Annotated in this window: 44 protein-coding genes, 1 tRNA gene and 2 pseudogenes; 27 read left to right on the top strand and 20 right to left on the bottom strand. The window is 37.8% G+C overall.

From position 1 onward, the window contains the following. Positions 1-137 precede the first annotated feature (137 nt). On the top strand, positions 138-809 hold the full coding sequence (locus VB691_RS19525; RefSeq protein ID WP_323293194.1) for a Uma2 family endonuclease: 672 nt from the start codon (positions 138-140) through the stop codon (positions 807-809). 110 nt (positions 810-919) lie between these two features. On the opposite strand, the gene bioU is transcribed toward VB691_RS19525, so the two are convergent. Next, positions 920-1,912 (bottom strand): (S)-8-amino-7-oxononanoate synthase BioU, encoded by a 993-nt coding sequence (bioU, locus tag VB691_RS19520; RefSeq protein ID WP_323293193.1) that lies wholly within the window; start codon positions 1,910-1,912, stop codon positions 920-922. 224 nt (positions 1,913-2,136) lie between these two features. Between bioU and VB691_RS19515 the strand changes: the two genes are divergently transcribed. Further along, entirely contained in the window at positions 2,137-2,853 is a 717-nt protein-coding gene (locus VB691_RS19515; RefSeq protein WP_323293192.1) for a Uma2 family endonuclease, read from the top strand. 70 nt (positions 2,854-2,923) lie between these two features. Here VB691_RS19515 and VB691_RS19510 read toward each other — a convergent pair whose 3' ends face one another. Next, positions 2,924-3,481 (bottom strand): Uma2 family endonuclease, encoded by a 558-nt coding sequence (locus VB691_RS19510; protein WP_323293191.1) that lies wholly within the window; start codon positions 3,479-3,481, stop codon positions 2,924-2,926. A gap of 248 nt (positions 3,482-3,729) precedes the next feature. Further along, positions 3,730-4,284 (bottom strand): PEP-CTERM sorting domain-containing protein, encoded by a 555-nt coding sequence (locus tag VB691_RS19505; RefSeq protein ID WP_323293190.1) that lies wholly within the window; start codon positions 4,282-4,284, stop codon positions 3,730-3,732. 215 nt (positions 4,285-4,499) lie between these two features. Between VB691_RS19505 and VB691_RS19500 the strand changes: the two genes are divergently transcribed. Further along, on the top strand, positions 4,500-4,724 hold the full coding sequence (locus VB691_RS19500; protein WP_323293189.1) for a hypothetical protein: 225 nt from the start codon (positions 4,500-4,502) through the stop codon (positions 4,722-4,724). Between the two features lie 108 nt (positions 4,725-4,832). Here the strand turns inward: VB691_RS19500 and VB691_RS19495 are convergent, their stop codons facing one another. Next, positions 4,833-5,249: a DUF29 domain-containing protein gene (locus VB691_RS19495; protein ID WP_323293188.1), complete on the bottom strand. Its 417-nt coding sequence runs from the start codon at positions 5,247-5,249 to the stop codon at positions 4,833-4,835. Between the two features lie 105 nt (positions 5,250-5,354). Here VB691_RS19495 and metH point away from each other — a divergent pair, with 105 nt between their 5' ends. From metH to VB691_RS19455, 8 genes and pseudogenes are all read left to right on the top strand, one after another. Further along, positions 5,355-8,936: a methionine synthase gene (gene metH / locus VB691_RS19490; protein WP_323293187.1), complete on the top strand. Its 3,582-nt coding sequence runs from the start codon at positions 5,355-5,357 to the stop codon at positions 8,934-8,936. A gap of 139 nt (positions 8,937-9,075) precedes the next feature. Beyond that, positions 9,076-9,148: transfer RNA gene (locus VB691_RS19485), tRNA-Ala, on the top strand. Positions 9,149-9,289: 141 nt separating this feature from the next. Then, positions 9,290-10,619 (top strand): annotated as a pseudogene (locus VB691_RS19480) (RNA-guided endonuclease InsQ/TnpB family protein). Positions 10,620-10,727: 108 nt separating this feature from the next. After that, positions 10,728-11,774, top strand: coding sequence for an aspartate-semialdehyde dehydrogenase (locus tag VB691_RS19475; protein ID WP_323293186.1), 1,047 nt, complete (start codon positions 10,728-10,730; stop codon positions 11,772-11,774). A gap of 63 nt (positions 11,775-11,837) precedes the next feature. Next, entirely contained in the window at positions 11,838-12,734 is an 897-nt protein-coding gene (dapA, locus tag VB691_RS19470) for a 4-hydroxy-tetrahydrodipicolinate synthase (protein ID WP_323293185.1), read from the top strand. Positions 12,735-12,893: 159 nt separating this feature from the next. Then, complete coding sequence (locus VB691_RS19465; protein WP_323293184.1) at positions 12,894-14,702, top strand: ribonuclease J; 1,809 nt, start codon at positions 12,894-12,896, stop codon at positions 14,700-14,702. A 195-nt stretch (positions 14,703-14,897) separates the two neighbouring features. Continuing rightward, on the top strand, positions 14,898-15,635 hold the full coding sequence (locus tag VB691_RS19460) for a hypothetical protein (RefSeq protein ID WP_323293183.1): 738 nt from the start codon (positions 14,898-14,900) through the stop codon (positions 15,633-15,635). Positions 15,636-15,818: 183 nt separating this feature from the next. Then, complete coding sequence (locus tag VB691_RS19455) at positions 15,819-18,419, top strand: EAL and GGDEF domain-containing protein (protein ID WP_323293182.1); 2,601 nt, start codon at positions 15,819-15,821, stop codon at positions 18,417-18,419. A 72-nt stretch (positions 18,420-18,491) separates the two neighbouring features. Here VB691_RS19455 and VB691_RS19450 read toward each other — a convergent pair whose 3' ends face one another. The 3 genes from VB691_RS19450 to fbp all read right to left on the bottom strand — a co-directional run bounded on the left by VB691_RS19450 (position 18,492) and on the right by fbp (position 23,715). Then, positions 18,492-20,198, bottom strand: a complete 1,707-nt coding sequence (locus VB691_RS19450; RefSeq protein WP_323293181.1) for an ABC-ATPase domain-containing protein — start codon at positions 20,196-20,198, stop codon at positions 18,492-18,494. 37 nt (positions 20,199-20,235) lie between these two features. Next, positions 20,236-22,452, bottom strand: a complete 2,217-nt coding sequence (locus VB691_RS19445) for a bifunctional serine/threonine-protein kinase/formylglycine-generating enzyme family protein (protein ID WP_323293180.1) — start codon at positions 22,450-22,452, stop codon at positions 20,236-20,238. A gap of 210 nt (positions 22,453-22,662) precedes the next feature. Continuing rightward, on the bottom strand, positions 22,663-23,715 hold the full coding sequence (gene fbp / locus VB691_RS19440) for a class 1 fructose-bisphosphatase (RefSeq protein WP_323293179.1): 1,053 nt from the start codon (positions 23,713-23,715) through the stop codon (positions 22,663-22,665). Positions 23,716-24,087: 372 nt separating this feature from the next. On the opposite strand from fbp, the gene VB691_RS19435 reads away from it, so the two are divergent. Continuing rightward, complete coding sequence (locus tag VB691_RS19435; protein ID WP_323293178.1) at positions 24,088-24,255, top strand: hypothetical protein; 168 nt, start codon at positions 24,088-24,090, stop codon at positions 24,253-24,255. 78 nt (positions 24,256-24,333) lie between these two features. Here VB691_RS19435 and VB691_RS19430 read toward each other — a convergent pair whose 3' ends face one another. Beyond that, positions 24,334-25,476, bottom strand: coding sequence for an AZOBR_p60025 family cell surface glycopolymer formation protein (locus VB691_RS19430; RefSeq protein ID WP_323293177.1), 1,143 nt, complete (start codon positions 25,474-25,476; stop codon positions 24,334-24,336). A gap of 262 nt (positions 25,477-25,738) precedes the next feature. Between VB691_RS19430 and VB691_RS19425 the strand changes: the two genes are divergently transcribed. Both VB691_RS19425 and VB691_RS19420 read left to right on the top strand, forming a co-directional pair. Next, a complete protein-coding gene (locus VB691_RS19425) occupies positions 25,739-25,963 on the top strand; it encodes a ferredoxin family protein (RefSeq protein ID WP_323293176.1) in 225 nt (74 codons plus the stop codon). 53 nt (positions 25,964-26,016) lie between these two features. Beyond that, positions 26,017-26,757, top strand: coding sequence for an ABC transporter ATP-binding protein (locus VB691_RS19420; protein ID WP_323293175.1), 741 nt, complete (start codon positions 26,017-26,019; stop codon positions 26,755-26,757). A 26-nt stretch (positions 26,758-26,783) separates the two neighbouring features. Here VB691_RS19420 and VB691_RS19415 read toward each other — a convergent pair whose 3' ends face one another. Both VB691_RS19415 and VB691_RS19410 read right to left on the bottom strand, forming a co-directional pair. After that, entirely contained in the window at positions 26,784-27,239 is a 456-nt protein-coding gene (locus VB691_RS19415) for a DUF29 domain-containing protein (RefSeq protein ID WP_323293174.1), read from the bottom strand. 91 nt (positions 27,240-27,330) lie between these two features. Next, the gene (locus VB691_RS19410) at positions 27,331-28,389 is read right to left on the bottom strand and encodes a ribonucleotide-diphosphate reductase subunit beta (protein WP_323293173.1); all 1,059 of its coding nucleotides are present in this window, start codon (positions 28,387-28,389) and stop codon (positions 27,331-27,333) included. 209 nt (positions 28,390-28,598) lie between these two features. On the opposite strand from VB691_RS19410, the gene VB691_RS19405 reads away from it, so the two are divergent. The 4 genes from VB691_RS19405 to VB691_RS19390 all read left to right on the top strand — a co-directional run bounded on the left by VB691_RS19405 (position 28,599) and on the right by VB691_RS19390 (position 30,036). Further along, the gene (locus VB691_RS19405; RefSeq protein ID WP_323293172.1) at positions 28,599-28,760 is read left to right on the top strand and encodes a hypothetical protein; all 162 of its coding nucleotides are present in this window, start codon (positions 28,599-28,601) and stop codon (positions 28,758-28,760) included. Positions 28,761-28,772: 12 nt separating this feature from the next. Next, positions 28,773-29,291: a GNAT family N-acetyltransferase gene (locus VB691_RS19400; protein WP_323293171.1), complete on the top strand. Its 519-nt coding sequence runs from the start codon at positions 28,773-28,775 to the stop codon at positions 29,289-29,291. A gap of 209 nt (positions 29,292-29,500) precedes the next feature. Then, a complete protein-coding gene (locus VB691_RS19395; protein WP_323293170.1) occupies positions 29,501-29,743 on the top strand; it encodes a hypothetical protein in 243 nt (80 codons plus the stop codon). Next, the gene (locus tag VB691_RS19390) at positions 29,740-30,036 is read left to right on the top strand and encodes a type II toxin-antitoxin system RelE/ParE family toxin (RefSeq protein WP_323293169.1); all 297 of its coding nucleotides are present in this window, start codon (positions 29,740-29,742) and stop codon (positions 30,034-30,036) included. Before VB691_RS19395 ends, VB691_RS19390 begins: the two co-directional genes overlap by 4 nt. A 25-nt stretch (positions 30,037-30,061) precedes the next feature. Here the strand turns inward: VB691_RS19390 and VB691_RS19385 are convergent, their stop codons facing one another. From VB691_RS19385 to thrC, 4 genes are all read right to left on the bottom strand, one after another. Continuing rightward, complete coding sequence (locus VB691_RS19385) at positions 30,062-32,134, bottom strand: FAD-dependent oxidoreductase (RefSeq protein ID WP_323293168.1); 2,073 nt, start codon at positions 32,132-32,134, stop codon at positions 30,062-30,064. Between the two features lie 304 nt (positions 32,135-32,438). Beyond that, positions 32,439-32,627, bottom strand: coding sequence for a hypothetical protein (locus VB691_RS19380; RefSeq protein WP_323293167.1), 189 nt, complete (start codon positions 32,625-32,627; stop codon positions 32,439-32,441). A 286-nt stretch (positions 32,628-32,913) separates the two neighbouring features. Next, a complete protein-coding gene (locus tag VB691_RS19375; protein WP_323293166.1) occupies positions 32,914-33,189 on the bottom strand; it encodes a MoaD/ThiS family protein in 276 nt (91 codons plus the stop codon). A gap of 105 nt (positions 33,190-33,294) precedes the next feature. Then, positions 33,295-34,602 carry a threonine synthase gene (gene thrC, locus VB691_RS19370; RefSeq protein WP_323293165.1) on the bottom strand — a complete coding sequence of 436 codons (1,308 nt, stop codon included), beginning with the start codon at positions 34,600-34,602 and terminating at the stop codon, positions 33,295-33,297. A 209-nt stretch (positions 34,603-34,811) separates the two neighbouring features. On the opposite strand from thrC, the gene VB691_RS19365 reads away from it, so the two are divergent. The 6 genes and pseudogenes from VB691_RS19365 (at position 34,812) to VB691_RS19350 (ending at position 37,060) form a co-directional block, all read left to right on the top strand. After that, the gene (locus VB691_RS19365; RefSeq protein ID WP_323293164.1) at positions 34,812-35,837 is read left to right on the top strand and encodes a patatin-like phospholipase family protein; all 1,026 of its coding nucleotides are present in this window, start codon (positions 34,812-34,814) and stop codon (positions 35,835-35,837) included. 114 nt (positions 35,838-35,951) lie between these two features. Further along, positions 35,952-36,032: pseudogene (locus VB691_RS25880) on the top strand (DUF6888 family protein); the annotation flags it as partial. After that, complete coding sequence (locus tag VB691_RS19360) at positions 36,022-36,231, top strand: type II toxin-antitoxin system HicB family antitoxin (RefSeq protein ID WP_323293163.1); 210 nt, start codon at positions 36,022-36,024, stop codon at positions 36,229-36,231. The pseudogene VB691_RS25880 and the gene VB691_RS19360, both read left to right, overlap by 11 nt. After that, positions 36,228-36,434, top strand: a complete 207-nt coding sequence (locus tag VB691_RS19355; RefSeq protein WP_323293162.1) for a type II toxin-antitoxin system HicA family toxin — start codon at positions 36,228-36,230, stop codon at positions 36,432-36,434. The genes VB691_RS19360 and VB691_RS19355 overlap by 4 nt, the downstream gene beginning before the upstream one ends. 237 nt (positions 36,435-36,671) lie before the next feature. After that, positions 36,672-36,854, top strand: coding sequence for a DUF6888 family protein (locus VB691_RS25875; protein WP_416245333.1), 183 nt, complete (start codon positions 36,672-36,674; stop codon positions 36,852-36,854). Next, positions 36,851-37,060: a DUF6887 family protein gene (locus tag VB691_RS19350; RefSeq protein WP_323293160.1), complete on the top strand. Its 210-nt coding sequence runs from the start codon at positions 36,851-36,853 to the stop codon at positions 37,058-37,060. Before VB691_RS25875 ends, VB691_RS19350 begins: the two co-directional genes overlap by 4 nt. Positions 37,061-37,274: 214 nt before the next feature. Here VB691_RS19350 and VB691_RS19345 read toward each other — a convergent pair whose 3' ends face one another. From VB691_RS19345 to VB691_RS19335, 3 genes are all read right to left on the bottom strand, one after another. Beyond that, positions 37,275-37,595 (bottom strand): type II toxin-antitoxin system RelE/ParE family toxin, encoded by a 321-nt coding sequence (locus VB691_RS19345; protein ID WP_323293159.1) that lies wholly within the window; start codon positions 37,593-37,595, stop codon positions 37,275-37,277. A 9-nt stretch (positions 37,596-37,604) separates the two neighbouring features. Further along, positions 37,605-37,847: a hypothetical protein gene (locus VB691_RS19340; RefSeq protein WP_323293158.1), complete on the bottom strand. Its 243-nt coding sequence runs from the start codon at positions 37,845-37,847 to the stop codon at positions 37,605-37,607. Between the two features lie 112 nt (positions 37,848-37,959). Beyond that, positions 37,960-38,139: a hypothetical protein gene (locus VB691_RS19335; RefSeq protein WP_323293161.1), complete on the bottom strand. Its 180-nt coding sequence runs from the start codon at positions 38,137-38,139 to the stop codon at positions 37,960-37,962. A 59-nt stretch (positions 38,140-38,198) separates the two neighbouring features. On the opposite strand from VB691_RS19335, the gene VB691_RS25870 reads away from it, so the two are divergent. Next, positions 38,199-38,381, top strand: a complete 183-nt coding sequence (locus VB691_RS25870; protein ID WP_416245333.1) for a DUF6888 family protein — start codon at positions 38,199-38,201, stop codon at positions 38,379-38,381. Beyond that, a complete protein-coding gene (locus VB691_RS19330) occupies positions 38,378-38,587 on the top strand; it encodes a DUF6887 family protein (protein WP_323293160.1) in 210 nt (69 codons plus the stop codon). Before VB691_RS25870 ends, VB691_RS19330 begins: the two co-directional genes overlap by 4 nt. Before the next feature lie 214 nt (positions 38,588-38,801). Here VB691_RS19330 and VB691_RS19325 read toward each other — a convergent pair whose 3' ends face one another. Next, positions 38,802-39,122 carry a type II toxin-antitoxin system RelE/ParE family toxin gene (locus VB691_RS19325; RefSeq protein WP_323293159.1) on the bottom strand — a complete coding sequence of 107 codons (321 nt, stop codon included), beginning with the start codon at positions 39,120-39,122 and terminating at the stop codon, positions 38,802-38,804. Positions 39,123-39,131: 9 nt separating this feature from the next. Further along, the gene (locus VB691_RS19320; RefSeq protein WP_323293158.1) at positions 39,132-39,374 is read right to left on the bottom strand and encodes a hypothetical protein; all 243 of its coding nucleotides are present in this window, start codon (positions 39,372-39,374) and stop codon (positions 39,132-39,134) included. 203 nt (positions 39,375-39,577) lie between these two features. Here VB691_RS19320 and VB691_RS19315 point away from each other — a divergent pair, with 203 nt between their 5' ends. Then, the gene (locus VB691_RS19315; RefSeq protein WP_323293157.1) at positions 39,578-39,796 is read left to right on the top strand and encodes a hypothetical protein; all 219 of its coding nucleotides are present in this window, start codon (positions 39,578-39,580) and stop codon (positions 39,794-39,796) included. Between the two features lie 346 nt (positions 39,797-40,142). Here VB691_RS19315 and VB691_RS19310 read toward each other — a convergent pair. Beyond that, positions 40,143-40,631, bottom strand: a 489-nt coding sequence (locus VB691_RS19310; RefSeq protein WP_323293156.1) for a transposase, incomplete at its 5' end; no start/stop codon positions are given.

The raw sequence follows: 40,631 nt of genomic DNA, 5'->3' as shown, positions 1-40,631 counted from the left end.
TTTTGTTAGACGCAATCCCCTGTGAAGTTAGAAGCCCCGCAGGTCGCTACGCGGAATGCGTGGGTAGTTCACCAACTAAAATTAACCGCAAAAATGTTAGAATTACCTGAAGCATATACCAGAAGCCGAAAAAAATTATGATGGCTGCTAATGCAATTTCTTCTACCTTAACAACCCCTCCATTGGAAAACGGCGACAAACTAACCCGCGCTGAGTTTGAGCGTCGTTATCAGGCAATGCCTAATAAAAAAGCTGAATTAATTGAAGGAATTGTTTATATGGCATCTCCCTTACGAGTACAAGGTCATGGAGAACCTCATTCTGATATTATGACTTGGTTAGGGGTCTATAAAGCGGCAACACCAGGATTGATGTCTGCTGATAATACTACTGTGCGTCTTGATGCTGAGAATGAACCCCAACCTGATGCACTCTTGAGAATTAAGATAGGTGGACAATCAACAATTAGCGAGGATGATTATGTAGAAGGTGCGCCAGAATTAATTGTGGAAATTGCCGCTTCTAGTGTTTCCTATGATTTACACCAAAAATTAAAAGTTTATCGTCGCAATCAAGTTCAAGAGTATTTAGTTTGGCGGGTTTATGACCGTCAATTTGATTGGTTTAGGTTAAAGGAAGGGGAATATATTCAACTTGAACCGAATCAAGAAGGTGTGGTTTGTTCGCAAATTTTTCCTGGATTGTGGTTAGATAAAGCTGCCTTATTCGCGGGTGATTTGTCTAAAGTATTAGCTGTTTTACAACAGGGTTTATCAACCCCAGAACATCAAGAATTTGTCAAAAAGTAGAAGTTTCACCCTTTCACCGTTTTTTTGTTTCTAGATAGTATTGTATCGAGAGTGTTGGGAATAGGAATAATCAAACCTATCCCCAATATTTAAAACTCTAATCTACCTTATTATTTAACAAATTGGGGCATCACTTCCGCAGCAGTAAATAACCCATAAATTCCCCGATTATGTAAAGATAATCCGGCTTTGAGATAACCAAACGCTGGGCCACAAACATTTGCCGCCATGCTAGTTTCATCCCCTAATGTAAAGGTATGGGTCGAAATTTTCCCTTCAAAGGTACGTCCAGTAATCTTTACGTTTGTACTCAAAGGCTTGTTCGGGTTACGGGTATCGACAATGCCCCCAACGGTAACGCGATCGCGGGAACAAATACCAGCCAACTCTAACATAATATCGTCAGCGTGTTCCATATTTTCCAAGGTCAAAATGCCCTTAGTTTTATCTAAAAATGCCTCAACTTCAGCATCACTCATAGCCCTGGCTTTTTCTACATCAAACCCCGGTAAATGGGCAATATCTTCGCGGATAGTGGCCCGGTAGGCTTCCCAATTAGCAATACCCACCCCAAAGGTAATCTTAACACTGTGAATCTCGGTATAACTTTGGGCCGCAATAGCAGCAGCAGCAGTTAACAGTCCAGGAGTTGCCCCACAACCTGTCATGTAGGTGATGCCAGCAGCTTGTAACTCGTTTTGTAATCCTAGTAATTGTTCAACGGCACTGGTACGCTTTAGGGCATCTACAAGAACCCCTTTCCAGCCAGAGGCAATAAATTGTTTGGCCACGTCTGCCATAAACGTATTAGGTAGGTTAGGCAAGGCTAAGAAATAGCCATCAACCGAGGCCGTTTCTAATAAATCTTGAATACTGTTATTGCTGAGGGTGCCATAGGGTTCCAGATAACCAATTGATCCCTGTTGATGATAAGTGGCGATCGCTTGATCGGGATCTAACCCTCTCTCACCATAAGCATACCCTTTCAGATCGGCCGCAGCAACCCAAAGCATTTCTTGTTTTGGGGTGAGAACTCTGGTTGCAGCTTGTCCAAGTCCTCCAAATCCTAAGATCCCGACTTTCATAATTTGATGACTACTCATTATTAATATATGTTCTGACTGATTCTCTCTTTTTATTATCAATCAACAGGGGATCTTGAACGCACTTATCTGAAAATGAGTCTTTTTTGGCAGTCACAGCGAAGCGAGTGCCTTTGCATCGCCGTTTAACACCCACCAACCCCCCATTATCATTATCTTTTTTATTTTTCTAAAACTTATGTTAAAATCAAAATAAGCTGTTCAAATGCTTAAGAATTAATGCTATGGTTTCTCAACTAGAAAGCCCTAATAAACCAGAAATTATTTATCCAGAAAGAGATGGCAATCCTATGTCGGATAATACGGTTCAATTTCGGTGGATTACCACAATAAAATCTAATTTAGATTGGTTATTTACTGAAGATGAACAGGTATTTGTAGCAGGGGATTTACTCTGGTATCCTATAGAAAATAATAACAAAAAAAGACAAGCCCCTGATGTTATGGTAGTGTTTGGTCGTCCTAAAGGTGACAGAGGATCTTATCAACAATGGAAAGAGAATAATATTGCACCTCAAGTAGTCTTTGAGATACTTTCTCCAGGGAATACTCAAACAGAAATGAATAGAAAATTGCTATTTTATGAACATCATGGAGTAGAAGAATATTATATTTATGACCCAGATAAAAATGATTTTAGCGGTTTATTAAGGAAGGGGGAAACATTAGAAGTGATTGAAAAAATTGATCTTTGGGTTAGTCCCCGTTTGGGTATTCGGTTTCAATTAGCAGAACCTGAATTGATTATTTATTATCCTGATGGACAACCTTTTTCGAGTTTTACTGAGGAACGTCAACGGGCAGAGAATGAACGTCAACGGGCAGAGAATGAACGTCAACGGGCAGAGAATGAACATCAACGGGCAGAGAATGAACATCAACGGGCTGAACAATTAGCAGCAAAATTGAGAGAATTGGGCATTAATCCAGAGGAAATTTAACTCCCCAACTCCCTTATTATCTATATATATTTTATTAGCAATAATCAGCTTTTTAAAATTGGATTTAGTATTACAACAAGATTGATAATTGTAGAGTAAATCCTGGAACAATATCTTCACCGCTTAAGGTTATTGTTGCTGGATATTGAGTGATAGAACCATCTTCACGATAGACAAAAGCTTGTTTATTTTGGGGATCAATTAACCAACCTAATTTAACTCCATTCTCTTGATATTCTTGCATCTTTGCTTTTAATTTGGTTAAACTATCAGACTTAGAACGAATTTCAATCACAAAATCTGGTGCTAGGTTAAAAAACTCATCTTCTGCTTCTTTCCATCCTGAAGGTAAACGATGTTTAGCCACGAAAGCAGCATCAGGCGCACGAACTGCACTATTTGCTAACTTAAACCCCGTACTAGAACTAAAAACTTCCCCTAAATCATGCTTTTCTACCCAATTTAATAAATAAGCACCTGCTTTGATTTCTCTGTTTCCTGAAATTCGTCCAATAGGTGGCATAGTTACTAAAGTTCCATCAGCATTACGTTCAAAGCGTAATTCGGGGTTTTGTAGGCTTATTTGCAGTAATTCTGCATCTGTAATATTTTCGGTTAGCTGTACCATAAGGTCAATTAAATTATAGATCACTAATACAGGATTTAAAGGTGTTAAATCCCTACAAAAACCACGTAGGGGCATAATACCATTATGCCCATAAACCACTAATACAGGATTTAACAGTGTTAAATCCCTACAAAACCCTGTAGGGGCATAATACCATTATGCCCACAAATCCCCAGGATTTAACAGTGTTAAATCCCTACAAAAAACCGTAGGGGCATAATACCATTATGCCCACAAACTAACAGGAATTAACCCCGTTTAACCCGCTTACTCAATAATAAGCCACTACCTAGCATTGCTAAAGCTACAATGGTACTGGGTTCAGGAGTAGTTGCAGCAGAAGCAGAATAGGTAAGAGTTGAATTGTTTGTGTCATTAACACCAATCAATACACTAGCAGTACCGACAACGTTTAAGAAAGTACCAACACCAGGAAAATTCAAAACGAGTGCCTCTGTAGGATTCTGAGCCAAAAATGAACTGTTTAAGGCATCAATTGTGCCACCAGCGACAGTAAAACTATTTGCCCCTAGAATTGGAAAGTTTGCCAAAACATCAAAGGGGGTAGTATATCCCAATGCAGCAGGTGCTGAAGTAACGAAAACAGAAGTAGCGGCAAAAGTTCCATCCCCATCAGGTAATTCAATGGTTCCTTCAACTATACCGTTAACAGCACCATTAACATTACTGAAAGAGAACCCAAAGGTTGCCGCATTGGCCACATTAGCAGAACCGACAACGGTGGCAGCAGCTAATACTGTTGCACCAGCAAAGGCAGTTGACAGGGAAAGTTTATCAAACATGAAATTCTTGAGAATTTACTAAAAAGTCTCAGTTATTCTACCCCCCCGTTCATTTTGTCAAGTTTTATTCAAATTTATTCATAAATGCTTCCAATTTCTGGATTTTAGAGGACTTTTTGGGAGTCTTACTATAGCGCAATAGTTAATGAGACAGAAATTTCGACTATACCTTCTATAATTAACTTCACTAGGTATTAACAAGAGAAATAACAGCCATGCTCAAAAGTTATGACGTTACCATAGAAGGCGATCGCATTAAGTGGCTAGGTGAAAAACCAAAAGTAAGGGCAACTCGTGCCATTATTGTGATTGAAGAAGAAAGCTTATTGTCCTCAACTCCCAAACGAAAAACCCCTGCTCATTTAATCGGTCAAGGGAAAACATTAGGGGATATTGTTAGTCCTATAGTGGATCAAGAAGATTGGGAATGTCTTAAATGATTGTCCTTGATACTCATATTTGGTTTTGGTATATTTAGGATTTAACAGTGTTAAATCCCTACAAAAACACTGTAGGGGCATAATACCATTATGCCCAACTAAATCTGATCAATACAGCAATTCTTCGAGATTGTAGGGGCAGTGATCGGGTAAATTAATACCGTATTCCAAGGCAACTAGACTAACAGCATCTTGATAAATTTCCTCTAAGTCTTGTGAGAGTTTAGGTTTCATACTGGGTGAAATCTTGCGTTTTATGCCGATTTTGAAAGCTTGTATCTCAACTTGCCATTTTTTATAGCATTCCTCTAAAGGGGTGTAGTCAATTTTAAGGCGATGTTCAATCTGTCTCATCAGAAGACTAGACACAGCACTATAATCACTACGTCCAAAAGATTCAATCTCCTCGATAATGTTTTCCCAGTCTAAATCTTCTAAATTTCGCTCTCTTAAAGCTTTAACTTGCTCTATAGTCCATTGATAGTAATCTTTCTCGTAGGTTTCTGTCTTTACCACTCGACTCATAAGTTAAACTCCTATCTTTGTATAGAACCTTGGTAACTGCTTTCCTTGAGTTAAGATATTTTTTATAATAAATCTCAATCCTTAATCTGCGACTCTTTCACCTCCATGAATAGTACCTTCCTCAACTACCTCAAAAGTCCCAAACGTCCTGTACTCGTCTTTGACGGTGCAACCGGAACCTCATTACAAACCCAAAATTTGACCGCTGAAGACTTTGGGGGGCCAGAATATGAAGGATGCAATGAATATTTAGTCCATACCAAACCAGAAGCGGTTGAGAAGGTGCATAGAGGCTTTTTAGAAGTGGGTGCAGATGTCATCGAAACTGACACCTTTGGGGGGACTTCTATCGTCCTTGCAGAATATGATTTAGCTGATAAGGCTTACTATTTGAATAAAAGAGCGACAGAATTAGCTAAGAAACTGGCTCAAGAATATTCTACCCCAGAAAAGCCCCGTTTTGTGGCGGGTTCAATGGGGCCTGGGACTAAATTACCAACTTTGGGACATATTGACTTTGATACCCTAAAAAATGCCTACGTTGAACAAGCAGAGGGGTTATATGATGGTGGGGCAGATTTATTAATCATTGAAACTTGTCAAGATGTATTACAAATTAAGGCAGCTTTAAACGCAGTAGAAGAAGTTTTCGAGAAAAAAGGCGACCGTTTACCTATTATGGTTTCTATCACAATGGAAACTATGGGAACGATGTTAGTAGGAACAGAAATAAGTGCAGCAGTTGCTATTTTAGAACCCTATAATATTGATATTTTGGGGTTAAACTGTGCAACGGGCCCCGAACAGATGAAGGAACATATAAAATATTTATCTGAACATTGTCCTTTTATTGTTTCTTGTATTCCTAATGCGGGACTACCTGAAAATGTGGGGGGACAAGCTTTTTATCGCTTAACTCCCATAGAATTGAAAATGGCATTAATGCACTTTATCGAAGATTTAGGGGTACAAATTATTGGGGGATGTTGTGGCACTCGTCCCGATCATATTAAAGCATTATCCGAACTTTCTCAAGAGTTAAAACCAAAAGAACGTCATCCTATATATGAACCTTCTGCTGCTTCAATTTATAGCACTCAACCCTATATACAAGATAATTCATTCTTGATTGTTGGGGAAAGATTAAACGCCAGTGGTTCTAAAAAATGCCGTACATTATTAAATAAAGAAGACTGGGATAGTTTAGTCTCTTTAGCTAAATCTCAGGTAAAAGAAGGGGCGCACATTTTAGATGTTAACGTAGATTATGTAGGGCGAGATGGGGTGCGAGATATGCACGAAATAGCCTCCCGTCTTGTTAATAACATTACCTTACCTTTAATGCTTGATTCCACAGAATGGCAAAAAATGGAAGCAGGTTTAAAGGTTGCGGGTGGTAAATGTATTCTCAATTCTACTAACTATGAAGATGGAGAAGAACGCTTTTTAAAAGTGTTAGAAATAGCCAAAAAATATGGGGCAGGTGTTGTCGTAGGAACCATTGATGAGGAGGGAATGGGACGCACCGCAGATAAGAAATTTGAGATTGCAAAACGTGCCTATAATGCAGCAATAGAATACGGACTTGCTGCTTATGAAATTTTCTTTGATCCGTTGGCGTTACCGATTTCTACAGGGATAGAAGAAGACAGAGAGAACGGAAAAGCTACTGTTGAAGCCATAAAACGCATTCGAGATGAATTACCAGGATGTCATATTCTCTTGGGTATTTCTAATATTTCCTTTGGCTTAAATCCTGTGGCGCGACAAGTATTAAATTCAGTGTTTTTATATGAAACAATGCAGGTAGGGTTAGATGGTGCAATTGTTAGCGCAAGCAAAATTTTACCCCTGGCGAAAATAGAAGAAGAACATCAAAAAATATGTCGAGATTTAATCTATGATTTACGAGAGTTTGATGGGGATATTTGTACCTATGATCCTCTGACGAAGTTAACGGAATTATTCGCAGGGAAAACTACCAAAAAAGATCCCTCAACCACTGCTAATTTACCCATTGAAGAACGACTAAAACAGCATATCATTGATGGGGAAAGGTTAGGGTTAGAAGATGCACTGTCAGAAGCTTTAAAACAATATCCACCTCTTGATCTTATTAACATCTTTTTACTAGATGGAATGAAGGTAGTAGGTGAGTTATTTGGTTCGGGACAAATGCAATTACCTTTCGTGTTACAATCTGCCCAAACGATGAAAGCTGCTGTTGCTTATTTAGAACCTTTCATGGATAAAGAAGAAGGGGATAGTAATGATAGTGGAAAAGGTAAGTTTATTATTGCTACAGTTAAAGGAGATGTTCATGATATCGGTAAGAATTTAGTTGATATTATTCTCTCTAATAATGGCTATAAAGTCATCAATTTAGGCATTAAACAACCTGTTGAGAACATTATCCAAGCTTACGAAGAACATAAACCTGATTGTATCGCCATGAGCGGTTTATTGGTAAAATCAACTGCATTCATGAAGGATAACTTAGAAGTATTTAATGAGCGAGGAATCAATGTTCCTATCATCTTAGGAGGTGCAGCATTAACCCCTAAATTTGTCTATGAAGATTGTCAAAATACTTATCAAGGTAAAGTTTTCTATGGAAAAGATGCTTTCTCAGATTTGCATTTTATGGATAAATTAATGCCAGCAAAATTAGCAGAAAGTTGGGACAATTTACAAGGATTTTTAGGTGATTTTAGCAATAATAATAGTTTATTCCAAGAAGAAAGAGCAGAAAAAGCAGCCGCGCAATCTTCTGAAGAAAAAGACAAATCAACAACATCAGAAACCTCTGTAGTGATCGATACAAAACGGTCTGAAGCTGTCGAATTAATAGAACCTGCAACACCGCCTTTCTGGGGAACAAAACTCTTAAAACCAGAAGAATTTGATTTAACTGAACTTTTCTGGTATTTGGATTTACAAGCATTAGTTGCAGGTCAATGGCAATTTCGGAAGCCCAAAGAACAGTCACGGGAAGAATACGAAAAATTTTTGAGTGAAAAAGTTTATCCTATTTTAGAAGAATGGAAACAGAAAGTTATTACGGAGAATCTGTTACATCCTACGGTTATTTATGGTTACTTTCCTTGTCAGTCTGAAGGCAATAACTTGTTGATTTATGATCCAGAAATCATCGAAAATCATGATAATACAATCCCCGAAAATATAGACCCTATTTGGGTATTAGAATTTCCTCGTCAAAAATCAGGTCGTCGTTTATGTATTGCCGACTTTTTTGCCCCCAAAGAATCAGGCTTAATTGACGTATTTACGATGCAAGCAGTAACAGTAGGAGAAATTGCCACAGAATACGCACAAAAACTCTTTGCTGCTAATGATTACACCAATTATCTCTACTTTCATGGTATGGCAGTCCAAACTGCCGAAGCATTAGCAGAATGGACACACGCCAAAATCCGCCGAGAATTAGGATTTGGGGACAAAGAACCGGATAATATTCGAGAAATGCTACAACAGCATTATCAAGGTTCCCGTTACAGCTTTGGATACCCTGCTTGTCCTAATATTCAAGATCAATATAAACAGTTGGAATTGTTGGGTTGCGATCGCATTAAAATGTATATGGATGAGAGTGAACAAATCTATCCTGAACAGTCTACAACTGCCATTATTACTTATCATCCCCTGGCTAAATATTTTAGTGCTTAGGTTCGTAGTAAGCTCTTAATGGCTATTTTAGGGCTAAAGGGCTTACTAGGAACGTTTATATCGCACTCGCCAAAAATTTTTAGATTAGGGGTACTTGACAAAAAAAGTAGATTAACCTAGTATGGTAAATGGTCTGTATGGGGCTATAACTCAGTTGGTAGAGTGTCACAATGGCATTGTGAAAGTCAGCGGTTCGAGTCCGCTTAGCTCCATTTTAACCCAATGTCGGGCAGAATTCCCTCATCCTCGTGATTGTTAGGGATGAATGTCCGACCCAAAAATAAACTACGAAGTATCCATTTTCTCTTATCTTGTGTTATACTTTTATCATAAACAATTTTCGTGTGAAACCATTGTACAGAGCAGTAAAGGTAAGAATATACCCAACATCTGAGCAATCCCAAAAACTTAGCCAAGTGATGGGATGCTCACGGTGGTGGTGGAATTATGCTTTGAATCTGTGCAATGAGACTTACAAGGAAACAGGTAAAGGGTTGAGTCGGGTAGCCCTCAATAAAGTTTTACCAAAGCTCAAAAAAGATGAAACAACTGCATGGCTAAAGGAATGTTATTCTCAAGTCTTACAGTCAACAACTTTGAACTTGACTAAAGCTTTTAAGAACTTTTTTGAGAAAAGAGCCAAGTATCCTAGATTCAAGTCTTATCATGGGAAACAATCTTGTCAATATCCTCAGAACTGCGAGGTAGTAGATAGAGGCGTAAAAGTTCCCCAAGTGGGTGTGATTAAAGCTTCTATTCACAGAGTATTTGAAGGTCAACTCAAGACTGTTACTATTACTAAAACACCAACAGGAAAATATTATGCGTCATTGTTATTTGACACTGAACAAGAAATTCCAACCCCCCATGTCCCCCCTAATAGGGGGGATGTAAGGGGGGTTAAAACGGTTGGTATCGACTTAGGACTAAAAGACTTCTGTATTACCCATGATGGACAAAAAACATCTAAATATGCCAATCCTAAACATCTTAAAAAACATGAGAAAAACTTATCCAGAAAACAAACTAAATTAGCCCGTAAGAAAAAGGGAAGTAAATCAAGAGAAAAAGCACGAAAGCTAGTAGCTAGAGTTCACGAACGTATTAGTAATGCCCGTCAAGACTTTCTACATAAATTATCAAGAAAAATTGTCAATGATAATCAAGTAGTGGTCGTTGAGAATTTGAACGTCAAGGGTATGGTTCGTAATCACAACTTAGCTAAAGCTATTTCTGATGTCGGATGGGGAATGTTTGTCAATTTTCTTGACTATAAACTACAACAAAAAGGCGGTTTCTTAGTAGAAATTGATAGATGGTTCCCGTCCTCTAAAACTTGCTCTAATTGCCTGTATCAAATGTCAGAAATGCCATTAGATGTAAGCGAATGGACAAGTCCTGCGTTGTGGAACACACCATGATCGTGATGAAAACGCCAGCAAAAACATTAGAGCAGAAGGCATCAGACAACTTGCCCTGCTTGCCCTGCTTGCCCTGCTTGCCCTGAGCCAAGCCGAAGGGAGCCAAGCCGAAGGGAGCCAAGCCGAAGGGAGCCAAGCCGAAGGGTTATCGGTCTTAGGAACTAGGACTGCTGCTGAAGGAGGGGAAGTAAGACCTTCATGTGGTCGTAAGTCTGTCTTGAGGCATTCCCCTGTGAGTTCAGAAGCCCCAACTTCAGCGTAAGCAAGTTGGGGTAGTTCACAAGTTGTAACTGCTAATTGCAATCTTTCTTTGCCCATTCTCCGTATAATAGTAAAATATATGTCTTGATAGATACGGAGGGCTAATCGATTGTCCAAGCTAGTCAACGTTGCTATACTAGGAGCGACAGGGGCCGTTGGCACTGAGTTACTCGAACTCTTAGACAGCCGCAACTTTCCTATTGCGAGTCTCAAACTCTTGTCTTCTCCTCGCTCAGCAGGAACAACTCTGACGTTTAAAGGAGAAAAAATCAAGGTTGAGGCCGTAGAAGCGACTTCCTTTAAGGGAGTTGACTTAGTATTAGCGTCTGCGGGAGGCTCTACCTCTAAGGCTTGGGCAAAAACTATCGTTGACTCAGGGGCCGTGATGGTGGATAATTCCAGTGCCTTCCGTATGAACCCAGATGTGCCTCTAATTGTTCCAGAAATCAACCCGGAAGCGGCGGCTAACCATCAGGGAATCATTGCTAACCCTAACTGTACCACCATTCTCCTAGCTGTGGCTATTTACCCCTTACATCAATTTCAACCGATTAAGCGTATTGTGGTAGCTACCTATCAGTCTGCTAGTGGGGCCGGGGCCAGAGCAATGGAAGAGGTTAAAATTCAATCTCAAGCCATTTTAAACGGAGAAGCCCCTCAAGCGGAAATTTTACCCTATCCTTTGGCTTTTAATCTTTTTCCCCATAACTCCCCCTTAACGGATACGGGATATTGTGAAGAAGAGATGAAAATGGTCAACGAAACCCGTAAAATATTTAATGAGCCTACTTTGAAAGTTACCGCTACTTGTGTACGGGTTCCCGTATTGCGGGCCCATTCAGAAGCCATTAACTTAGAGTTTGGCAAGCCTTTTCCAGTGGCTAAGGCACGGGAGATTATTGCTCAAGCTCCAGGGGTGCAACTCCTAGAAGATTGGCAGCAAAACTATTTCCCTATGCCGATAGATGCTTCTGGGAAAGATGATGTCTTAGTCGGTAGAATTCGTCAAGATATTTCTCATCCTTGTGGCTTAGAATTATGGCTTTGTGGTGATCAAATTCGCAAAGGGGCGGCATTAAATGCGGTACAAATTGCTGAATTGTTGATGGACAAAGATTGGCTTAAACCCACCAAGACTAAAGAAATCACGGTTTAAATATTAAAGAAAAACCAGTTTGAAAATTGACCACTGAGATAACTGTAACTGATAACAAAACGAATGAGTGAGCCAAGTTTTGGAAGGGTAATCACCGCCATGATAACGCCCTTAGATGGAGATGGGAATGTTAATTATGCTGTTGCTGAAGAATTGGCTGCTTATTTGGTGGCCAATGGTAGTGATGGGTTGGTGATTTCTGGGACAACGGGAGAATCACCGACTTTGAGTTTGTCAGAAAAATATCAGTTATTTCAGGTGGTTAAAAACGCAGTCGGAAATAGGGCAAAAGTGATCGCGGGTACAGGAACAAATGCGACTAACCACAGCGTAGAAATGACGCAAAAAGCTGCTACAATGGGATTAGATGGATCTTTACAGGTGGTTCCTTATTATAATAAACCACCCCAAGAAGGACTTTATGAACATTTTAAAACAATTGCTCAAAGTGTAGGCGATTTCCCGATAATGTTGTATAATATACCTGGGCGCACTGGACAGAATCTTCTGCCAGAAACCGTTATCAAATTAGCAAAAATCGATAATATTATTGCTATTAAAGAAGCGAGTGGAAATTTAGAACAAGCCTGTAAAATTCGCCGAATGACTGACCCATCTTTTTTAATTTATGCGGGAGATGATTTTTTGACTTTACCTTTACTTACGGTTGGCGGGACTGGCATTGTTAGCGTGGCCAGTCATCTAGTTGGCAAAGAAATTCAATCTATGATCCAGGCTTTTGAAAATGGTCAAGTGAAAATAGCCACCGAGATTAATTTGAAACTTTTTCCCTTATTTAAAGTCTTATTTTGTAGCACTAATCCAATTCCCATTAAAGCGGCCCTAAATTTACTAGGATGGAAAGTGGGGGGGTTAAGACTGCCTTTACTGGAGCTTTCGACTGAGTTGCAACAAGAAGTTAAATCGGTTTTGCAAGAATTATCCCTGATTGAAGGCTGACAGAATAGTCAAAATTAGCTAGTCTAAGCTGAATAATCAAGCATCTTTAAACAGTAGATTTCAAGGTTATTAAATTGCTCTACCTAGCAGTTTTTATTAAGATTCTCAATTTTTTACCAAAAGGTTCATAACTGAATGACTTTAACTTTAAGGAGCCAAATGAGTCCAACTAAAAAACAACCGACGCTGAAAATTATTCCCTTGGGGGGATTACATGAAATCGGCAAAAATACCTGTATTTTTGAGTATGATGATGAGATCATTCTTTTAGATGCGGGACTGGCCTTTCCTACGGATGAAATGCACGGGGTCAATATTGTTCTCCCTGACATGACCTATTTACGGGAAAATCGTCATAAAATTAAGGGAATGATTGCCACCCATGGCCATGAAGATCATATTGGTGGTATTCCCTATCATTTGAAGCAATTTGATATTCCCATTATCTATGGGCCAAGACTGGCCATGGCCTTATTACGGGATAAATTAGAAGAAGCAGGGGTGAGCGATCGCACCACCTTACAAACCGTTGGCCCAAGAGAAAAGATACAGATGAGTCCTTCCTTCATGGTTGAATTCATCCGTAATACCCATTCCATTGCCGATAGTTTCACCGTTGCCATTCATACGCCTTTAGGGGTTGTGATCCACACGGGAGACTTTAAAATTGATTACACCCCTATTGATGGGGAAAACTTCGACTTACAAAGATTAGCCGAACATGGAGAGAAAGGTGTACTCTGTTTGCTCAGTGACTCCACCAACTCAGAAGTGCCTGGGATGACCCCCTCCGAGCGTTCAGTCTACCCTAACTTGGATCGCATTATTTCCCAAGCACCAGGGCGGTTAATGATCACCACCTTCGCATCTTCAGTGCATCGGGTCAATATTATCCTGCAATTAGCGCAGAAAAATCAGCGAAAAGTTGCGGTAGTGGGACGTTCCATGTTAAATGTCATCGCCCATGCGAGAACCCTAGGCTATATAAAATGTCCTGATGACGTATTCATTCCCCTGAAAGCGGCCCGAAATTTACCTGATGAGAAGGTCTTAATTTTAACCACCGGATCACAAGGGGAAACCTTAGCGGCCATGACCCGCATTTCCAAAGGAGAACATCCCCATATTAGAGCGCGTCAAGGGGATACGATCGTCTTTTCTGCTAACCCCATTCCTGGGAATACTATTGCTGTTGTTAACACCATTGATCGCTTAATGATGCAAGGGGCCAACGTGATCTATGGTCGTCATCATGGCATTCATGTCTCCGGCCATGGGGCCCAAGAGGAGCAGAAATTAATGCTGGCCTTAACCCGTCCGAAGTTCTTTGTTCCGGTTCACGGGGAACACAGAATGTTAGTGAAACACGCCCAGACCGCTTATAGTATGGGTGTTCCGGCGGAAAATATGGTCATTATCAATAATGGGGACATTGTAGAATTGTCAGCCGATAGTATTGGGGTGACGGGAGAAGTGTCTTCTGGTATTGAATTAGTAGATCAAGCTGGTGTTGTGCATGAACACGTGATGCAAGATCGTCAACAATTAGCCCAAGATGGGGTGGTGACGGTAGCGGCCCCCATTAGTTGGGACGGTCAATTATTGACTCCACCACAAGTGCATTTACGGGGTGTGGTGACGAAAGTTGAACCATCTTTGCTGCGACAATTGATTATTCGGGCCATTGAAAATCTATTAGAGAATCGCTGGGCCGAATTTACCTCAAAAGGACGGACAACCAAAGTTGACTGGTCATTGCTACAAGCAGAAATTGAAGGAACCTTACAGCGACTCGTAAAACGGGAATTACGCAGTTATCCGTTGGTGGTGTTTCTCTTGCAAATGCCAGAACAACCCCTAGAAACGGAACAACCCCCAGAAACGGAACAACCCCCAGAAATGGAAAAACCACAGACATCGACTAAAACCTATCGTCGTCGTCGTTCCACCGCCTCAGCGACTTTGTAAGTCACGGCTGTAGGGGCCAACGGCCGTTTGCCCCTGGCTCTTAATAACAACTGTTCAGATGTATGGTAGTAGGGGCTTAATAATATTAAGCCCCTACTGCTGTTACCCTATAACTTTTCTTAAGGCCCCCATAAACCCGTAAACTAGAAAGTGGCCATATTTGGTAACGCAGTTAGAAATATAAAAGGAAACATCATGGCAACAACTTCAGATCCGAATCAAAAAACGCCCCTAGAAATCCGAGAAATTCAAGAATTAGCGATCGCTATCTCGGCAAAAAATATCAATCCCACCATGCTTTCTCAAGAGTTTCTCAAACAAACTGGTATTGTTCCCAATGAGTGGGAATTAGGGAAACAACCTGTTTTGGGGCCGAATTTATCTCAAGTCACTTTCCAAAATGGTGTCAGTATTGTTGCTCAACCCCGCAACATCACCTTTATGGAGTCTATTGGCACCAAAAACCCTAGTGAACTTAATATCCCTAATATTGCTCGTCAGTATGTGGACAAACTGTCTAATGCTGAGTATCAAGGGTTGTCTATTAGTCCCAAAAGTTTGATTCCCTTTCCGGGGAGTGAAAATGGGGCCAGAAATTATATTACGAGAACCTTACTATCTCCTGGCCCTTGGCAAGATTATGGTAAAGCTCCTGTACAGGCAGGATTGAATTTATTGTATCAGCTAGATCGTTGTCAGTTTAGTCTGAGTATTAATGAAGCTAAAATCCAAATGCCGGATCAATCTTCCATTCCTGCTTTATTATTTGCGGGCAATTTTAACTACAATGTGGGTAGTAATAGTCCACAAGAAATATTGGAACAGTTAAAAAAGGGAATTGATGATTGGAGTTCAGATTTGAAAGACTTTCAGGAAATTGTCAATCAGCGATTTTTAGCACAACAACAAGAAAGTCTTTTTCCTGGTGCATAATCTGTGAAATTGCTCAATTTTTAACCTTGTTCCGTGAGAAGTACCCCGATTTTTTACCAAATAGTAAAAAATCGGGGTTTTGTGATTTTTAAATCATGGTGCAAGATCTCAGTTTTAGCTTAATTGTTTTATTACATCAATGTTTGCTAGATTAGAAGTAGATTGTCACGATTAGTGAACAAAATGGACGAGATCATGTTTGGGCAGCCTTTACTCCTAATAGTGGGAGGAATCTTAGTGATTTTATCTACTTTATTATATTTTGCATTTTATGGGCAACAAATACAACTAATTAGGAAAACAAACAAAAACAGTAAACAAGGAAAAGCAGAAAGTGATTTCAAGGAAATCAGAAAAGAACCAATAAATAATCAAAAAGAATTACTTCAAATAATTGTTGACAATATTCCAATTATGTTGGCTTTTTTTGATAAAGATTATAATGTTAAGTGGATTAATAAAGAATGGGAAAATGTTTTAGGTTCTAGTTTAGAAGATATTAAAAAGCGAGATATTTTAGCTGAATTATATCCTGATCCTATCTATCGTCAGTATGTAATCAATTTTATTAAATCTGCCCAACAGACTTGGGGAGACTTTAAAACTACCTTACCCAATGGCACTATTCTTGATACGGCCTGGATGAATATACGTCTGTCGGATGGTAGTAATATCGGCATTGGACAGGATATTAGTAAACGAAAAGAAATGGAACTTGCCTTGCAAAAGTCAGAAGCAAAATATCGTTTATTATTTGAAGAAAATCCTCATCCTTTATGGGTATATGATTTAGAAACATTACAATTTCTAGAAGTTAATGAAGCCGCAATTAAACATTATGGTTATTCCCGTGAAGAATTTTTAGAAATGACCATAGAAAATATTCGTCCTGCGTCAAATATTCCTATGTTAACAAAGTTTCTAACAACCCATAAGAATCAGATCAATAAATCTGGGGTTTGGCAACATAAAAAGCGTCATGGAGAACTGATTTATGTCGAAATTACTTCCCAGAAAATCATGTATTTAGAAAGAGAAGCTAGACTGGTTTTAGTCAATGATATCACTGAGAATCTTAAGGCTAAAATGGAGTTAAAAAAAAGTGAGAAGCGTTTTCGACAAGCGATTATTCATGCACCGTTTCCGATTATTATTCATGCTGAAGATGGAGAAATTTTACAAATTAATGATACTTGGACTGAGTTAACTGGATATACTCATGATCAGATTCCAACTATGGATGATTGGATAGAAAAAGCCTATGGAGAAAAGAAAGAGATTATTCGTGCAATTATTGAGCGTCTCTATCATTTAGATTGCAAAGTTGATGACGGAGAATTTACGATTAAAACGGCTCAAGGAGAAGAAAAAACTTGGCAATTTAATTCGTCACCTTTGGGAAGACTTTCTGATGGAAGACGCATAGTTATTTCTATGGCAATTGATGTAACTCAGCGCAAACAAGCAGAAGAAAAATTACGTTATGATGCATTACATGATGCTTTAACTGGCTTACCAAATCGACTTTTATTAATGGAGCGATTAGCACAATCAATTGAACGAGCTAAACGCCATAAAAATTATCGATTTGCTCTTATTTTTCTGGATTTAGATCGCTTTAAAATTATTAATGATAGTCTGGGCCATAGCATCGGTGATCACCTGTTAATTCTCATTGCTTCTCACTTAAAAAATTCTGTTCGTGCTGTTGATACCGTGGCTCGTTTAGGAGGAGATGAATTTATTATATTATTGGATGATTTACAGGAAGAAATTGAAGCATTACATATTGCAGACAGAATTATTGAAGCCATAAAAACACCATTTAAAATAGATAATCAGGAAGTCTTTACAACAGCCAGTCTGGGAATTGCTTTTAATAAACAAGAAAATGAAAATGCTGATCATATCCTGAGAAATGCTGATTTAGCAATGTATAAGGCGAAGGCACAAGGTAAGTCACGTTATGTTATTTTTGATCAAGAAATGCACGCTCAAGCGCAAAAATTGCTTGAGCTAGAAACTAATTTGAGATTAGCCCTTAAAAATCAAGAATTCCTGCTTTATTATCAACCAATTCTCTCTCTTTCAACTCAAAATTTAGTTGGTTTTGAAGCTTTAGTGCGGTGGCAACATCCCCAAAAAGGCTTAATTTCTCCTGATCATTTTATTCCGGTTGCAGAAGAAATAGGGTTAATTATTCCTTTGGGGGAATGGGTTTTATTAGAATCTTGTCGTCAATTAAAGCGTTGGCAACAGCAATATTCTCAGTTGCAACATTTAAAAATAAGTGTTAATCTGTCAAGTCAACAACTCAAAGATCACCAGATTGTTGAAAAAATTGATAATATTCTGAGTCAAACTGGATTAGATCCCAATTGCTTAAAGCTTGAGATTACAGAAAGTATGCTGATGGAAAATAAAAGCATTGCTAGAGATATTTTATTACAATTAAGGGAACGGGGAATAGAGATAAGTATTGATGATTTTGGGACGGGTTATTCTTCTTTAAGCTATCTTCATCATTTACCTGTTGATAGTTTAAAGATTGATCGTTCTTTTGTGATTAATATGAATCAAAGTGAAGATAATATAAGAGTGACTGAAGCAATTATTACTTTAGCACATCATTTACAGCTTGATGTGATTGCTGAAGGAATAGAAACGGAAAAAGATTGGCATCAATTACAAGAATTAGGGTGTGAATTTGGTCAAGGATATCTCTTTTCTAAACCGTTGCCAAGTCAAGAAATTGAGGCAAAACAGTTTTTATTTGAATTTTGATTAAAATGTGGTTTTAGGTGGCTTTTAAAGTTAATTCTTAGGGCTAAAGTCCTTACTACAAACGTAGATTATTTATGCTTTATTTACCTTTAAAGACCGTAAACGGTTTAAGGCTGCGGCTAGTTCAAAGCGGCGAAATAAGACAAAATCTCCTTGGGGAAACTCACTTAAAATATCTAAGCTTTTACTATTAACGTCTATTATAACATTATCTAAAATTTCTGACAAGGTATTTTGACGATTCATGTATTTATTTTTAGCATAAATAATCGCTGCAGCAATGGCACGTAATTGTCCCGTTTCAACAATTTGTTCAACAGCAGTTAAGTCAATATCTTCTGTCCCAAAAACTACTTCATCTACATCCCTAACTTTTACTTTAACTTCTCGTTTTCCTCGACTGGGATCAATACTATCAGCAAGGGGAATTCTTGGAGTAATTGTGCCAAACTTTTTACCCCCTTCTCTTATCCTTTCATTGGGAGTTTGTTGAGCAATTAGTTTAGCTTTTTCTGTAACATCATGAGGTTGAAAATTGTCCATAGCAATGACAGTATTAGCGACATCAAAGTAGTCGCCACTTCCTCCCATAACTAATATAGTAGATACTCCATACTCTGTATATAATTGTTGAATTTTATCAATAAATGGGGTAATGGGTTCTTTATCTTTTGCAATTAACTGTTGCATCCTGTGATCGCGGATCATAAAATTAGTAGCGGCAGTATCTTCGTCTACTAATAACACCTGAGTTCCTACTTCTAATGCTTCAATAATATTGGCTGCTTGGGAAGTGCTACCACTGGCATTTGTGCTTGAAAAATTATCAGTTGATCTCTGTTGAGGCAACTGATTAATAAATGGGGAAATATCTACTCCGACAATACTTCTGCCATCTTCTGCCCTAATTTTTACGGCTGATGGATCGCTGATAACGAATTCTCTACCATCTCCAGGAATATGATTATAAATCCCTAATTCTATGGCGCGTAATAAGGTAGATTTTCCATGATAACCACCGCCAACAATTACAGTAATACCTTGGGTAATTCCCAGACCTTTGATTAATCCTTGGTTGGGACAATTAAAAGATACTTCTAGAGATTTAGGTGATTGAAAGGGGATATAATTAGTTTCTAAAGGATGAGCATCAACACCACTTTTACGAGGTAAAATAGAGCCATTAGCAATAAAAGAAACTAAACATTTTTGAGGTAATTCTTGACGTATCCAGTCCGCATCTTCTGCGGTTTCAACTTGTTGTTGAATTGCTTTTGAATCTAAGGCAGAATATTTTAAAGATTGCTCAATAATATTAGGAATATCTTCACATAACATTTGAGCCGCTTGACGACCTAAAATAGTGCGTCCTCTGGCGGGAAGTCCCACAAAAAAACGAATTTCTATAGTTTCATTATTGACAGTTGCTGCTGTTCTTTGTAATATTTCTTGTCCGACTTTAACAATGCTAATTAAACCACTTTTACCCGTTCCTCTGGGACTACTTATTTGATAACAAGCTTGATAAAATTGACGGATCAAATAATCTTCTAAAGCAACCTTTCTGCTATGATTTTGATAAAGATTAGGCGGGAATTTAGCGACAGATTGAGGTATTTTTATAATCAGTTTACTAGGAGAAGCAAAGGGATCACCTTGAATATGTTCAATGATTAAGGTAAAATCAGGAAATTGATAACTTCCCTTAATATCTTTATAAGCTTTATAACCTCGTCCATCAAGTTGTAATAGGTGATTAAATAAGTCCTGATTGTTCATGATAATAATCTATAATAAAGAAGGATAAAGGATTATTTTATGATGTTTTTCCAAAGTTATACACAACCCGAAACCCATTATAATAGCTACGATTATTACGTTGAACTTTATTACGGGTTGCAGAACGACAATAAAAAGGAAAACCACCCCAAGAACCCCCACGCATGGGCGAATATTGCTCATTTCCATCTAACCAAATGTTACCATCTTTTGGGGCATTTTTGTAATTTTCATGCCAAGTATCTGCACACCATTCCCATACATTACCGTGCAGATCATATAAACCAAAATTATTGGGATGAAATTGACCAATTTCAGTGGTTTGTTCACGATAAATTCCGAGGTTTTCTTGTTGATAAGTCGTCCGACTATTATAATTAGCTAATTCACTGGTAATGGTTTCACCAAAATGGAAGGGAGGATAGGTTTCTTCTCCATCAATTCCTCGATAATTACTAGGGTTAAGAATAGCACGACAAGCATATTCCCATTGTGCTTCACTAGGTAGTGTAACATCTATTCCTATAGTTTGAGATAGCTTTTCACAAAATTCTAAACAATCATAAAAAGAAACGTTTTCAATCGGTCTATTTTTCCCTTTAAAATAAGCAGGATTATTTCCCATTATTGTTTCCCATTGTGCTTGAGTAATGGGATATTTACCTAGACAAAAAGAAGACAGTGTCACCCAATGTCTGGGTTGTTCATCTTTACTACCTCGACTTTCTAATTTAGGACAACCCATGAAAAATTTACCCCCTTTAATTGCAACCATTTCTAAAGAAATACTTTGTCCTAAGTCAATGCTAAAGGATTGATTTTCTTGCATTTTACGATCAATAATTTCTCCTTTTTTATTAACAGTAATGACTTCAAATTGAAAGGGTTTAAGGGAACTAATGCGGTTTTTATCTGGTTTTCTTGAGGGGGGAGGTTGGGAAAGTGTGGGAGGTGTAGGAGGTGTGGGATGTGTGGGATGTGTGGGATGTTGGGGTTGGGGAGGTGTAGGAGGTGTAGGAGGTGTAGGAGGTGTAGAGACTGTGGGTAAAGTATTACTTTTAGACTGATTAAATAAATTAAAAAATAATATTCCTAACCTAATAATAAGAATTCCTAGACTTATCGAAGCCACATAATTAAATAATTGTTCCCAGATAGTTAAAGACGGAAAAGATGAGGAATAAAATACTAATTTTATGCCCCAAGTTATAACAATGCCCAAACTTCCCCAGGCCGCATAATTAAGCAATTTTACCCTTTTCATTAAACTATTTTTAGGCGTTGTTTCAGATTGAGTTAATTCTAGGGGTGATGGTTGAGTAATAACTAAAGGTTGAGATGAAAAAGATGGTAAATTTAACGATTGTAAAACTTCATTAGCACTTTTATAACGATCTTGGGCTAAATGTGCTAACATTTTATCCAAAATATTAGCTAAATCTGCATCAATTTTTTGTCCTTGATTTTGGAGAACTTTTCGCCATAACCAAGTGGCAGTATTACCGTCATAAATTGGGTCAGTTTGATTATTTTCAGAGGGTAAACATCCCGTCATTAAGCGAACACAAGTTGCGCCTAAACTATAAATATCACTACTAGGTTGAGGGTGTCCCGTCATTTGTTCTATAGAAGCATAACCAGGGGTATAAATTAATGTTCCAACGGTTTTAGAAACCTCTTTAACCCCACCAAAATCAATTAAAACTAATTTACCATCTTGATGACGACGCATAATATTATCGGGTTTAATATCTCGATGTAATAAATTTCTTTGATGGAGATAATCTAAAACAGGGAGTAAATCTTGTAATATAGATTTTATTTTTTCCTTGCTAAATATACCCTCTCGATCAAATTCAGCAATTAAGTCTTCTCCCTCGATATATTCTTCAACTAAATAGAGATAATTTTCTTCTTCAAAATGATCATAAATAGCGGGTATTTGCTCATGTTTTAATGTATCTAAGGTTTCTGCTTCCCGTTTAAATAATTCTTGTGCAGTTGCTAAAGCTTTTCCTTGAATAGCGGCAATAAATTTTTTTAAAACTCGTTTTCTTCCCCGAAAATTTTGGTCTTCTACTAAATAAGTTCGCCCAAAAGTTCCTTCTCCTAAAACCTGAAGGACTTGATAGCGATCGCGGAATTGATAACCTAGAGTAGTTTGGGCTAATTCTTGACCACACCCTTGACAATATTGGTGAGTATTAGGGTTATCAGGAGAGGGACAACTTGGGTTAAGACAATAAAGAGACATGATGTTAAACTATCCTCTCATTAAAATAGAGATGATTGTAAATCTAACGAATATTTATGAATAATTTTAGCATATCTTAAAATATCACCTAAATAATCTATGTTAAGTTTTCAAGTTGCTATATATGAAACAATAAGAAGGAAAGGTGTAATCTATTAATCACATCTTTCCTTCTTATTCTACATCATAATTTCATGATCTTTTGTCTTTTTATTTCCCTTCACCACCCCGACGCTTATGATCGAGAATAAATGATTCTACCAGGCTAACATCTTCTTTAGAACCAATCACGACAGGACTTCTCGCATGAAGTTTATTAGGGACAAGATCTAAGATAGGTTGTAACCCATCACTCGCTTTTCCACCTGCTTGTTCAATCAAAAAAGCTAAAGGTGCAGTCTCATAAAGTAAACGTAATTTACCTTCTGGTTTCTTAATAGTTCCAGGGTATAAAAATACACCACCTTGCATCAAAATTCGGTGAATATCTCCCACTAATGCCCCACTATAACGGGCAGTATAACCTTCATGACGATGGACATAACGAGCATAATCTCGAATAGCTTCATCCCACTGCCAAAAATTACCTTCATTGGTACTATAAACCGGCCCATGATCAGGGATTTTAATATTTTCTTGGGCCAAAATAAATTCCCCTAAACTGGGGTCAAGTAAGAAAGAATGAACCCCATGACCAATAGAATAAACCAACATGGTAGAAGGGCCATAAACAATATAACCTGCGGCTAATTGTCCTCGTCCATTTTGCAATAAATCACTACCTTCTCCATCTAAATCATCTCCTGTTTGTTCACGAATAGCAAAGATTGATCCCACACTCAAATTAATATCAACATTGGATGATCCATCAATCGGATCATATAGCAAAGTATAACGACCAATGGGACAATTTTCAGGGATATAATAGGGTTTATCCATCTCCTCAGAAGCAAGACGACAAACTAACCCACTTTGCTTAAAAACGGAGATAAACACATCATTAGCAAAGACATCCATCTTTTTGACGGACTCTCCTTGCACATTGGTTTCTCCGGTAAACCCTAACACATCAGCCATTAAACCGGCCCGACTGAGACGACGGGCGATTAACTTGCCAGCAAGGGCAATGCGGTTCATAATAGCACTGAGATCCTGTGCTTCAGGAGAAAAACTCTTTAATTGCTGTAAAACGTGGCGAGAAAGAGTGGTACAGTCACGGTCAAGGCTATGTTCAGGAATTACGAGAGGCTGTAAACTTGTCATAATAAAGTCAGAAGTTCAGAATATCAATAGGGTGTAGGGTGTAGGGACACCGCTTTAATTCGGAAGTCAATTGTTTGACTTCATCAAGGTTCTTATTGATCTTAATCAAAAATAGTTGAAACTGCGGATAACTTTAGACTAGCTTCATGTTAGGTTAATAATTAATGGTTGTTCACCATGAACAATTAATCAATGTTATTTTAGAAAAGTTAAATTATTAAGGTTAAGGGAGAGAAATTTATCAATGGACAATTGACAATGGACAATTGACAATTGGTTAATTTGGTTGAAAACCTCCTCTTTAAAGGGGATAAATTAAAAAAATTTTCCTTATTTTCAATCCTCTACCTAAAAGGTAGAGGTAATTGTCAATTGTCCATTGTTCATTGTCAATTGTTGAAAGAAACTTATCAATTTAGCCCTGGTTTGAAAAGTAAATTTGCTAAAACCAGAGATTATTTATCTTATGAACAACAAGAGTTAGCCTTTTCTGCCCTCAGAGATTATTTTTTAGTTTGTCATAAAGTTGTGGGGGGTTAAGTTTATTTTAGATTATAAGTAGTAGGACATAAATAAACAATTAACTTTAATTGTGTTCGACTACTTAGCATATTTTGCTTAAGAATGTAAGATCAAAAAGGCTAAACTACTTAATCCTGATGCGGATAATATGGTAGTTTTCCAAGGTATTTTACTGCTATTCCAACTAAGTAAAAGTAAAAAATAAACATCCATAAACACCCGTGAATAATCTAAATAATAACCTAAAATTGTGATGCTACTAAAGATAAACATGAGACTATAAAAACCATTGCTAATTTGTATTAATAAGTTAGTTTGTCGGTTTTGTAGGTAAATGATAAAAATTGCGATAAAACTCATCAATAATAGGATAAAAAGATAAGCTTCAAATAAGTTTCTCCCGTTTAAACCTCCTGTCAAAAGGGCCGTAAATTTGTTGACAATTCCCATTAAAGGAAGCCCAAAGTTATCTTTTACTCTGACTTTTCCAGGTAAATTTAAAAAAGTAATATAAACAGTCCAAAAGATAGGAGGAAGTAAGGCAAATAATAAATATTTTATTTGCTTTATTTTTCCTTGTAAAAGACTTGCTAAAAATAGAGAAAACCAGATAATTAATAATGTCTCTCTAGTCAAACAACCCAAACTAATAAAAATAGCAGTCTCTAGGTATTTATGATCACGATAACAATAAAAAGCTCCGATCAAGAATACGCTACTTAATAAGTCAGCCGTGCCTAAAGATAATACCATCCAAACCCCAGGAATACATAAAGTAAGTAGAGGCTGATATTTAAACCTATTATCCGATTTAAAATAAAGATTAATTATCCAGATAATTGCAATAATTGAAAGCGCATTAATCCCTACCATCATATAGGGAATTAGGGGACGATAACCAAAACTAAAAACATAACTTATTAGGGGATATAAAATACGTCGATACCGATAAATAGGATGATCAAGGGCGTTAATTGTTTCAGGATTTTGTAAAAAAGGATCAAGGGCCAGGCTTAAAAATTGTTGTCCATCATAACCAATTTCTCCTTGATAAATTAAAGCTGTATCAGCATTAAGATAGGGGGAAAGAGGTAAAATTGAACCAATCCGAAAAAATCCCGTAATATTGCCCTCAAATTTGCTAAAATAGAAATAGAGCGTAATAGCAAGAACTACCAGACAAGGGATTAATAAATTAATGATTTCTGGGGAGAGTTTGAACCTAGGACTTTTGAGCATTTTCTCTGAAAATAATTTTTTGTCAAACTGAGATCTTACACCATGATTTAAAAATTACAAAAACCCGATTTTTCAAGACTTAAACCAAGCATAAATTCATTACTATTTGGTCAAAAATCGGGTTTTTTAAGCTAGGTACAAGATCTCAGTCAAAGGTATTCTAGCAAAAGAATGGAGCAAAAAAAATTAATTAGATCTGGTCAGGTTGACCGAGATAGTTTACAATAACAAACGGTAGAATAAAACTCAAAGGAGAAAAACCTTGCCCCATACTATTGTCACTGAAACCTGTGAAGGCGTTGCCGACTGTGTAGATGCTTGTCCCGTGGCTTGTATTCATCCAGGGCCGGGTAAAAATTCCAAGGGAACTGATTGGTATTGGATTGATTTTACGACCTGTATTGACTGCGGAATTTGTTTACAAGTTTGTCCGGTAGAAGGGGCAATTATTCCCGAAGAACGACCAGAATTACAAAAAACGCCCTAACCTTAAGTTAGCATTTTTTTTACGCATAAGTTTAAGGTATTATCATTTTAATTATGGAAAATATCCTCGAAGTTCATGATGTTTATGCCGGATATGTGAAAGATTTGAATATCCTACAGGGCATTAATTTTCGTATTTCTATGGGGGAATTAGTCACCGTAATTGGCCCTAATGGGGCGGGAAAATCTACTTTAGTAAAAACGATTTTTGGACTATTAAAAGCGAATCAAGGTAAAATTATTTTTAAAGGACAGGAGATTACGGGGCTAAAATCTGATGAAATTGTTAAATTAGGAATGTGTTATGTTCCTCAAATTTCTAATGTTTTTTCTGCCCTAACTATCGAGGAAAATTTAGAGATGGGAGCCTTTATTAGTCATGGTTCCTTAAAACAACAAAAAGAACGAATTTACACCATGTTTCCCCGACTTGCTGAGCGTCGTCGTCAACGGGCCGGAACTTTATCAGGGGGAGAAAGGCAAATGTTAGCTATGGGACGGGCCTTAATGCTAGATCCTGATGTGTTATTATTAGATGAACCTTCGGCGGCCTTATCTCCCATTTTAGTTAATAGTGTTTTTGAACAAATCAAGGCCATTAATTTAACGGGAAAAGCCGTTGTTTTAGTGGAACAAAACGCTAAGAAAGCCTTAATGATGGCAGATAGGGGATATGTCTTAGAAAGTGGACGCGATCGCTTTGAAGGAACGGGAAAAGAGTTATTAAACGACCCCAAAGTTGGACAATTATATTTAGGGGCCGCTTATCAAGATACCAGAGATGAAAAATCATAATAATAATTTGAATGTTTTGTGAGTTTTTAATCAGGCAAATAATTCATGTCTATCACTTCATCTAACAGAAAAGGACAATCTTCGGGAAACATATTAAGAGATAAGCCAGTTTCATCAGATGCTAAGCGTTTTGCCCCTTGATAACATTGTTCAAAATTATCTGCTAAAAAAGCCCTTAAACTTGGACTATTTTCTAAACTATCGGCAATTCTTTGGCGATGTTCACTAATTGTATAACGCCAACTATTGCTTCTTTTTTGAGGTTGATACTGATATTTTAGTAAGTGCATTAATAAAATTCTTAAATTACTTTTTAAAGCATTTTTCTCACTTCTCCCCATGCTTTCTAATTCCTCAATAAGATTTGGATAATCAATTTCTAATAATTTACCTTCCCGCAATAAGTTAACTATCCTTTCTAACCATAAATTAAAATCTTCTTGATACAAATTTGATGTTTTTGATGAAATTTGTATTGACATTTTACTTGATTTCCTATTCAAATAATTTGGATAGTAGCTAATACTTTTTAAATGATTAGCTACTTACTTTTACTCTTGTAGATTAAGAAATCTAAATTTCATCCCATCCTGTCACTCCAGAAGACATGACATAACTGGTAACAGTTGCTTCAAAGAAATTTGCTTTAGTATGACCTTCTTTTTTAGTATCAGAAAATCTCTCTAAATGGGTGTAGGGACTTTTGTTGTATTTGGGTTCAGGATAAAGGGGTTCTAAACCTATCGAACGTAAGCGAATATTGGCCAGATATTTGGTATATTTTTCCGTACTTGACTCCGTAATTCCTAATATATTATTACCCACAATATGGTTAGTCCAACGACATTCGTGTTCAACGGCCATATCAAACATTTCATATATTTGTTCGACGGAATGAGGGAAAACTTTTCTGGCTTCTGGGATCAATTTTTGATATAATCTAACATGACTTAGTTCATCTCGGTTAATCATTTTAAAAATGTCGGCTGACCCTGGCATTAACATCCGAGAAGCCAAGTTATAGAAGTAAATGAAGCCATTATAAAAATATAATCCCTCTAACAAAAAATCTGCAAGTAAAGCGATGAAATAGTTTTCAGCCGTGGCATTGTCAATATATTTTTGGTATAATGTAGCAATGAATTGACAACGATCTTTTAAGACTTTATCCGTGCGCCAAAAATCATAAACTTGACTTCTTCTGTCTGGGGGAATAATAGTTTCAATAATGTATTGATAACTTTGATTGTGCATTCCTTCTTGAGAAATCTGTTCCGCCATACACAGACTTATTTCTGGAGCAGTAATACTACTTTTTATGTGAGGAATATTGCAAGTTTGCACAGAATCTAAAAAGGTAAGATAGGATAAAATACCATCATAAGCATACCGTTCATCTTCGGTTAAATTAGCATAATCAGTTACATCTTGAGTAATATCTAGACGCTGAGGAATCCAGAAATTTTCCCGCATTTGTTGATATAAACCTACTGCCCAAGTATAACGAACATCATTTAACTGCATTAAATTAGTTGTATTACCAAACCAGATAGAGCGGTTTTCTGTCGCATCATCTCCTTCTGGGTTAAAGATGGGGTTGATGGGCATTTGTTTTTGATTAATGATGAGCATTATTCGACTTTATTTTTAAGGTTTATTCTTGGATTATACAACAATTTTTGAGATTGAAGGGAAATTGTTCGGCTATTTTTCGGTTAAAGTTATATTCAGATTATAATTATCTCTTAAAATCATTCGACTAAGATTGATTTTGCCTTTTGATTATACAATCTACTATAATATTATAATAATTCATCATCTCTTGTAATTCAAGGAATCTTATGGTATTTTTTCGTCAATATATTGCTCCTCTGTTAATTGTCTTGATTTTCTTAGTCGCTTTGGTAGCTGTAACGGCCCGTGCTTTCTTACCATCAGATTTAGCTGCTCCTGCTCCCATTGATGACGTGGCAATGTCTAGTTTAGTTTGGGATGTGGGATAAACTATTGTTAAAATGGAAACAAAGCAACCGACGGATTTACCCTCTCCCTATCAACTCAAAAGAGGTTCAACCCTTGATCAAGCGAAACTATTAAAGTTTATGCAGCTGACTTATCAAGAATTGTTTCCTGAGCAGTCAGATTTTAGTCATTTAAAGAAAACGGTGTCCCAATATTTTTCTGCCAAGACTCCCCTCTGGTGGATTATATTTGAGGAAGATACATTGCAACCTGTTAACCCTGTGGCTTGTCTTTGGATGGGGACGGGAATTGATCAAGTAACAGGCGATCGCTATGGTCATATTTTCTTAATTTATGTAATGCAGCAACACCGTCGTCGAGGGTTAGCTACTCAGTTGATTAATCAGGCAAAAACTTGGGTGATTAATCAAGGGAGTCATCAACTAGGATTACAAGTGTTTGATATTAATCAACCCGCCCTCAATCTTTATGATAATTTAGGCTTTAAAACTCAATCTCGCTTTATGTTTAAATCAGTTACCTCATCTTTTGAGGGAGAGATTTTAGATTAATTTTAAGAGTTGGAGAAGTAGAGGAAAAATGTTTTTCTCTCAATATAATCCTTCAGCAAAGGTTGTTGGGTTTCACTATTGTTCAACCCAACCTATTCAATCTGCTATATTAGAATAGAATCCTTCCTGTCAAACCCATAGCCCTTAAGCACTGAACCGATATGCAAATCACCCTCAGTTCACAGCAGAGCCAAGTTCTTGAATCCCTCTTGCAACAGGGTGGGTATGCAACTCTTGAGGATGCAATTAACACCGCTCTTATTCTACTCGCTGATGAGATAACAAGGCAAGAGTCAGAAGAAACTCCAGAATATCTAGTTTGGGTCGAACAAACACGACTAAAGCTCGAAGAAGGTGTACAGGCAGCAGCGCGAGGTGATATTTTAGATGCAACTGAGGTGCTGGCTCGATTACGCAGTAAGGTAGAAGCCGCCAAAGCAGCCTCAGTATGAGGTCTCTAAAGATTACGGCGACTGCGTGCCACGACTTGGAGGGAATTTGTGAGTATTTTCTGGAGAGCAGCGTCGATGCAGGCGATCGCTTCGTACAAACATTCAACGAAAAATGCCAACACCTTGCACGTTTCCCCCATATAGGCAAGTCTTATGCTCGATTAAGACCAGGTTTACGGGGACTTTTGCTGATGGATTACATCGTCTTTTATCAAGTTGTTGAGGATGATGTCGAAATTCTCCGTGTTGTCAGTGGATATCGGGATTTAACAGGTATTTTTTCCAATAAATAACTGCGATCGCTTTCTCAAATTTCCCTTACGGCCGACGAGCATCAAACATGATTGTTTGTGGAAAAGCCGTGGGATTTCCATTATTTTCGAGTCGATAACGTAACTCTTGTAATTTGGCTTCTTGTTGGGGTAAATTATCGATTAACTCATAGGGCAAAACATTCTTTTCCAAGGAAAAACTGGCTAAAGTTCCTGCTGCTGCTCCTACTGACCACTCAAACCCATGCACCCGATAGGCCGCGGCCGCAATATGACTGCTCGCAATACTTTTCCCTGAAATAATCAAATTATCAACTTTTTGGGGAATCATCGCTCTGAGAGGAATTTGTGCGGGATAAGCGGAACCTTGACCAACACGAACATCTTCCCGTTCCCTGTTTCCTGGCTTTTCTGGAGGAGATAAAGCCATACAAGGATGGAAATCAATCATATATTGAGTTACCCCCACCGAGTCAGGATAAACCGTTGCATGGGTGCGTCTGGTCATTAAATAAGAAGGACGATTATTCGGTGTCATCGCTGTAGATTCTAAATTAGCAATGGTTGACCAAACCTGTTGATACATGGGCCGGGGTAGGGTCGTCCGATAAAAATCATTCCAATAATCTTTGGTAGAAATATCAATTTCATTGAGAGAAAACCCTTCAGGATGATCATAAGAAGGTCTACCGATAATCCGCCTTCCCTCCCGAATATAGGGATATTTCGATAACCCGTGCTGGGTTCCCATGGGAGAACTTAACCCAGTTAAGAGACGATGATTGGGTTCAGGCCGTTTAATTCCATAGCCTAACCGAGAATCTGTATTGCCTGCCACTAACCAATAATAAAATCCTAGGGAAATTTCCTCGCCTTTTCTCAGGGTTTCGGTGCGTAACCCGCCTTTCCATCCCCCAGGTTGCAATTGTCCTGTTTTTTCTAATTGATCATGGGTGTAAATGAGATTATCCTGGGATGTTCCTGGCCGATAATCATTGCCCCATAACCAGTTTTGCATAGAAATGTCCCCTGGTGTGGGTTCATGAACCTTCATCTGTCCCACTCGGATCAATTGGCCTTTTTGGGGACTCCAGATCCGTCGATAGGTAAAGACTAAATCAAAATAGGCAAATCGGCGATCGCTATCATAACCGTAGTAAGGTTGGTATTGTTCGTAAAACGGTGGTTTATACTGGGGTTGGGGTGTCGCTGTCCTTTCCATCGCAAAGGGATAGGTAAACCCTTGGACGCAATAGGGATCGCCTTTTTCTGTGGGGGAAGATGGGTTAAGATAGCTGCGTGGATCAAGACCTATACGATAGGGAACATCCGCTAAAGCCACGATTTCACCCGTTTCTGTGGCTTCAACCACAAACCAATCTGTAGGATGACCTTTTTTTGATTTGGCCTGAAAGCGGATGATTTTTTTGTTAAACTTATCGGAGTTTTTGTAATTATAGGCATCTTCAATGGTTTTGGATAAGGGGTCTTGATTTAGAGCTATCCCCACTTTGGGATTATGTTGAATAGCGATCGCCCCATTAATCAGTTTTTTGTTATCACTAATTTCTAATTGTTTAATCACCGTTGAGGGAAACCATTTGAGAGTGCCTCGTCCCAATTGTTCAGCCTCTTTTAACTGTTGATATAATAATTGATGACCGTGATAGGGAAGAAAACAGCTTTCACTGACCCAACAATCTCCCGGATTTTGCTTACCGTAAAGCCTTGTAATATTATCCCGTAGCACTCGATACCCTTTGGGGAAATATTGCAGCGATCGCTGACTTTTGCCTTCATCTAGGGCAGAAGTACCTTGAGACGAAATTTGTCCGCCAATCCAGTCAGTTATCTCCGTGAGGCACACGGTACGTCCTGCTAATAACCCTTCATAGGCGGCGGCGGCTCCTGAAAGTCCCCCTCCCACTATTAAGATATCACAGTTAATGGTTTCTTCGGGGTTACGAGGTGGGGCCGCTAACACGGGTAAGGTTGATTCTAAACAGATTACACCGAGGGATAAGGCGGCTAAAATACGTCGTAAACCTTGCATCTTGGTGGTTGTTTTCTGGGAGAATATCTTTCCTTGACCTTGTTGCATTTTTTCAAGTTGCCCCATGATTTTCCTAATTTTATGTCTATGGTATGGTAGCTAGTTAAGAATTATCAAGATAAATAATTAACCAGTAATTTTTGTTGCTTTTTGTCTCTCAAGTCTAGGAAAGCTGACCAGAAATGTCCCTGTTTTTTAAGTTTTTTTCTAGATTTGCGCCCAATTATTAAGAAGTTAACCAATATTGTGAAATTGTTGTATCATCTTAGGTATTGATCAGGGTTTTATTTTTTCTTAATTGAATAATCAGGGTTAATTTAATACAGTTTCTTTTATCGATTTTGTTGGAGACTAAGATAATAATTACGATTCATTGGGAAACAGAAAGACTATTATTATCATTAACACATTTTTGTAAAACCCCAAAATAACCATTCGTGATATGAGCATCATTATGAAATTCTTCCAAGTTGATTAGTTTTGTTTCTAAAATCACAAATTTATGTGATAATTGTCTCAACTGTTGCTCATTTTTTGTTTCTAATAAGGCTGAATTCATATGGTTTTTATCCGACTTTAATCACTGATCATAACTCGGATTTTTGTTAATAAAATGGGTGTCTTTGCTGTTTTTGGGGGATAAAGACCATCTTTTTTTCAGTGGGGTTACTTATTTGCTATTAAGATTCCAAAATAAAAAGGTTTTCACTAATCCTCAATCTTACAGCGATCGCCAACAATATTGCCATATACAAAAAAACCTGCATCAGCAGGTCTAATTAAAACACATTGATTGAAGCAATACTTTACCTTTACCAACAGGAAAAACCTTAATTCTTCCTTTCTTAACCCCCTGCAACCGCAGGAACAATACTCACCTCGTCCCCATCTTTGAGAGAGGTTTCCGTATTATCCAAAAAGCGAATATCTTCACTATTCACATAGAAATTCAAAAAACGGCGGGGAGTTCCATCATCATCGCACAAACGCGCCTTAATACCAGGAAAAGTTTGTTCTAGGGTTTCAATTAAGGAAATCACATTTTCCGCACTACATTCTAAGGTAGCTTGGTTATTAGTGTATTTTTGTAGGGGTGTGGGAATTAATACTTTTACAGCCATAGTCGTTGAAAAATGAACAAATTACAATCAATTATGGGTAATGATTACCCAAAAAACAGCCGTCAGGGATACAAGATGAGAAAACCCTGACGACTATAGCGGGGACTAAACTAGAACTTGTTGCCATTCCAGACGGTCTAAGGTGCGAGAACGTTCCAACGCACGCTCAAAACTATCTAGTTTGGGTTCAATAAATAAGGGTTGACCGATGTATTCTTGTACCGCTTCTTGGGTTTTTAGGCCATTTCCAGTGATATAGACAACGGTGGTTTCTTCGGGATCAATTTTACCTGCTTCCACCAGTTTCTTCAACACAGCAACGGTAGTACCACCAGCAGTCTCGGTAAAGATACCTTCTGTCTCTGCTAATAGTTTGATGCCTTCTATAATCTCAGCATCGTTAACACTCTCAATATTGCCGTTAGTCTTACGAGCAATTTCTAAGGCATAATAACCATCAGCAGGATTACCAATAGCGATAGACTTAGCAATAGTATCAGGTTTAACAGGTGTGACAAAATCCCGTCCTTCTCTGAAAGCTGTGGCAATGGGAGAACATCCTTCAGCTTGTGCGCCACTGAAACGTACAGGCTTGTCTTCCACTAATCCGACTTTAACAAATTCTTGGAAGCCTTTGTAAATCTTGGTATAAAGAGAACCAGAGGCTAAAGGTGCTACTATATGGTCAGGTAATTTCCAGCCTAACTGTTCTGCTACTTCAAAACCTAATGTCTTGGAACCTTCAGAATAGTAGGGACGCAAATTAATATTAACAAAGCCCCAACCATAAGTGTTACCCACTTCGCAACAGAGACGGTTAACTTGGTCATAGTTGCCTTTAACAGCCATTACGGTAGGATTGTAGATGAGGGTTCCTAACACTTTCCCTGATTCTAAATCAGCAGGAATGAACACACAACAGTCTAAACCTGCGTAAGCTGCGATCGCGGCGGTAGAATTGGCTAAATTTCCGGTACTAGCACAGGAAACGGTAGTAAATCCTAATTCCTTAGCACGAGTCAAAGCAACGGAGACGACTCTATCCTTAAAGCTAAGGGTAGGCATGTTCACCGCATCATTCTTAATATAAAGATTTTTCAGACCCAGGCGACGGGCGAGACGGTGAGATTTAACGAGAGGGGTCATCCCTGTGCCAACATCTATGGGATTTTCGCTTTCTACGGGCAAAAATGCTTTATAACGCCAGATTGAGTTGGGGCCCGCTTGAATGGTTTCGCGGGTTACTTGGCGACGAATGGCATCATAATCATAAGCCACTTCTAGGGGTGAAAAGGTTTCTTCACAGACATGAAGGGCCTTGAGGGGATATTTAACCCCACCTTCTTTAGAAACGAGGTGGGTAAAAGTGGGGCTAAAACCTGTTTGGGTTTGGGTTTGAGTTGCCTGGGTCATAGTTGGGTACTTGGGTAACACTTTGTCAATCTTCTTGTACAGTAACACGGGTGAAAACCCCCGTCAAACATACCCGACAAATTTAGTCGGGATTAAAATTTGGGGGTAGGGGTCAAGTGATTTTTAGCTGACGGGGTGTTTTACGGCAAATACGGTACGATTATAGGTTAGGCAGCAGTAACCTAGCAGAATCTAGGTTCGGGTTCTTAGTGGCGACTTTATCAAAATCAAATGTTCAGTGCATCCAGATTGAAGTTCAAGGATTTTATAGCATGATTAAAATATTGTCGATCGATGGTGGAGGTATTCGAGGAATTCTTCCAGCAATGTTGTTAGCTGAAATTGAGAATCGGACAAACAAAAAAACTGTAGAGCTATTCGATTTAATTGCTGGCACTTCGACTGGTGGAATTTTAGCGTTGGGACTCAATAAGCCAGATTTAACTTTTAAGGGGAAGCCAAAGTACAGTGCTCAGGAATTGGTAGATCTGTATGAGAAAGAAGGCACTAAAATATTTCGCCCTGATTTGCTTGAGGGTTTTTGGACTGACGCAGGAGGAACTTTTCATCCCAAATATCCGTTTGAGGGACTTGAACAAGTTTTAGATACCTACTTTGGTGATACCCGTCTCAGTGAGTCTTTGAAAGATGTGCTAATTACAAGTTATGATCTAGAACGCCGCCGCCCTCAAATTTTCCTCAGTAGTCAAGCAAAGCAAAAAATTAGCGAAGACTTTCCAATGAAATTAGTCGGTCGTGCAACTTCTGCTGCACCGACGTATTTTGAGCCTCTTAAACTAAACAAGCCTAATTCTTCAGATTACTATGCTTTGGTGGATGGTGGTGTTTATGCCAACAATCCTGCCATGTATGCTTATGTTGAGGCAAAACGAGTTTATAAAAATGTAAATGATGATTTCGTGTTTGTCTCCCTCGGCACTGGAGAAATTTCTAAGAGAATTCCATACGAAAATGCAAGAACGTGGGGGTTAGCTAATTGGGCGCAGCCGATTCTAGACGTAGTTTTTGATGGTGTTGATGATGCTGTCAATTATCAACTTCAGCAGTTGATTCCTTATGATAAGTATTACCGTGTTCAGCCAATACTTATAAATGTTGATGAGAGAATGGACAATGCTAAGCCAGACAATGTCTTCTCACTAAAACTTCTTGCAGACAATCTGATTCACACCCATAGTCAAACGATCGATAGGCTCTGTAAGCTTCTAGTGTAGGTATTTGTCTAGTGCGATCGCCGATCTTGTAGGGTTCTTTAACAAAGTGTAACTCACCTAATTTATTGAGTTATAATTTTTTGTTAAAATAAGGAGTCTGATAAATGGCCAACCTCAGCACAATCTATTCAAGCTGTTATTCTTTGTCAGTGGTTATCTAATGGTTATCAACCCATCAACAAGTATGAAAATTAAAGTTATTATTTGGCAAGAAGATGGAGTGTGGTGTGGTTCAGTTCCTGCTTTACCCGGATGTCATACTTGGGGAGAAACCTATGAACATTTAATGGAAATGCTCAAAGAAGCCATAGAATTATGGTTAGAAGTAGCAAGCGAAAAAGCATCTACCGAGGAAGGGAGTAACAAGGCTAAACAAATTGAAATATCTGTATGAAATCCATTTCAGGGAAAAAACTGTGTAAAATTATTGAGAAATTAGGCTGGCAACTTAAACGAGTCACTGGTAGTCATCATATTTATACAAAAGAGAATAAAGACGAAATATTAGTAATCCCCATTCATGGTAATCGAGATTTACCTGTTGGTACACTAAAAAAGATTATGAAAGATGCAGACTTAACGGAAGATGATATTTAATCTTTTTCAATTATATTCTCAATGGTGAATAAAAGCAGCGCGATCGCCTATCTTGTAGGGTGCGTTAATGAAATGTAACGCACCTAATTGATTGTTATTCACCGTAATTATCTGATTTTTGGGATGTTTATTAATGCGATCGCCAAAAAGGGATTTTTTTCAATTTTTCTATCATCATTTTTAACAGGCCTATTTTATAATTGATATCATCTTTCAAATTAACCAAAAAAAGGAGTTATAATTATAGCTATATCAGAGCAAAAAACAAGATGTTATATCCTGTGTTGTTGGTTTACTAGACTTTATTTACCTATTAACATTGTTCGTCTAGATGAGCGCACGGGAAATATTTTTTTCCTTGCAGGAGAGGAAAACATCATTGAAATCTATCCAAACGGAAATTGGAGGTACATTGCATGAGTCAACCCAAATTTCAAGCAATGAGTCAAAAAGAACTGCAAGATTATATGCTTTCTCACAGAGATGATCAAGAAGCTTTCTATGCTTATATAGACAGATTACATCAAGAAGGAAATTGGATTGAAATGCCTCCAGTAGATTCGGTTGAAGACTTAGAAAAATATCCTGAGTTTACAGCACGATTTCGCAAAAAGTCTGAACCTTGATTATCCGTCATGAGTGCGGTCTGCTTCGCAGTAGTGCGGTCTGCTTCGCAGTGCCTTCGGCAACGCGGATCTTGTAGGGTGCGTTAAGGAAGTGTAACGCGCCTAGTTTATGGTTATTCATTAATTAATTTAATGGTGGATTACGCTGCGCTAATCCACCCTACAGAACTTAGTGTGATCGCCGATATTTATTAATTTCTGAACAATATTATTCTTAATATAAACTTTGTTGTACGGCGTGTCTAACATGAAGAATTCTCACAAAAGAACTATCCTCATTTTCAATTACCGTAAAAATAATCCGATAAGTATTCCGTCCTTTCCCATAAAGAAATTGGCGAATTTCTTGACTAAACTGTTTATTTTCTCTTGCTAAAGCACACCGTTTAGGCATTTTTTCTAAAGATTGAATCGCCTTTAATAATCCTTTATACCATTCCTTAGCTTTTTCCTGAGAAAGTCTTTGAGAAATTGATAGAAAAATTTGATCTGTTTCCGCTTCCGCAACACTAGAAATAAGAATTTTATATTTCATAAATTCAGACTATAAATCATATTTCTTAGTTTGTTCTGTAGCAAAATCATCAAAAGAGCGATAATTTCCTAACTCAAAATCTGTCAATCCTCGTTGAATTCCTTTGATTGCTTCTTTCGTTTCTTCTGTTTCCCATTCAAGAAGCGTTGTCAGTAATTCCGTAATCACTTGGTTAAGTTCTTTACCTTCTTGTGAAGCTTTATCATGTAATTTCGCCTCTAAATCAGGTGAAAGATTTAGCGTAATGGTCATAACTATTTAATTAATAGAATGTTTATTGATAATTATACCATTAGATAAAAAATTGTGTGGAAGATAGTGCGATCGCTCTTGTAGGGTGCGTTAACGAAGTAAAACGCACCGACTAGCCTAAATTTGTTTGTAAGAAGCGATAATGAATTAGTGCGATCGCGGATCTTGTAGGTTGGGTTGAGGAACGAAACCCAACAAATATAACCCTGTGGTGTATTTGTTCAATCAGCGATCGCCCTTTCCTATAATGCGATCGCCAAAAAGGGATTTTTTTCAATTTTTCTATCATCATTTTTAACAGGCCTATTTTATAATTGATATCATCTTTCAAATTAACCAAAAAAAGGAGTTATAATTATAGCTATATCAGAGCAAAAAACAAGATGTTATATCCTGTGTTGTTGGTTTACTAGACTTTATTTACCTATTAACATTGTTCGTCTAGATGAGCGCACGGGAAATATTTTTTTCCTTGCAGGAGAGGAAAACATCATTGAAATCTATCCAAACGGAAATTGGAGGTACATTGCATGAGTCAACCCAAATTTCAAGCAATGAGTCAAAAAGAACTGCAAGATTATATGCTTTCTCACAGAGATGATCAAGAAGCTTTCTATGCTTATATAGACAGATTACATCAAGAAGGAAATTGGATTGAAATGCCTCCAGTAGATTCGGTTGAAGACTTAGAAAAATATCCTGAGTTTACAGCACGATTTCGCAAAAAGTCTGAACCTTGATTATCCGTCATGAGTGCGGTCTGCTTCGCAGTAGTGCGGTCTGCTTCGCAGTGCCTTCGGCAACGCGGATCTTGTAGGGTGCGTTAAGGAAGTGTAACGCGCCTAGTTTATGGTTATTCATTAATTAATTTAATGGTGGATTACGCTGCGCTAATCCACCCTACAGAACTTAGTGTGATCGCCGATATTTATTAATTTCTGAACAATATTATTCTTAATATAAACTTTGTTGTACGGCGTGTCTAACATGAAGAATTCTCACAAAAGAACTATCCTCATTTTCAATTACCGTAAAAATAATCCGATAAGTATTCCGTCCTTTCCCATAAAGAAATTGGCGAATTTCTTGACTAAACTGTTTATTTTCTCTTGCTAAAGCACACCGTTTAGGCATTTTTTCTAAAGATTGAATCGCCTTTAATAATCCTTTATACCATTCCTTAGCTTTTTCCTGAGAAAGTCTTTGAGAAATTGATAGAAAAATTTGATCTGTTTCCGCTTCCGCAACACTAGAAATAAGAATTTTATATTTCATAAATTCAGACTATAAATCATATTTCTTAGTTTGTTCTGTAGCAAAATCATCAAAAGAGCGATAATTTCCTAACTCAAAATCTGTCAATCCTCGTTGAATTCCTTTGATTGCTTCTTTCGTTTCTTCTGTTTCCCATTCAAGAAGCGTTGTCAGTAATTCCGTAATCACTTGGTTAAGTTCTTTACCTTCTTGTGAAGCTTTATCATGTAATTTCGCCTCTAAATCAGGTGAAAGATTTAGCGTAATGGTCATAACTATTTAATTAATAGAATGTTTATTGATAATTATACCATCAGATAAAAAAAATGTGTGCAAGATACTGCGATAACACTACAAGAGCAATCGCGGATCTTGTAGGGTGCGTTAACGAAGTAAAACCCACCAACTAGACTACATCTGTTTGTAAGAAGCGATAATGAATAGGATGCTGTTCTAATGTTTTGAGTGGGGTAGTCATGACTGAGTTACTTGAGCGCGTAATTGCTAGGTTGCAAACTTTACCTGAAAGTGAACAAGACGCGATCGCGGCCATGATTTTAGAAGAAATTGAGGATGATCGGCGTTGGGATGAATCGTTTTCTCGTTCACCAGATATTCTGGCAAAACTTGCGGCCTCAGAGATGGCTGAGTACCATGCAGGTAAAACTCAAGAACTTGATCCAGAGACAATGTGAAATCACGCACTAACGCCGAGTTCCGTAAATTGTTCGCTGATTTACCCGAACAGGTTCAAGAACAAACCCGCGCAGCGTATCGACAGTTCAAGAAAGATCCAAGCTATCCCCGCATTTCTCACAAATTGATTTGAAACCCCAATTCAGAGATGAAAAATGATAATTTTTAGGACTAATAGAAATTTCCAAACTAAATGAGTAAAAAAATTGACTTTGAGTTTCTAGAAGCTGAGGTAAAATGGGAATAATTTAAGTTGGTTTTAAATTATTCCACGACAAATAGGACTGAATTAAAATTTCATTCAGTCGACAACTTATATAATAGCTATTTTTGAGAAAAGACTCCTTATCCAGTATCAGGAATAATTTGAATTCTAGATTTGGCAATTACTAAAACTTCTTGGTAAGGACAAGCAGTAGATATAGCGATAATAATTCTTCTACAACTAATAGTTATTCTGGCTCCCAACTTGAGAAGATTAAGACGAATTCTTCCCACAGTCGCTTTGGCTAATGAAGTTTTTTTTAAACAGTTCTGACGAAAAGCATTCATGAGAACGTAAGCTAGAGAATGTAGCCATAATCTTAGTTGATTACTGCTCATAGTTTGAGTTGATGTTCTATCAGCAAATAAATCTAATTGTTGTTCTTTAAGACGATTTTCCATCTCGCCTCTCGGACAGTATTTCTCTGTATAAAGTTTTGATGGGGGAATTTTTGAAGCGGGTAAAGATGTCACAACGTGACGCATTTTTAAGCCATCACTTCCATAACAAACTTTTGTAACTACTCTTCTTTGACAACTCCATGACTTCTCTGTTTTATAGCAAATAGA

It is taken from the genome of Crocosphaera sp. XPORK-15E (genome assembly GCF_034931425.1).
GTDB lineage: Bacteria > Cyanobacteriota > Cyanobacteriia > Cyanobacteriales > Microcystaceae > UHCC-0190.
This window is presented reverse-complemented; position numbering and strand designations above follow the sequence as displayed.

Bases quoted from the DNA above. Each gene is read 5' to 3' on its own strand.
- VB691_RS19510 (WP_323293191.1), bottom strand. From the start codon at position 3,481: ATGGTACAGCTAACCGAAAATATTACAGATGCAGAATTACTGCAAATA.
- VB691_RS19360 (WP_323293163.1), top strand. From the start codon at position 36,022: ATGAAAATTAAAGTTATTATTTGGCAAGAAGATGGAGTGTGGTGTGGT.
- VB691_RS19375 (WP_323293166.1), bottom strand. From the start codon at position 33,189: ATGGCTGTAAAAGTATTAATTCCCACACCCCTACAAAAATACACTAAT.
- VB691_RS19450 (WP_323293181.1), bottom strand. From the start codon at position 20,198: ATGAACAATCAGGACTTATTTAATCACCTATTACAACTTGATGGACGA.
- VB691_RS19400 (WP_323293171.1), top strand. From the start codon at position 28,773: ATGGAAACAAAGCAACCGACGGATTTACCCTCTCCCTATCAACTCAAA.
- VB691_RS19465 (WP_323293184.1), top strand. From the start codon at position 12,894: ATGAGTCCAACTAAAAAACAACCGACGCTGAAAATTATTCCCTTGGGG.
- VB691_RS19325 (WP_323293159.1), bottom strand. From the start codon at position 39,122: ATGAAATATAAAATTCTTATTTCTAGTGTTGCGGAAGCGGAAACAGAT.
- VB691_RS19415 (WP_323293174.1), bottom strand. From the start codon at position 27,239: ATGTCAATACAAATTTCATCAAAAACATCAAATTTGTATCAAGAAGAT.
- metH (WP_323293187.1), top strand. From the start codon at position 5,355: ATGAATAGTACCTTCCTCAACTACCTCAAAAGTCCCAAACGTCCTGTA.
- VB691_RS19345 (WP_323293159.1), bottom strand. From the start codon at position 37,595: ATGAAATATAAAATTCTTATTTCTAGTGTTGCGGAAGCGGAAACAGAT.
- VB691_RS19525 (WP_323293194.1), top strand. From the start codon at position 138: ATGATGGCTGCTAATGCAATTTCTTCTACCTTAACAACCCCTCCATTG.
- VB691_RS19390 (WP_323293169.1), top strand. From the start codon at position 29,740: ATGAGGTCTCTAAAGATTACGGCGACTGCGTGCCACGACTTGGAGGGA.
- thrC (WP_323293165.1), bottom strand. From the start codon at position 34,602: ATGACCCAGGCAACTCAAACCCAAACCCAAACAGGTTTTAGCCCCACT.
- VB691_RS19495 (WP_323293188.1), bottom strand. From the start codon at position 5,249: ATGAGTCGAGTGGTAAAGACAGAAACCTACGAGAAAGATTACTATCAA.
- VB691_RS19350 (WP_323293160.1), top strand. From the start codon at position 36,851: ATGAGTCAACCCAAATTTCAAGCAATGAGTCAAAAAGAACTGCAAGAT.
- VB691_RS19445 (WP_323293180.1), bottom strand. From the start codon at position 22,452: ATGTCTCTTTATTGTCTTAACCCAAGTTGTCCCTCTCCTGATAACCCT.
- VB691_RS19500 (WP_323293189.1), top strand. From the start codon at position 4,500: ATGCTCAAAAGTTATGACGTTACCATAGAAGGCGATCGCATTAAGTGG.
- VB691_RS19430 (WP_323293177.1), bottom strand. From the start codon at position 25,476: ATGCTCAAAAGTCCTAGGTTCAAACTCTCCCCAGAAATCATTAATTTA.
- VB691_RS19315 (WP_323293157.1), top strand. From the start codon at position 39,578: ATGACTGAGTTACTTGAGCGCGTAATTGCTAGGTTGCAAACTTTACCT.
- VB691_RS19340 (WP_323293158.1), bottom strand. From the start codon at position 37,847: ATGACCATTACGCTAAATCTTTCACCTGATTTAGAGGCGAAATTACAT.
- fbp (WP_323293179.1), bottom strand. From the start codon at position 23,715: ATGACAAGTTTACAGCCTCTCGTAATTCCTGAACATAGCCTTGACCGT.
- bioU (WP_323293193.1), bottom strand. From the start codon at position 1,912: ATGAGTAGTCATCAAATTATGAAAGTCGGGATCTTAGGATTTGGAGGA.
- VB691_RS19515 (WP_323293192.1), top strand. From the start codon at position 2,137: ATGGTTTCTCAACTAGAAAGCCCTAATAAACCAGAAATTATTTATCCA.
- VB691_RS19330 (WP_323293160.1), top strand. From the start codon at position 38,378: ATGAGTCAACCCAAATTTCAAGCAATGAGTCAAAAAGAACTGCAAGAT.
- VB691_RS19380 (WP_323293167.1), bottom strand. From the start codon at position 32,627: ATGAATTCAGCCTTATTAGAAACAAAAAATGAGCAACAGTTGAGACAA.
- VB691_RS19410 (WP_323293173.1), bottom strand. From the start codon at position 28,389: ATGCTCATCATTAATCAAAAACAAATGCCCATCAACCCCATCTTTAAC.
- VB691_RS19385 (WP_323293168.1), bottom strand. From the start codon at position 32,134: ATGGGGCAACTTGAAAAAATGCAACAAGGTCAAGGAAAGATATTCTCC.
- VB691_RS19320 (WP_323293158.1), bottom strand. From the start codon at position 39,374: ATGACCATTACGCTAAATCTTTCACCTGATTTAGAGGCGAAATTACAT.
- VB691_RS19455 (WP_323293182.1), top strand. From the start codon at position 15,819: ATGGACGAGATCATGTTTGGGCAGCCTTTACTCCTAATAGTGGGAGGA.
- VB691_RS19405 (WP_323293172.1), top strand. From the start codon at position 28,599: ATGGTATTTTTTCGTCAATATATTGCTCCTCTGTTAATTGTCTTGATT.
- VB691_RS19505 (WP_323293190.1), bottom strand. From the start codon at position 4,284: ATGTTTGATAAACTTTCCCTGTCAACTGCCTTTGCTGGTGCAACAGTA.
- dapA (WP_323293185.1), top strand. From the start codon at position 11,838: ATGAGTGAGCCAAGTTTTGGAAGGGTAATCACCGCCATGATAACGCCC.
- VB691_RS19355 (WP_323293162.1), top strand. From the start codon at position 36,228: ATGAAATCCATTTCAGGGAAAAAACTGTGTAAAATTATTGAGAAATTA.
- VB691_RS19420 (WP_323293175.1), top strand. From the start codon at position 26,017: ATGGAAAATATCCTCGAAGTTCATGATGTTTATGCCGGATATGTGAAA.
- VB691_RS19460 (WP_323293183.1), top strand. From the start codon at position 14,898: ATGGCAACAACTTCAGATCCGAATCAAAAAACGCCCCTAGAAATCCGA.
- VB691_RS19335 (WP_323293161.1), bottom strand. From the start codon at position 38,139: ATGATGATAGAAAAATTGAAAAAAATCCCTTTTTGGCGATCGCATTAT.